The organism is Methylobacterium persicinum (genome assembly GCF_022179525.1).
GTDB classification, from domain to species: Bacteria; Pseudomonadota; Alphaproteobacteria; order Rhizobiales; family Beijerinckiaceae; genus Methylobacterium; species Methylobacterium persicinum.
In genome coordinates, this window is sequence record NZ_BPQX01000035.1 from 1 (window position 1) to 52,067 (window position 52,067).

The window sequence follows — 52,067 nt, forward strand, 5'->3', positions numbered from 1 at the left end:
AAGTTGCACGCCGAAACACAGTCAAGCTGTTCGTACTCATCCTCGGACAATCCCCCGGCTAGGAACGCCGTGTTGATCGCCACCGCCACTTCGCCAAGGCGGTCAGGCGCGGCTCGCTCAACAGCGGCCGCCATCTCCAAATAGACCATCGGTCACGCACCTTCCTGGGTGCGCGGCAGGGCTCACGCGCCTTGGCGGGCGCGCGGGCATCCAGGCAAAGCGAGACCATGGACAGAGTTGGCGCTCCATCTTGACCCCGGGGGGCCTCCGTGAGACTGTCGGGATGGAAATTTGGTCCCGCCGGTCTTTATTGGATCGGTCCACGACCCTCCTGATTGGCGTCAGGGGGGTCGTTGCTTTTTCAGGTCGCTACCGCGGTGGCTGCATCCTTATCGACTCGCGCCCAGAATCGCGGGCGAACCTCGACCGTACCATTCGATACCGGCCTCGGCCACCTGCACGTTAACCCCGATCGGCCTGACGTAAAAGCCCCTCTAAAATACCACCACGAAAATGGTGAGGCGGCGGTTCTCTGCCGCCGTGTTGCTACTGCTCCCACCCTTTCGCAGCGGGCTTGCCGATCACGTGGTCGATGCCTTCGAGGATTAACGAATGGATCGACCGGCCGCGGTCCTCGGCGATGCGAGCCAGGGCAGCGTGGCGCCGTTCATCCAAGTAGACGGTCTGTCGCGACGCAACCGGGCGGCGCCCTTTGGGGCGCCCCCTCGGCGCGCCCAGTTTGACGGCGGCGACTTGCTCGATTGTAGACTTGAACATGCTCGGCTCGAATGCGGGCACAGCAGGTTCCGGCGAGGCCTGTTCGGCAGCATCCATTTCCGCGGCCTCCTCCTCTTGGTCCTGGGCGGCAACGGCGGCGGCAGCTTTCATTGCGATGGCTTCGGCGGCGGAGGGGCGGCGGGTCATTCGGACACTCCAAGGCGGACGAGAACGGCGTCGGCGAGGGCGGAGAACTCGGCGGCGGATGGGCTATCGGGTGGCACGCCCTCGCCGCTCGCGAGGCTGTCGGCCACGGCCGCGCGGTAGCTAATCGCGGGTGCCACCGGCTCGGTCAGTGCGGCCAGGGTAGCGATGACATCGCGCCCGGCGCCGGTGCGGCGGTCGATGCGGCTCGGCACGATGAGGATGTCAGGTCGGTCGCGTTTCGCTACCTTGCGATGCCGCCGGATTGTGCCGATCGTCTCGGCGGCGCCTCTCACGTCCATCACGGTCGCGCCGCTCGGCACGAGCACGAGATCCGCGATCGCGATGGTGGCCCCAAAGGCGGCACCCATCGCGCCCGGCGCGTCGATCAACACGAAGTCTGCCTCCTGCCCCCTCACCTCGCGGACCCACCCGGCGACCAGCTTGTCGTCGTCGCTCTCGAGCAGGTGAGCAGATACGGGGAAGGCGAGGCGTCCATCTTCGGCGATCGAGGCGGCATGCGCGGCCGGATCCGCATCGAGCATGACTGCGCGCTGCCCCCGCCGCGCCAGCTCCGCGGCGAGGTTCAGGCCGATCGTCGTCTTGCCGACGCCGCCCTTGGTCTGCGCGAGCCCTATGATCTTCGCCACACGAATCATCCTCCATCGCCGTGCTAGCGTGGTGGGACAAAAACGTCACGAGGGTGTTAAGGCGGCGCCGCATTGGCTTGAAGGCATCGCCGGCCGAAATGCGATCGAAACTGTTTCGGTCGCACCGGTGCTCGGCAGCACACGAGGGTTCGAAACTGTTTCGAACCCTCGCCCGAACGCTTCGCCGCCGCGACGGCCGCGGCCTCCGGCAAGGGCGAGCGCGTCGCTTCCGTATCGCTTGATCAGGCGGGCGGGACGACGGCACCAGTATGAAATCGCCAAGGCCCCGTTTTGCAGGCACCGCCCTGACGTGCTCAAAGCACTTTCGTCGCACTACGATAACGCCACTGTCGCGTGGCCTTGGGCTTCACTTGCAGCGAACGGCCTGGGGGCTACGCTCGCCGCGCCGACCGCGCGGTGATACCCCGGGGCAGAGGGCAGCCAGAGCACCGTGGGTTGATGAGCGACGACAAGGACTGCCTCGTCCTGGCCTTGGCGGTAGAGAATGCCGAGCTACGGGCGCAGCTCGCCGAGGCGCAGGACCAATGTATAGAACTGGCGGTAGATGCCGGCGAGTTGCATGCCGAAGTCGAGGCCCTTCGAGATGAGCTAGCCCGCTTACGGACCGAACGAAGTGCTTGGCGCGTTGTAGCTCGGCGGCTTAGCGCAGGAGCGTCGGCGTGAGTGATACTGCGATAATTTCGGCTGTAGCAGCGTTCGTTGCCTTGGTCGCCGCGGGCATAGCTTACGGACAGTGGCAGACGGCGAAATGGAAACTTGCCGCCGATTTATACCCACTTCGGCATGCAGCATACCTAAAGATTATGGAAGCATTCGAATTCTGGTACAGACAAGGCCCAATGACCTCAGAGCGGGTAGAAAAGTTCGAGAATGCCTTCTTGTCGGCTCGATTTTTATTCGGGAGAGACCTCCGAAAAAAATTTGATATGATACGATCGGAGGTTGTTAGGCTTGCCAACACTGAAGCCATGATTGCTCATTGTGACGATGCTTTAGAAAAGCGTCTTGATATTGATGAGTTTACAGAAGAAAAGAACGAATTAAGGTGGAAAGAGGTTCAATTAATAACCACAAAACTATACAATTTCTATATTGATGAAGAAATATTTGTACCGTACTTAGCTCTTGAATATAAAAATCCCTCACGCCGTATCTTTGGCCTGCGGAGGCACCAGCCGAAGATTGCTAGTGAAGATCAAGAGAGGTAAGTTACACCCGATCCGAACCTCGTTGCTTCAGCCGAAGTGCTACGACGAGAGCCGCCGGCCAGAAGGCAACGCTGAGCAGGGCGATGGGTACGACGGCGCGACCCTTCCACCATGCGATCGCTGTAGGTAGGGCTAGCCCTGGGACTGCCACGGCGACGAAGGCCCAGAACACTAGGTCGGACTTGTCCATGCGATCCGTCCTAGCTCCTAAGCCCTACGCTTTCGCCGCGCGCGATGGCATAACGGGGCCACCATGCCGATCCGGCGCGAACACCGCTTCTTTTACCCCATCGACTGGCCGCAACTGTCGGCCGTGATCCGCTTTGGCCGGGCCCGGGGCCGATGCGAGGCGTGCGGGCGCCCGCATGGCCGGTTCGTCTATCACACCGGCGACGGCAGGTGGTGGGACGACGCCGCGGACGTCTGGCGCGCGCCCGACGGCACCGTCACCGTCGTCGACATCTCCGCCGGCTTCGCCCGCGTCCGGCGCACCCGCGTCGTCCTGGCGGCCGCGCACCGTAACCACGACACCGCCGACAACCGGGACGCCAACCTCGCAGCTTGGTGCCAGCGATGTCACCTCGAACACGACCGGCCGGAGCATCGTCGGCGGCGGTGGCGGACCCTGTTTCAGAGGAAGGCGGGAGGGGACCTATTCCAGGGACCCTACGCCTAAGCCTCAACTAGCGTCTGATCGGAAACAGACGAAGTTTTCTATTCGCCGAAATCTTTTCGATGTAATCGATCCTAGATTTCGCTGCATTCGCCAAATCGATCACCATATTCTTAAGTTCTTGCTTTTCTCCCGTAGTAGAGTCAACTTTAAGAACCTTGTCAGCCTTTGCTTTTATCAAATCAAGCTTTTTATGCTCGTTATCGCAAAATGCATCCTGTACACTTTTGTGATATCTTTTAAGGCCTATAAGTGATACCGACATTTCAGATCTTTTTGAGTGAACATCATTAAATATCTTGTAGAATTCGTCAGATTTCGCCCCTGTCACAGCCCAATTCATGCGCCCGAGGGTATGATAAAATGATGCAGCAGCTCCAATAGCTTTATCTGCCGCTTGATTTTTTAGGGTCTTCGACCAATTGTTAGCCACGTATATAGCGGTGCCAACGGAAATAATTGCAATAATTGCAGTAATAGATGGCTAAACCAACGGCAACCACCAAGGTAAGGCTGCTTCCACTACAGGCATCACTTGCGTGGCGGTTGATGGATCGGGCATCAAAGCTTCCATTGTTAAAGGATCGGCGCGGCTAGAAATCTACGAGTAAGCCGGCCGCTGCCGGATGGTATCGGCTCACTCCACCCAAGTCTCAGGGACTAGATACGACGCGCAGAGAGCAAATTACCCTCATTATCCTCTCGCCCGCCCTTTCGGATTTGCTGACTTCTGTCGTGTTGCCGCCGGGTCTGCCGTCTCAATGAGACTGGCAATCCGCGCCGCGATCTCATCCACCACATCAGCCTGCACCATGCCGGCACGGGTCGCGGACTTTGCCTGTAGCCGTGCCATCAGATCAAAGCTTCGGACCTGCGTGCAGATCGCTACGCCGGTCACGCCGTCTGCGACGACCCTCACCGTAACGCCCGCCTCCCTAGCACCTCCAGCGCCAGTCGAGACGACGACGCAGATAGCCATGCCCAGCCGATTCACCGCCTCGGGCGTAAGGACGATCCAGTAATGCCGATCGCGCATCTCGCGGCCGGTAACGGGATTTGTGTCGATCGAGAAAATTTCGCCGCGACGCGGCCCCTGCGGCGGTCGAGGCCCCATCAGCCGATCTCGTTCCCGATCGGCTCACCGTTGAGGGCACCCGCGACGGAGGCGTAAATCTCGGGCAGGTGCTCCGCCCCCTGTAGCAGCTCGGCCAGCGTATAGCGGCGGCGCGGGGCCGACGCGGGCTCAGGCACGACCGGCTCGGCCACGAGCTTGCCACCCTTCACATCGACCGCCAGCTCGGTTCCTTCATCGGCCCCGAGCGAGGCAAGAAGGACGGGCGGTATGGTCATCACCCGGGCACCGCCCTGGCGACGAACCTTCACCACAATGGTTTTGGTCGCCGACTTCAGAGGGCGCTTCTTCTTGAGCGCGATCCTGCCCGTCGCGGCTTCCTGAATGGCCCGGCTGGCGCCCCGGGGCTTCTCGGCCTCGGGCGGAGCGATGACAACGGGGCGGCGCTGGGACGTCCGAGCGGTCGTTGGCATGACAACCTCCTCTAGGTGCATGTGCTACCTATGTAGCACTAACCTCCGTTCTCGACGAGGGGTCCTCTCCGGGCGTCGCGCGTTCGCGCATCCAGCAATTTTCTGGACCCCGCCCCTTACTTTTTTGGTTCCATAACATCCGCAGGGCGACCGGTGTGCTAGCGCAGATGCTGCTTGGCAGCCGTCTCTCTAAATACCCACGCATCCCCAGCTTGCCGGGGCGATCTTCGGCATGCCGAACATCTTCGACCGCCGGCTCACAAGCACGCCGCATTGGCGCGCAATTAATTGCGCAATTCCGACGTGCTTGATTGAGATGCTCCATCAAACTCACGAAGCTCATTTAGCGGCAGGTCCACACCGAGAACGGGCGAGACCGAGATCAAGCCAATCATCGATATGCGAGAGAACTGGCTTTCCCGCTTCGGCGTACGCTCGGCAACTGATATCCCACCGGCTCATTGGCAGAGAGGGCAACTCTAAGATGGCCGACTGTCCGAGCAAGTTTAAAGCATCTCCGCATGCATCATATCGTTTGAACGACGCAAGCCACCGATGCCGATACGTCATCACCATCGGGTACACATCATTGATAGGCTCCCATTTGGCGATGTCACGAACCCGCTCGGCGAAGCGCAGATAAGTCAGGTCCGCTGGGCGCAGCTTTGCATAGCCCGTCCGATGGTCTCGGCGGAATTTGTATTTGAGGAAGTTGAAGCCCGCGCGGGCGTCGACGACCTCGCAGCGTTTTAAACGAAACGGTCCGGCAGGGTGATTGCCGAGACAATCAGACAGGGTCTTCGCAAGCGTTTCGGCCACCTCCTGGGTCACAGCCGGGATCGCGATATCATCCCCGTAGAGGATGACATCACGGCCCGAGGTCATAGACCGCAGCTCAGGTCCGAGAAGCTGACTGATGACGAGATTGGACGAACGTGCACCCTGTGGCAGCCCTTGCCGGACCGCTTCGCTAAACGCTGTATGGCTGGTGTAGGGGTAGAGCTCGGAGGGGGAGGGTAACAGGAGGTCCTCTCCGGGTAGTAGGCAGTGACGGACCACCGCCGGAGGAATGCCGAGACGTCCGGCGATTTCCCCTTGCTTCACGGACCTGAAGCACGCCTTGATGTCGGCCACCACAAAGTGGTTGATGCCATCATCAATGAACTGAGTAATGCGATCTGCGGCGATCTCGACGCCGCGCCCTTTCACCATAAAGTCGATCGGACAGGGACCGAATTTGGCGGACAGAACGAGACAAACGAGCGTTTGTAGCGTTTTCCGACGCGGTCCGAAGACCAGGATAGGACGCCAATCGCCCCGTACGGACTTGATCTTCAGAAAACCAAGCACCGGCTCATCCGGATCGAAAAATGGATCAAGCTCTTCGGCCATCTCATGCAGAGACAAACGGGTCACTTCACCATTGTCATTGTCTGCAGAGAGGATAACGCACGACAGCTTGAGCGAGAAAGACGCGAGCAGGATGCGTTGTGCATCCCTGATCCGTTTGCCCGAGCCGCTCTCGACTGCCCGCCGCAATTTCATGAGTTTGCCTCGAGCGTCGATGGCGACACCCCGCATCTCGTCAGCAAATGCTGCATCCACGAGATAAGCAGCTCTCTGCACCACGGCATCGATCTCGAGCATGACGGCTGCCTAATCTTCGCGCCTAAGAGGCTATTTCAAGCGTGGCTTCTGCTTGAGCAGCGAAGGGCCGTTTATCGACCCAGTCCCAAACGTCTTTGCGCAAATACCGAATGCGCTTTCCGAGTGGAATGCGACGAGGCCCCTGCCCATGCTTATGCCAACGATCCAAAGTCCTCGTCGTGGTGCGCAGCAGGTCGGCAGCTTCCTTCTTCGTCAGAAGGTCTGCAGCTTTGTGTCGGCGGGCAAAATTAAGGGGCATCAGAACCTCCACGACTGTGTCTTAGCAAGACCGTCGAGAGGCCACAGATCGCCACCCGACGGCTTATAGCCATCTTAGGGAGGACGATCCTTGTCCGAGAACGTCGTATAAAACGACGTTAATGACCATGTTCATTGGTCGGCACGTGTCTGTCAAGAGACAATCCGATTTTTTTCGATCCCCGCGTAGTACCTCCTTTGCCAGTTCTTGCGCAATTAATTGCGCGCAGCTGTGTGAGCGAATTTTTGTTGCGAAAGGCGATCGATTGACCCAAGCTACGAGTAACTTCCCGCGCAATTAATTGCGCAATGGCTTACCCCAAACAGTTCCCCGCAGCCGGTCATCGAGAGGTGAGGTTGACCGCACAGGACCACGACGAAACCATCGGCCCCCAAAATTGGGATCAGCTCAAGCCGGTCTACCACGACCCCGAGAAGATAGGTTGTCCCCGCACTACCCTAGCCGCCCTCGCCAAGCATCTACCCGTCTTCCGCAGGCCCGACTTCATCATCGGAACGGCAACGCCAGCCGAGCGGACCGCAACCGGTGTCATCCAGATCGGCTACTTCTCCCTTTTCCGGGAGGCAGAAGCGTTGATGCGAGACGCCTATGCCTACGGGTGGGTTCGCGACTTCGACTGGTTGACTTGGTCGGAAACGCCCGAGGGAGCGTACCTCCTCGAAGATCCCTGTGCCTTGATAGAGGCCGAACGGGATGATCTCGCCCGTGTCGTCACAGTCTGTATGAGATCGGCACACTGGGGATCCGAAGCTCTCGAAGGCTATCACCAGAGCGGGCTGCTCGTACGGATCCTCGAGCGGGCCGCGGTGCTACATGCCAACCGAGTAGGTCGAACGTTGTTGATCCGAGATTTCCAAGTCGGTGTCAGGTGCAGTCCACCACTGGATATGGAGCTTGTCCGGTCCCTCATATCCCCGTGGCAGGCAGCCATCGATACGATGTGTGATTCCTACCTGAAGGCAAGCGCACAGAAGGCCCTCTACGAGCGGTACGACGGCTACGAGGGTATTCTGACATCTCTTCTGGAACGGGACATCGCGCAGCAGGCAGCTTTCGACCAGCGCAACATTTGAGACTTGAGCTTACACTTAAAGGTGCTCGGCTAGATCCACTCCCGTGAAGGCCAATGTCCTCAACTTGCGGTTCTCATATGACGGATCCGAGGGTAGCTTTCTACGGTCCCGCAGCGGTCCCTGGCACGGTCTCCGAGGCGTCTACGAAGGGTCTACGACATCCACCCGGGACCCCTACCTATGCTCTGAGCCAACGGTCCCCAGGGAACGTCGTACCCCGATCCGCCCCATGAGAGCCCGTCCTCACCGGCCTTTATCATGAAAATTGGGATGTGTGCGTTCACAGCCGTTCTATAATCGATCAGAGATCGCGCAATCCGAGAGGCATTCATCGGAGCATGTAGCGTAAGTGCATCGAACGCTAGGACCCACTCACGCGCAATTAATTGCGGGAGGAGCATGTCCGCGATGGGTGGATTTCTGCCAATCCGCTGCCGGTCGAAAACCGCGGGTATCAGACATTGCCGTCGCACCCGCGCGCGTGCCCTATGCGAACCCACAGACTGGCTCCGAAGCCGTTCAAGAGACCGACAGCATGTCGGGCAAGCCGGTGAGGTCATCCAGCTTGGCGTGCGGCGGCCAGTCCGGGTTCAGCGGTTCGCCAACCCGGTCGATCCATACAGACCGAATGCCGAGTTCGTGGCAGACCTTGAGGTCGGTGAACTGCCCCATGCCGACGTGCACGGTCTCCTCCTTCGTCACTCCCAGGGTAGCGTAGGCGTGTAGGAAGAGGCGGTGGTCTGGCTTGTAGGCTTGGGCCTGCTCGGCGGTGACGACGAAGTCGATTGGCACTCCGATCGCTGCGATTGAGCCAGCAATCAGGTCGTCGTCCGTATTGCTGATGACCGCGAGCCGGTAGCGCGCGCGCAAGCGATGAAGCGCGGCGGGAACGTCAGGGTGCGGCTCGATCCGGCGAAGGGTCGATAGCAGCATCTCCTCGTCGTCGGGCTCCGCTGCATGACCGGCCTCGGCGAGGGCTACAGCGAGGGCAGACCGCAGAACGGACTTGTAGTCGCAGTAGGGCGGGCGCTGCTGCCGCTCTACGGCAGCGCTGCGCAGCCGATCAGCCAGAGCGACCGATTGCTTTTGCGCCTCAGGCTCCGTGAGGCGTCCGGCCAGGATCGCGCGGGCCGCAGACCGGACAGCGTCATGCCACCGGACCAGGGTGCCGTAGCAGTCGAAGGTGATCACCTTCGGAACAGGTTGCAGTTGCAGCATTATCGGTCCCAACGGACGGTCCACGCGAACTATCCCTGCCCACAACGTCCACTGTCCACCCCTGGGTCAAAGTTGTCGGACGGCCAATGAATGGCTGCTTATGGGAAGCGCCCATGGAGCCCCGAGCGGCCAGGTTGGGTCGGAAATTGCCGTAGATGCGACTACCCACTCGTACGGCGTACGGGGCAGCCTTCCGCAATTAATTGCGGAAGGCTCGGCTTTTGGAGCTTTCGAACTGAACCATGCTTGGCCGACGGCGCAAGTCGTAGCTCCAGCACGGGGATGTCTGACCGAAGTGGATGCCATATAGCTTCGCTTTATATGGACCACACACGTGACCAGCTATGCCGATCCGGCGCGAGCACCGCTTCTTCTACCCCATCGACTGGCCGCAACTCTCAGCGGTGATCCGCTTCCGGCGCGCCAAGGGCCGCTGCGAGGCGTGCGGACGCCCGCACGGGGAAACCGTCTGGCATCTCGGAGATGGGCGCTGGTGGGACGTGCAAGCCGGTTCCTGGCGCGATGGAGCGGGCCAGCTCGTCTGCCTCGTGGTCGGGGAGGACGACGTGCTTGGGTCCGTCCGGACAACACGGGTGGTCCTAGCTGCGGCTCACCGCAACCACGATACTTCCGACAACCGGGGCGTGAACCTCATCGCGGTCTGCCAGCGGTGCCACATGAACCACGACCGGCCGGAGCATAAGCGCCGGCGGTGGCGGACGCTGTTCCGGCGGAAGGCGGCAGGGGATTTGTTCGGCGGTCCCTACACTTAAGCCATCGTTCGTCAATTTCGATCCGCACCGGCTCCAGACGAATGATCGGGATATGTCATGCTTAAGCACGCTAACCAAAATCAAGCCATCTCAGATTTTGTCTCTGCTTGATCACAGTGTGTTACGTCAGTCTGAATATGTTATTGTAGATGAAGCCGATCAAAATGATTGGATATCGACTATGTTCGGATATCTGCGACGCTTGTTGACTGACCCTGATGCCCTTCAGCGTCAGATCAAGGGCAACTTGCAAGAGATCGAGGAACGCTTGTCACAACGCATGCTCGCGATAGAGCAACGACTGGATGAGAACGAGCAAGTGCTTCGCCGCCTTGGGCACCAAGTCGCGCGGATCGAGGGGCGCACCTCTTTTCCGAACCCTGCCGATCTCCCTCCCGGAAGCAAGGTTGGACGCCCCTGGGGAGCTGTTGGCACAGTCGAAACCGAACCAGCGCTCGGGCCGAGGTTTGAAGTGATTTCCGGTACCCCCACTCCTCTGCAGCAAACCAAACCGCTCTGATGCTGCTAATCGCAGCAATTGGCCGGGTCAGAACGGTGATTGGCATTGCCTCAAGGCGGCGAGCAAGATGGAGGTGTTGGGTCGGACCTTGCGTATGATCGACGCGTTGACAGAGATGAACGCTCAACTCTCACCCACGCTCGATCCTGCCCGTTTGGCCATCACGGAGTCGGCCCTCGCGGTAGCCGACGGCCTTTGGCGGGCTGAGATGCGCCGAAACTACGGGCCAGACGGAGTTCTAACCTATGCCTTCTCGCCAGAAGGCCAGGGCGACCTCGGAACACCGCTCCGACGGACTTATGAGGCTCGGCGTATCGCAGTCGCGCTATGGCGCCACGAGCGGCAACGGGCGCCGCTGCTGGCTTGAGCCATAGCGGAAAGTGGAAGTGCGTCCTGATCGCTCAGTGAACGTCCCTTCTCCATGATCGGCCCAAGCAATCGTCACGGTGCCATGTAGAATGCCGTCGCCGGTACAATCGACGCCGATCGGAACGGAAGAGTGCTCCTGATCGAGAGTGAAGCCGCCGCTGCAGACTGAGAGGCCCCTCGCATCCCGACTGGAGAAATCAACACGCAGGATGCGAACAGCGGCGTGTCCCGTCAGGATCGTGCCGTCGGCCCGTTGGATTTCGAACGGGAGTGTGTCGAGGCCGTAGGTGCTGCCGCCCTTGTCATCGCCAATCTGTATGCTCGGCGCGATTTCACCCCCGCAAGCGGATATCAGGGTCAGCACAGTGCCCGCGCAGACGCAGCAGGCGCGGTGTCTGATCTTTCCCCCATCCATCACGCCGTCGGCCCCTGACCCGTCAGTCGCTAGCTCAAGCAGCTCTACCTTCAGCAGGAATTCGCTAGTGTGTCTGGCGGCCAAGGTCACCCGCTGCCCCTCGGCAGCATTTCCCTTCCGAGCGTGAGGCCGGCGCGTGGCCTTCCACAGCACTGATGATCGGCGCGGAGCCGGCGCGCGACGTCGAGGCCAACCGGATCCTATTCGAGCGGACATCCGGCTATCGGAACGGGCCAGGGCAGGCTTGGGGCGTGCCGGTGTGGGAGTACGCGCGAGCCCGAGCCGTGCGGCCCTAACCGCAGCAGCCATCACCTTCACTGCAGTTAGAAAGCGGCATAGCTTATGACTGGTCCCTTGCGTGGGACCCGCCGGCCCGATCTTGGAGGCCCCTCAACCGAATGGGTCGGGTCGGCAGCTCATTTTCGCTTGGCTACGTTGTGGCGATCAGCACACGCTTACGCGCTTCCGTCGCGCGGACCTTGCCAGCGGAACAGGGCATATTTTCCAAAATCTGCTCGGCGATCTGCCGCGCGGCTGCGTCGCCTGAGTGTACATCGGCGTCGAACCATGACCCCGGCAAAATTCTCGCTAACAAGCTGTTAGAACATGAAAATACGCAATTTGGGTGGGGTCACGATCGGCGCCGATCGTGACCCCACCTATCAGCGCGTTTCAGATGATCCTGCAATGAGTTAAGTGGGCTTGTGGGAGGGGGCATCATTCGACGCCGATCGACAGCTTGACCCCGCGCAGGCCGCGGCGCGCCAGCTTGCGGAGAAAGTCCGTCCAGAACGTCTCGGCCTCGGAGGGGCCGACATCCATGCCAAGCACCTCGCGACGGCCGTCAGTGTTCACGCCCACCGCCACGATCACGGCGACCGAGACGATGCGGCCGTCCTGGCGCACCTTCACGTAAGTCGCATCAATCCAGAGGTAGGGCCACTCGCCCTCGATGGGCCGATCGAGGAATGCGCCGACCCGCTCGTCGATCTCCTGGCAGAGCCGGCTGACTTGGCTCTTCGACACGCCTGTGCCGCCCATCGCTTGGACGAGGTCATTAACCGAGCGGGTCGAGATGCCCTGGATGTAGGCCTCCTGGATCACAGCCGTGAGCGCCTTTTCAGCCATCCGGCGCGGTTCCAAGAAAGCCAGGAAGTACGAGCCCTTACGCAGCTTGGGGATGCGCAACTCCACCGTGCCAGCGCGCGTCTGCCAGTCCCGGTCACGATAGCCGTTGCGCTGGACCAGCCGCTCTGCGCTCTTCTCGCCATGGGCCGCGCCGGTCAGGCCACCGACCTCCAGCTCCATCAGGCGTTCGGCCGCAAAGCCGATCATCTCGCGCAGGAGATCTGTGTCGGCGCTCTTCTCTATCAGCCCGCGCAGGGCCATCATCTCGTCGGTCATCGGGGGTCTCTCGGTTTCGAGGTTGGTGCTCGCAACCCGACCCTACCCGGCAACCCCCGATGACCACCCCGCGAGAGATCCCGCCTGCTACAGCCCTGTGAAGGGCGCGCAGGCGGGCTCTCCCGCTACCGGCGAGCTACACCACCATCAGGGACACGACCCAGGCGTCTCCGCCTGGGAACGCCTCGCCCAACCCGGTTCGGACGAGAGGACGGCCTTGTCGCATCCCCGAGGACTCCGGTCGAAGCGACTGCCCCGGACGGCAGACCGGCGGCCCGCACGCAAGCGATGGACTATGTGGTGCTCGGATACCTAAAAACGCGACATTCCGTGCGGAGGGGTTTGCGGGGAGGTATTCCGGGACGAGATGGATTTGGGACGCACCGGAAGGAATGAAACGGCATTCGATGCCTTCGCGGCGACTGATTTGCTCCTTCGCGGCCCGTTGAATAGTCCTGGACAAACTATTCGGTTTAATTCTATTCGCAGGGCTAATCTCGCTTATCAACTCGTCTTGTTGCGGAGGGGTTTGCGGGGTAGTTTTGGGCGGCGCTGTACACTTCGCGCGGGCGCGAGTTCGATTTCTGCAGGGGCCTTGTTAGAATCTGGACTCGGAGCACCGGAACGCGATGGCGGTGGTTAGAGCGAGGGCAGAGGCGTAGTTCCGGGCGAGCTTGTCGTATCGTGTGGCGATGCGAGAAAGTCTTTGAGGCTGTAGAACATTGCCTCGATGCGCCAGCGTTCCCGATAGCTGGACCTGTCATGGGGGACCCGGCGCTTGCGACCGCTGTTGCCCGGCATGACTGGCGTGACCCCACTTTGCGAAGGTCGGTGCGCTGCCAATCGGCATCATAAACCTTGTCAGCGTTAAGCGGCTGATCCGGCTCGGCGCCTCGGCCAGCCCTGCTGGGGCATTCGGCACGTCGCTGGCGTTGCCCGGTGTCAGCAGAAGGATGCCGGGCCGGCCGAGAACATCGGTGACGGCGTGGATCTTGGTCGGTTGCCCCCGCGCGACGGACCGATGGCCTGCGCCCTCGCCCCCTTGGAGGCGAGGAGACATCACGATCCGAGTTCATCGCCAGACGGTAATAACGAGCGCGTCAATCCTGCCAATCGCCGATATCGTCCTCGTCCTCCTGGTCGAATGAACCGCGGCTGCCGAAGCCGGTCAGGCGGTCCTTCAGCAACCCCTTCTCGCGATACCGATTTCTTCGAATCCGCTCTGCGAGCCCTTCTCTATTCTCCTTACGGAGCATCGGATCGGAAGCCGCGGCTGCGTCGCGAAGTCCGTCTAGCCATTTTCCCCACTTCGCGAGCATAGCCAGCTTGCGATTCATCTCCTCGTCCCAATCGTAGGCATCCGTGGCATCGGACGGGCGACCCTCGTTGTGATCGAGGACAAGCTTAGCGTCGTCTCGCGTGAAACCGAGGTGCTTCTTGCCATAGGTCAGAAAGGCACGCCGGATCCCGTGCGGGCTGATGTCGACCTCGGGGAAGGCGAGGAGGTTGTGGTTCAGCACGCCAGGGTCGAGCGTGGGCGACTTGCGCTTCGCCGATTTGGATTTCGGGTGTCGGGCGGGGAACAGCCAATATCCATTCTCCGAATGCGGCCTACCGAGATCTTCCTCCTGCTGGATGAGATTTACGAGCTCGGCAGCCGACCCGGTCAGGGGGAGTCGATGCGAAACCGTCGCTCGCCGAGTGCGGCCGGTTTTGCGGTAGAAGGGAGGCAAGTTCCAAACGACGGTTCCAGTCGGTGTCTCTGGATCGGACCAGCTGAAATCCGTTGTGTAGGCGCCCATGATCGCCCGCCGGCGTTGCGCAGTGTAGAGGAGCAACCCGATCGCCCACGACACGTGCGGGTCGACTGCGCCGGACTCGGCGATGGCCAGAGTTCGACCGAGACTTTTTTCGGTTGGTAGCTTTGGCTTGGCGGACTTTCGTCCCGGCGATCCAGTGGCAGCCTGCGAGATTAAGCGGTCGCCTACTTCACGACGAGTCCTCTCGGGCGGTCGAAGGCGATAGAGCAGATTGGGCTCGACGAGGGAACGCTGGCGCTGGCCGTCGTCGGACAGCCACGTCCAGAAGGAACGGACGACCCGCAGAACGTGCGCTGCGTGCGACTCGACGCCTCTCTCGTGAATGATCCGGATCGCCCCGGCAATCTCTTCGCGCTTGATATCTGCGAGGCGCCTCCCGTGAAAGACATTCAATTCCTCCGTGTTTCGGAGGATGCGTCGATAGTCGGTGTGGGTGTCGGGCCGCCGTGTTCGTTGAATCTGGGCGAGAAAGGCTTCTACGCCAGCTTCCCAGTCCCAGGAGGCGGGAGGCGTCACGATCGCAGGCGCTTTAATGGTTTTTGCGGTGGGATCGATGTTCCTGCGGAGCGCCTCCCGAATGCGAGCGGCTTGATCGCGGACGTCAGCCAAGCTGTTACGTGTGGCGATCACCGGTCCGAGATCCCAGCGTTTCTCACGTCCATGGAGGCGTCCCTTGTAGGACCAACGTGCGCCTGAGCGCGGCCGGACCCGTAGAATCAGTCCGGGGCATTCGGGGTCGCGTCGCTCAACTTCCGGGCCGCCGACGTCTCGGAGGACGGTCTTAAGCATGTCTACGGTGATCTTGGCTGGCTTGCGAACCGCAACAATCTCAGTCATCGTCTGGGTCGCATCTGGGTCGCGCGCCCCAAACAGTGTCGCCCGGGGTGGCCACGAGGGGATCGGAGCAATGGACTGATAAATATACAGACTTTGTTAATGCCTCGTTCCTTCATGGATGTAAAAATTACACGGCAGAAGGAATCATAATCCTTGTGTCGGGGGTTCAAATCCCTCCCTCGCTACCATCTCCATAGCCCGCCCGGTCGATGACCCGGCGGGTTTTTCATTGCGGCCCTTGCGGGCGTTCTGTTCCGCCGTTGGGTCTTTCGGCCACGGGTGCTGCCGATCTGCCAAATTCCACGATGCTGCCAGGGGTTGTCGTGAGATGACAAGTCTTTGGGCCTTGGCGTCAAGCAGCGGCATAGGGCCTGTCTATCTTACGGATTGGTCGATCGACGACAAAATCTTTCGTCAGTCGAGACCCGTTTGGATCGTCGGACTCGATCGCTGCTAAAGACGAGGCGTAATGAAATAGGATGGATCGATTGGCCATCCATTCTTTGGCTCGTCCCGCGGTGCTGCCTTCGTGTTCGATCGTTCCAGCTGCCGGCGGAGGACATCATGCGCAAGACACTCGTTCATGCCGGGGTATTGCTCGCCCTGGCGGCTGTGCCGACATTCGCTCTCGCGGAGAATTCGCCCGACAAAGAGCGCCTGGCGACCATCATCAAGGCCGAAAGCCAGTTCTTGACGGATCAGCGCGTCGAGATCGTCAAGGCCGCTCTGCAGCTTCGCCCCGACCAGACCCAGTACTGGCCGGCCATAGAGCAGGCCATTCGTAACAGGGCCAAGGGCCGGGAGGCGAGGGTGACGGCGGCGTCCGAGCGGCTGAGCGATCTCAGCGAGAAAGGGGCCATCGAAGCTTTGCAGAATCGCGATCCGGTGGCATTCCTGCAGCGCCGGTCCGCCAACTTGGCGCAGCGGTCGACAGAACTGAAGAACCTCGCCGACGCATGGCAACCTCTCTACCAGAGCCTGTCGCAGGACCAGAAAAGGCGATTGGCGATCCTCACCATCTTCGTCGTGCACGAGATGCGGGACAGGTTCGAGCAGCGGCGCATGGAAGATGAGGAAGACAGCGAGGGATAAAGCAGTTTCGGCAATCCTTGGATCGTGTGCTTTCCGTCTTTGCGAACGGAGCAAAGCAATCCAGGGCAGCGGGACATCTTAGACCTGATCGGATCCCTGGATTGCTTCGCTCTGCTCGCAATGACCATGGTGATGACGGGATCCGGGTGTCCCGGAAAGCGCTTCAGCGCAGTAGTCTTCAGTTCACCTCACTTGCGACGCTTAGCCTTTTCTCTTCCGCTAACACCGTCATCGCGCGCAGGGAAGCAATCCTGAATTGCGCTTCGTCCCGGGGCGTCCCGCCGCCCCGACGGCGTCCGCATCCTGCGCTCGGTACGACGAAGCGGATCCGGGTCCGCGCGCAGTCCGCGGTTTCTACAATAACGCCAAGATGATTGCGCTACATCAAGGGCAGACTGGCCCGAGAGGCCGAGCCTTCAGTCCAGCCATTAAAACCAGTCCCGAGGACATGGTGGTGGCGAGGAGACCGATCATGAACAAGATACTGCTCAGTGTGGCCGTAATGGCCGGCGCTCTTGCGATTATTCCCGGGGAGGCCGATGCGCGAGCCGGATTCCACGGCGGGGGAGGGTTTCGGGGCGGTGGAGTTCGTGCGGGCGGTTTCCACGGCGGACGAGTGGCCGGCGTCAACCGGGGCAGGGTAGCCGGCATCCACGGTGGGTATAGAGGCGGGTATCGGGGTGGCTACGGCCGCTATGGCTACGGCCGCAATGGCCGCTATGCCTATGGCCGCTACGGCTACCGTCCCTATGCCGTCGGCGCCGCCGCCATCGGTGCCGGAGCGGCGGCTGCGGCCTACGGAGCCAGTCGCTATGGTGGCTGCGGTCCCTATCGCTACTACGACACCTATTACGGCGTCTGCCGTCCGAACGGCTACTAAGTCTTTCCCCGGTCTGAGTTGATCCTACCAGGAGAAATCGCCGGCCAAGGGAGAAATCGGCCCGATAACGATGGCAAAGGGCGTTTTCCGTGGTCCCTGGACAACGGAATACGTCCTTGCGGTTGTCCGAAAGCAGGGCTGGATCGGCGCATAAGCGACGAGCGGGCCGCCGGGGATGACGGTTCGCTCGTCTCGTGACCCGCTCGGGGGAAAAGCCTGCCGGACATCAGTGCGACAGAACCCGGACCACCCGGCGTGAATCCAGATCGACGATGACGGCCTTGTCATCGGGGGAGATGTAATACCCGTAATAGCTAACCGGGCTCAGGCCGGGGATCGCGACGTTCTGGAATGAACCGAGCCCCAACCATTCCGGGATCTCGCTCCCTCGTCCGACGCGCACGCCGCTCGGATCGTTGTAATGGGGGCCGGCCTCGAACAGGCTCTGTACCGTGCCGGGCTCATCTCCGAACATGACGACGCCTCGGCGTTCCAGGTTCGGGTTGACGCGCAGTACCAGCGGTTGTGCCAAAGCCAGGGAACAGACCAGCGTACCCATCGCGGCGAGGCCGAGCCGCGCGGATCGGATTGTCGATCGCGGGACAATGAACGGCATGACATCCTCCAATGATTGGCGTCTTCGTTCTGAGTAGAACGGTGCCATTCTCGCGCGACCGGGCAGGATCATCTTGACCGGCCGCCGCGATTTCTGGACTGGCCAAGACATCCGGCGGTCCATCCTCAGTCGCCGCGGGCTGAGGCCGTTCGTGCGCCGGTCTGGCGGCGGCTAATCCCGCAGCCCGGGCCATTCGGGTTCGGCAGATCCCCTGGGGCCAGGCGGTGCCGTATCGGGGGAAGGGACGTCCAACCCGCTGCGTCTCGTGTGTCCACCTCCCGCAAAAGGCCCGATGCCGCCTGCAACCGCCACGCCTTGGGCGTCGTCCCCGACCAGCGGTGGAAGGCGCGGGTGAAGGCGCTGGCCTCCGAATAGCCGAGCGCCACTGCGGCCTGGGCCAGATGGATGGATGTGTTCCGAAGGAGATGACAGGCGATCTCGTATCGGACTTCATCGACGAGACGTTGAAAGCTGAGCCCCTCGGCCTTCAGCCTCCGGCTCATGGTGCGGCTGTGCATGGCGAACAGATCCGCCGCCCTGGCGGCCGAGCATCCTTCTCCCAGCAGGAGGGGGCGCAGCGACCGGCGCACCTGTGCGGCCAGGGGCTCGTCGCTCATATCCTCCAGATCCGCGACCCGGTGCTCCAGCAACGATCGGAAGCCGAGATCTGCGCCGACGACCGGGTAATCCAGCCAACAGGCCGGGAAGACCAGGGCGCCCGCTTCCTCATGGGCTCGGACCGGGGCCTCGAAGACCCGGCGGAAGTCGGCGGCACGGCCCTCGACCCCCCGGGCGAGGAGCACCTCGCTCGGGCACCAGTCCGGGCCGCAGAGGGCTTGCATCATGCGGAATGCGGCCGCCAGAGCGCACTCCGCGGCCTCTTCCGACCCGGCCGTGTCGGCCGGGAGGATCCTGCAGCGGAGCACCGCCGCTCCGTCTGTGACCTGCAACGTCGGCACGATTTCCGGATGGTACAGGTGCCCGTGCCTCACGAGGCAATGCAGGGCATCGGCCACGCTCGGCGAGTGCTGCATCAGCAGCCCCACCATCCCGAAGGACGAGAGCCCCCCGCGGGTGCCCACCAGCAGGGCGAGGCACGGGCATCCGCAGGCCACCTTGCAGGCATCGAGGAGCCGTCCGAGCCAGGAGGCCGGCAGCAGGTTGTCGGCGTCCTTCAGCAACGCCGGATCGATACCTGCGGCGGCGATGAGCGGTGCCGGGTCGATCCCCAGCGCCAGCAGCGTCACCGGGATCTCCCGGGCCAGGCCGACCCGGCCGGCCTCAGGGGCCGAGGGGACGCGGCCGGTGGGGGATTGCGCCCTGGAAATCGGGGGTGAGACCCAGGCGCGGTGAGCCTTTGGCTTGGACACGTCTGGCCGCCTTTCCGCCTCTGGTCGGCGCGGGCCGGGCGCCCCTGCAATGGCGTGCGCCCCGGCGGCCGGGGCCATCTTCACTGACAGGCCGGCCGGCCACGGGTGTTGATCTTCCTCAAGGAAACCGTCCAGCGGGCGGGCGCGAGGACGTGTCCGGATCTGTTGGAAGTCGTGTCGGTCCGGTCAAGCGGACGGTGCCCCGACGGCCTAAGCCACATACGGAGCTTCTAGGCTCTGAAGACTGAAAGGATCCCGCCATGCCCGTGAAAACACCGAGGGAACTCTTCGTCCGCATGCTGAGCGATGCGCGATATCATGCTGAGCGTGCCACGAAGGTCTACGAGGAACTCGGAAAGTCCGTTCAGGACCCGGCGATCCAGGAGGCGCTCCAGTCCCGTGCGTTCCTGCAGGATCAGACCATCAAGTCCCTCGACCGCTGCTTCGTGCTCATCGAAGAGAAGCCCGTCACCGCCAACGGGCGGCTGCAGGAAGCCTTCCTCGAGGATTTCCGACGGGAACTGGCCGAGATCCAGGCGCCGGCCGCCAAGGCCTTGTTCGTCCTGATCCAGGCCAACCACATGATGCACCTGCGTCTGGCGGAGTACATCGCCCTGGTCGCCATGGCCGATGTCAGCGGGCATCTCGGCGTCGGCGTCCTGCTGGAAAGCTGCCTCGCGGACAAGCTCGCCTTCGTCGAACGGACCCGCCGTCTGATCCAGCGCACCATCGAGAGCCGGCACGCCGTGAAGCTCGCCGCCTGACGCACCCGACAGACGCCCCGCAGCGGCCGGATGCTGCGGGGCCAAGCGATCAGCCGCGACGCGCCCTGATCGAACCACCGCGCGCTTCCCCAAACGCCGGGCGCGGCGTCCCGGGTCGCAGGCGACGCGCCTACGCCAGCATATGCTTCGAGGATCGGCGAGCTGCGGATCCCCCTTCCGGTCGGCAGGGCCGACCGGCGGTTTCACGCTCGTTCGGCGCGGCAAACACAACCGCAAAAAGTGTGGTGGGAGGCTCCTACGGCGCGCCATACCCGGTGGAACAACATCCGTCAGTTGCTTTCCGCGCCGACAATAGGAATACCAGTGATGAGAAGCTGCAACCTTCAATTACATGGCACAAATGCGCAACAATGAGTAACAATCTACGTATTTAAATTTCAGGTTGTTTGTTGAGAGCCTGGGTGACGCTACAGATGCTCCGACGATGTTTTTGGCTACGCTTCGCTATGCGTATGGCCTACCCGGAGACCTGTAGAATGCTTGAGCAGAGCGGGATCGTGACGCATCACGCGGTGGTGCGCCGTCGGGCCGGTTGGCTTGTCGCGTTGCTCGCCTCGACCGCATTGGTCGCCGTGCCACCCGCCCTTGTGCCCTTTGGGATGGGCAGCATCGCGCAGGCTGCCGGTGCGGGTGGCAGCGCCAACGGCGGAACGGGAGGCGGGGCTGGGGGCGCCACCAACCTCACATCACAAGGCGGGGCGGGCGGAAGCGGTAAGACTGCTTACGACGGCGGCGGCGGTGGTGGTGCCGGTGCGTCGAAGTCGGGGGCGGGCGGCAGCAGCTTATCGGCCGGGGGTGGGTCGATGAGCTATAGCCCCGGAGGTAATGGCGGCGCGGGAACGAAGCCCAGTGCGGGCGGTGGCTCTGGCGGCGGAGGTGGTGTCCACGGCTACGAGGGCTCCTCCAGCCCGACGCAGGCATACACCGGTGGCAATGGCGGTGCCGGCGGTGACGCTGGCGACACGAACTCCGGCGGTGGCGGCGGTGGGGCGGGCGGCTACGGCGCCGTTCTCACCGGAGCGGGCTCATTTATCATCCAACACAATCTGACCGGAGGCGACGGCGGCCAGGGTGGGCAGGCCGATCGTTACGGTGGTGTCGGCGGCGAGGGCGGCTACGGGCTTGCCCTGAGCGATCAGAATGCAAAGGTGACCGTCGGCGATAATGTGACGATCGCAGGCGGAAAATCTGGTAAGTCTGGTGTGGGTAGTGGCTACATGGCGCCCGGCGGCGTTGGCATCAGTGGTGGCAAAGTCACAATAGTGCTTTCGTCGACCGCTACAGTCAAAGGTGGTGCTACCGGAACTCGATGGGAAAACACAGCAAACGCCATTGATCTGACCGATGGCAATAACACGGTGGAATTACAGGGAAACGGTGCTGCGACGTTTAATACATATGCGTCATTGCTAGGTAACGTAGTCGCCGCTGGCACATCGAACACGCTGAGATTGACAGGGCTTGGCGGCGTGTTCGAGGCTTCGAATCTGAATGGCGATGCCATGCCGATGACCGGGACGTTCCGCGGCTTTGGCAAAGTCGAGGTCAACTCGACCGGCACTTGGATAGTGACTGGCAGTCAGTCTGGTAGTGGCGCAATTGGCTGGAATGTTGCGGGCGGAGCCCTGCAACTCGGCAACGACAGCCACTCCGCGACAATCATCGGTGATACGACGGTCGCCGATAAGGCAACGCTTTCCACGATCTTATCCACCGGGGACACGACATTCGGTGGGACGATTACCGGCAACCTCACCGTCTCCAACGGCGGCACCCTCGCCGTCACGCAAAGCGGGAGCAGCGGAACGCCGGTTTCGGCCGTCAACCTCACCTTGGCGAGTGGCTCGACCCTCGCTGTCTCTTTGGGGCCGACGTCAAGCCGTGCCCTCATCACAGCGACGGGGACATTCAGTTACAACGGGAGCCTTACCATCACGGGTAAGGTCGGTTTCGGAGACGGAACCTACCAACTCGTCAACTACGCGACGGAACCCGCCGCCAGCGATAAATTCACCGCAATTACCGGACCGGCCGGCTATACATATACGACCGCCCTCGACAGAACGAACAAGCTTCTGACGCTGACTGTGGTATCGCCAGATCCTTACTGGAACGGTTCGACGACCACGGGCAATACTGGTCCAGTGATCGGTGGCGATGGCGCTTGGAAGAACGATAGCACATACACGAACTGGACGAACGCAGACGGTACGGCACGGGTTGGGAGCGATTCCCGGAAGAAAGCGATTTTTGCCGGGACTGCGGGCACCGTCACCGTGGAAGCCGGCATCATGCCACCATCAGCCGCCGGTCTGGTGTTTAAGGTTGACGGTTACAAACTAACAGGCAGGTCGATAGGGCTGTATCCGCTCCAAGGTATGCCGACGATTACTGTCGAAGGCTCGTCGACGACGGCGACGATTGGCTCGGTCTCCACCAGCAAGGGGGTGGAGCTTTTAGGCGGCGGCACCCTCATTTTTACTGACACCAACAGCTACACCGGCGGCACGACAATCACTTCCGGCACGCTGCAACTTGGGGATGGCAAATCTTCCGGGTCGATCTCGGGCGATGTCGTGAACAACGACAAGCTGGTCTTCAAATCCCCGAGTGATATCAGCTTTGGCGGCGTGATTTCCGGCAGCGGCTCTCTGGAGAAAAAGGGCGCCCGCACTCTCACTCTCACTGGCATGACCGCCGCCACGGGCGGCTACACCGGTACGACCACAGTCAGCGAAGGCACCCTCGCCTTCGCGGGGGCCAGCGGGAAGGACAGCATCCTCGCCGGCGGCCTATCGGTGGCGTCCGGGGGTACCCTCTCGGTGCAGCCGAGCGCCAATGCCGGCGCGTCGTCGGTCACGGTCACCGATCTGACCTTGCTGACGGGCTCGACCCTCAGGGTGTCCCTCGGCGCACCATCGACGACGGCTCCCCTCAAATCGACGGGCACGTTCAGCTACAACGGCAACCTCTCCATCAATAATCTCAACAATTTCGGTGAGGGCACCTACGCCCTCGTGAGGTACGCGACGGATCCCAACGCCACAGACAAGTTCTCCACGATCAGCGGTCCGTCAGGATACAAGTACACCACGGCGCTCGACAGGACGAACAAGCTCCTGACGCTGACCATCGTTGCCCCGCCCGTATTCTGGAATGGTCAAACGACGACAGGCAACACCGGCCCTGTCGTCGGGGGCGACGGCACTTGGAAGGCAGACCAGTCCGTCACGAACTGGACGAACGACGCTGGCACGGATCGGTCCGGATACAATGGCGCCCAGACGGCGATTTTCGCGGGAAGCGCGGGGACCGTGACGATCGATGGGGCCGGCGGGACGAGCCCGGTCTCATCCAAGGGGCTCACGTTCAGTGTCACCGGCTATACGATCACTGGCGACGCGCTGAAGCTTGCCCCCGCATCCGGTGCGGCGGCGGTCACGGTCGACGGCACGGGTATCACCGCGACGATCGCCTCGGAGCTGCAGGGCACGAACGGCGTGGAGGTGCTCGGCGGCGGCACTCTCGTCCTCACGGGGGCGAACACCTACACCGGCGGCACAACCATCACGTCCGGCACCCTTCAGATCGGCGGCGGCAAGACCACCGGCTCGATCATGGGCAACGTCGCGAACAACGGTAAGCTCGTCTTTAATCGTTCGGACGACGTCACCTTCACTGGCGTGGTCTCCGGCACGGGCTCACTCGTGAAGAGGGGAGCGGGTACGCTTTCCCTCATTGCCACCAACACGTACACGGGGCTCACGACCGTCGAGGCAGGCACGTTGCAGATTGCCGGGGCCCAGGGCAGTGGCAGTCTGGCCGGATCCGTCGAGGTGCAGAAGGACGCCGCCTTCTCCGGAGACCTGGCCACCTCGCATGAAGGGTTGATTCGCGGCAATGTGACCGTGTCGGACGGCGGCATGCTATTAGGCAACGTCGGCAATACAACGATTACTATCCGCGGCAACCTGACCCTCGCGTCGAATGCCACCACCACGATGATACTGGGTGCGCCATCCACGACGGCGGCCATCGGAGTCGGCGGAGCATTGAATCTCGGCGGCAAACTCAACCTGATAGCTTACGATGGATTCACGAGCGGGACCTATCGGGTGTTCGATTACGGCAGTTCCCTCGGAGGGTCGGGGCTGACCATCGGCGAGGCGCCGGACGACAGCCTGTTCGCCATCGACACCAAGACGGCCAAACAGGTGAACCTCATTGCATCCGCTGGGCAATATTGGAATGGAGCCCCGGTCAGCTCAGGGGGGACGTCGGCAGTCGTCGGAGGCGACGGCACCTGGGATGGCAACACGACGAATTGGACGGACGGGGACGGCAAAAACGCCGCCGCGTTCGGCCAGAACTCCCTGGCGGTGTTCGACGGAAAGGCGGGCAAGGTCACGATCAAGGATGGGACCACGCCGAATGTCACAGGATTGACGTTCCATACGGACGGCTACGAGATCACCGGTGGATCGATTGCGCTGACCGGATTCAACGGCAGCGCCAGCACCCGCATCTCCGTCAACGACGAAAAAGCGCCGACAGGCGGCACCGCCACCATCTCCTCGACCCTGACCGGCAGCCAAACGATCGACAAGGTCGGGGCGGGCACGCTGATCCTGACGGGGAACAACGATGCCTATGGCGGCGACGTGACGGTGAGTGCGGGCACTCTGGTGGCGGGCGGCGGCCACGCCATCGGCGACCAGAGTAAGGTAAACGTGGATGCTGGCGCGACCTTTAAGGTGATCGCCGACGAGACATTGGGTAAGATCTCCGGGCCGGGCACGGTCATCCTCGACAAGGCTTCGCTGACGGTCGGGGCCGACGACGGGGACTCGACCCTGGACGCCTCACTTTCGGGCGACGGCGGCCTGACTAAGACCGGCAAAGGCACGTTGTCCGTGTCGGGAACCAACACGCAGACCGGCGGCACGACCATCGCCGGCGGCGGCCTAGTGTTGAGCGGCAGCCTGACGGGCGACGTGAAAGTCCAGGACAAGGCGTGGCTCTCGGGCAAGGGCAACGTCGATGGGACGGTTCACGTCCTCGACGGCGGCACCCTCAAGGGCGGCCCGGATGCGGGGCTGAGCATGGGCGGGCTCGACGTCGCCTCCAAGGGTACTCTGTCTGTATCCCTCGCGGGCGCGAGCACCACGGGCGTGTATCAGGTCAAGGGCGACGTGACCCTGAATGGAACGGTGGCGGTGACGACGAACCCCGGCTTCGGCCTCGGCGTCTACCGGATCGCGGACTACACCGGGCATGGGAGCGGCGGCAGTTCCGGCGTCTCAGGTCTGGGTGCGAACTACGTCGGCGGGGTGCAGACGTCGATCGATCACCAGATCAACCTGATCGTCGAGGATTCCGGCTCGCCGGCCATCGCGTTCTGGAACGGCGCGAACCTGTCACCGACCCAGACCGTGAAGGGCGGGTCGGGCACGTGGTCGTCGGACGCGAACCATACCAATTGGGTCAACGACAGCGGCACGATCTCACGCCCCGCGCCCGGGGGCTTCTCGGTTTTCCAGGGCGAGGCAGGGACGATCACGGTGGATGCGTCGGCGGGTGCGGTCGGCGCCACGGGGCTGCAATTCGCCACGAACGGCTATGTCGTGCAGGGCGATGCGATCACCCTGCCCGGCAGCGGCTCGATGCCCGTGCGCGTCGGCGACGGAAGTCCGGCCGGGGCGGCGATGACGGCGACGATCGCCGCAGACCTCACCGGACGAACCGGCCTGGAAAAGACCGACCTCGGGACGCTGATCCTGACGGGGGCCAAGAGCTATACGGGCGTGACGACGGTGACCGCCGGCACGCTCCAGCTCGGCGACGGGGTGACGGCGGGGTCGGTCTCGGGCGACATCGTCAACAATGCCGCCCTAGTCTTCGCGCCGGGCGGGAGCCAGACCTATGCGGGGGCGATCTCGGGCACGGGCAGTCTGCTGAAGCAGGGGCCGGGAACGCTGAGCCTGTCGGGATCCCATAGCTACACGGGAGCGACGACGGTGGCCGGGGGCCGCCTCGACGTGAACGGGTCGCTGGCCGCGTCGAGCGGAGTGACGGTGCATTCGGGGGCTACCCTGGGTGGCGCGGGGACGGTGGGGGCCGTGCTGGTCGAGACCGGTGGCACCGTTGCGGGAATCCAGGGGCAGACTCTGACCACGGGCAACCTCACCCTGTCGCCAGGTACTCACGTCTCGGCCCGCTTGGGTGAGAGCGCGACCGGCTCAGCTCTGTTCTCGGTGAAGGGCGACCTGACCTTGAACGGGATTCTCGACGTGAGCAGCGAGACCGGCAGATTCGGGGCGGGCCTGTATCGGATCATGAGCTACACGGGCACGCTGTCGGGAAGTGGCCTGAGCGTGGGCATGCTGGATCGCAACGTGAACGTACCCGATCTCTCGGTGGAGACGGATGCGACGGCGAAGACGGTGAGCCTGCTCACCCGGCCGGGGGTGGCTTCGTTCTGGAACGGCGGGAAGCCCGGGGCGGGATTGGTCGAAGGTGGTGACGGCACCTGGACCGCCAACACGATTTGGACGAACGCCAGGGCTACGACGTCCACGAACATCCTTGAAGGTGCCACCGCGATCTTCACGGGCGCACCGGGGAAAGTCCGCGTCGACGCGAGCGCGGGACCCGTCTCAGTTGCCGGGATGCAATTCGTCACGAGCGGCTATGCAGTGCAGGGCGACCCGATCACGGTGCGGGAGAACGGGCTGACCGTGAGGGTGGGCGACGGAACGAAGGAGGGAGCGGCGGTGACGGCCACCATCGCCACGCCCCTCGCCGGCACCGGTGCGCTGCACAAGACGGATTACGGCACGCTCATTCTGAGCGGCACGAACACCTATTCGGGGGGAACATCCGTCGAGGCGGGCACCCTGAAGCTGGCCTCGTCCGGCGCGGTGGGAAGCAACGCGGTCAGCTTGAACGAGGGGACGGTGCTTTCCTTCGCCGGGGATCTGGCGCTGTCGAACGCGCTCGTCTTCCCGCAGGTCGGCGACCCGGTCATCGACACGGAAGATCACACGGTCACGCTGAACGGGGGCATCTCCGGTGTCGGTGACCTGTCGAAGATTGGGTCGGGCACCCTCATCCTCTCGGGAACGAACACCTACACAGGGGCGACAGACGTCGTGGCCGGCACGCTCGTGGTGGACGGATCGATCGCGGCCTCTTCGGGGGTCAAGGTCGAAACGGGCGCGACGTTGGGTGGGTCCGGCACCGTGGCGGCCCTGACTGTCCTGTCGGGCGGCACGGTGGCGCCCGGGGTGACGGGGCCGTTCAGCACACTGAACGTGGCGGGTCCAGTCACCTTCGGAGCGGGTTCGACCTACCGGGTTCAGATCGATGCGTCGGGCCGGACGGATTCGATCGTGGCGACCGGAGCGGCGACGCTGTCGGGCGGCACGGTGGACGTGCGGGCGGGAACCGGAACCTTTACGGCGGGCCAGAGCTACCGGATCCTGAGCGCGGCCGGGGGGCGGACCGGCCAGTTCGAGACGCTTCGTACGACGACGAACCTCGCCTTCCTTCAGCCGTCGCTAGGCTATGACTCCACGGGCGTGAACCTGAGTCTTGCCCGGGCTACCAGCGGTGATGGCGGTGGCACGGGTGGCTCGACGGGTGGCACAGGCGATACCGGCGGTTCGACGGGCGGCACCGGCGGCGCTGGTGGTACGCCCAATTCCGGCGGGAATGCCGGCGGGGGCAATGTGGTGCGGTTCGCTTCGGTGGCGGCCACGGGCAACCAGCGCAATGCGGCAGCGGCGATCGAGGCGCTCGGAAGCGGGCGGCTGTACAACGCGGTGCTGTCGCAATCCGCGGCGGGCGCGCGACAGGCCTTCGATGCGACGTCGGGAGAGGTTCACGCCAGCGCGGTAAGCGCGGGCATCGAGGACAGCCGTGTGGTGCGCGACGCCATCCTGGATCGCCTGCAGGAGATCAGCAGGGTAGCGTCCCCCTCGGACTCCGCAGCCGGCTCCGGGGTGTGGGGGACCGGCTTCGGCACGTTCGGTCGCACGGGGAGCGACGGCAACGCGGCGCAGTTGAAGCGCTCGCTGAGTGGCTTCGTCCTCGGTGCGGACGGGCGTCTCGACGTACCGGAACTCGGCGCGTGGCGGGTCGGTGTGGCGGGTGGCTACACGGACGACGTGCTGTCGGTGAACGCGCGCTCGTCGCGGGGTGATCTGAAGATGGTGTTCGGCGGGGCCTATGCCGGAGCCTTGTATGGCGCCCTTGACATCAAATTGGGTGTTCTGGGCGGTGGGACACAGGTGACGACCCAGCGCACAATCCTGTTCCCCGGCTTCATGGACACGGCCCATGGCCGGCGGGACGGGACGATCGTTCAGGGCTTCGGGGAGGTCGGCTACCGAATCGGGGTTCCTGGCGGTTACGTCGAACCCGTCATTCAGGGTGCGGTGATCCGCTTCGATCAGGATGGACTGCGCGAAGGCGGCGGTCCTACGGCTCTGCGCGTGCTGAGCCGGACGAACGAGGTCGGAACCACGACGGCCGGACTTCGGAGCGAGGTGTCGCTCTCGTCTGAATGGCCGCTGGTGGCGCGGGGCTTGGTAGGTTGGCGCCATGCTTATGGGGATGTGTCGCCGAAGGCCCTTGTGGCCTTCGGCGGAACGGGCAGTCCGTTCGCGGTGTCAGGGGCTCCGATCGATCAGGACGCGGTGGTGGGCGAGGTGGGCTTGGCCTACCGGGCAAGCGACCTCGTGAGCCTGAGTCTTGGCTACACGGCACAGGCCGGACGTCACGCCGCCGATCAGAGCGTCAAGGGGCAGTTCGAGCTGCGGTTCTAGGGCCGATCCTCCACGTCATGAACGTTGTGGCCCCCGTGCGGTGCATTCCACACGGGGGCCACGATTTTGGTACGGCGGATGAACGCGAAGGTTGTGTCGTACACTTGATCAAAAGATGCACAAATTTTTATTGCCATTACGGGTTGTAATATTGACGTCAATACATCGGCATACTTGCGTATTGATATTGTAGTGGTTTAAATGCCATACCTATGTTGACTGACCCGGGACGGATCTTGATTCGGTCCGGGGTGTCAGATCGGCCAATCTTCTCGAGAACATCTATGTCGTATCTGAGATCTGCCATTGTTGGTGTCATCGTGTTCGGCAGCGTCGGATCGGCCGCCGCAACGGAGGCACTCGTCAAGAGCCCCACACCCGCGGTCGCTGCGCCGGCCTCCGCTCCCTCCGTCGGCGCCGATCCGGCCGCAACGACCGCGGCCTATGGGGATTGGATCCTCCGGTGTGAGAAGACGGGCGAGAAATCGCGCCTCTGCGAGGTGGCTCAGACGATCCAGGTCAAGGATCAGGACAAGACGCTTCCCGTCGCCCAGATCGCCTTTGGTCGGCTCAAGCCCGGCGAGCCCCTGCGGGTGACCGTGGCCCTGCCGAGCAACATCAGCCTCCCGAGCAGTGCCGCCCTTGCCCTGAACGACAAGGATCCCCGGCCGATCGACCTACCGTGGCGGCGTTGCCTGCCGGGCAACTGCATCGCCGATGCCCAGCCCGCGCCGGACGCCCTCAGGCTGTACCTGACCGCAAGCGAACCGGCGCGCCTCTCTTTCATCGATGCGGCCGGGCGGGTCATCGGCCTCCCCCTGTCGGTGCGCGGCCTGCAACAGGCCCTCGACGCACTGAACAAGAGCTGACGAACCCGCCGCCTCGCGGCTGCAAACTTTCCCATCGAGGACATCACACGTGACGACCCAGCCCCCGGCGCCTCCGTCGCTCCCGCTGTTCTATGCCGGCCCGACGGTCCTGCGCTTCCCTGACCATCGCAGCCTCGGCCTGCGGCGGACGGGCGATTATTCCTTCGCCGCCGATGTGGTGGCTGTCCCGCTGACGCTGGCGGAATTCGCCACGGCCGGGCGCAGCATGCCCATCGTGTTTGCCCAAGACGAACTGGCGATGCCGCTGGGCGTTTGCGGCCTCGAGGCCGGGCGCAACCTGCTGGTGACGAAGTCCGGCGGGTGGCATCCGAACCGTTATGTGCCGGCCTATATCCGGCGTTTCCCGTTCATTGCGATGGAGATTGAGGAGGGCGGACCCCGATTGCTTGGCATCGAGGCGACGAGTTCCCTCGTCGTCACGGATGCCGGAGCGGATGGCGGCGTCCGTCTGTTTGACGAGGCCGGCGTTCCTACCGATCGGGCGCGGGAGGCGATGGCCCTGTGTGAGGCCTACGCGGTTGATCACGATGCGACCGCGGCTTTCGCGGCCGCGCTGGTTGAGCACAAGCTTCTGGTGCCACGTCAGGCGGAAATGCGCCTTCTGCGCGCCGATGGCGCCTCGGCAGAAGCGGACAAATCTGAAGGCGCGCCCGATACGGAAGCGAACGCGGTGCGTGCGACGCTGGCGGGGTTCCAGGTGATCGATCCCGCCGCGTTCCAGGCCCTGTCCGGCGAGGTTGTGGCGGAGTTCCACACCCGCGGGTGGCTGGCGCCGATTGTGCTGCACATTGCTTCACAGCAGAGCTGGCAGCTTCTGTTAGAAGCTGCCGACCAGGTCGCGAACGAGCCCGCGGCGAAAGCTGCCTGACACGAAGGCCCGCGCCAGTCGCGAATGGGTTGCCCCGGAATGGCGCGGATGGGGCCACACGGACGAGGATAAGGCGAGCTCGATCTGGGGGGCTCGCCAGCACTGGGTCAGGCGCGGCGGTCAGCAAGGCTTAGGATCGCGGTGACGCCAGTATAGGAACCAAGCACCGCGGCTTTCTCCGCGCGGGTCAGGGACGCCCAGGCCCGATCCAAATCGTCGGCATCGGCGACTTTGGCCTGTCCGACGACCAGGGCGGGATCGATGGATCCTTCCCCGCGTCGCCGGGGCGGGGGAAGGGCGTCGAGGTGGTGCCGGCGGAGGACGGGGTCACGCAGGAGACGCCGCAAGGCATCCTCGTCCGGTTCTTGGACGAACTGCCGATACAGGGTAGTGGCCCGCTGCAGGGTCTGCGGCGGCGCGGCTTCCTCCGGCGTCCGTAACAGACCGACCCGTCGCAGGGCCCGGCCGGCGCTCCGGCTCGATGTGAGCAGAACCAGGGGCACCGCCAGACCCAGCCCGGCCAGGACCGGGGTCATCCAGAGGAACAGGGGGGTCGAGACCGCGTAGGCGGCTCCGGCCAGGACGAGGCCGAAGACGGTGTATTGCCAGTAGCCGGCGATCACCGCGCGGGTGGACACAGCCCCGTCATCCCGGCGCTGGGCGTTCCAGCCGGAATCCCGACCGAGGAGGATGCCGACGACGGCGGAGGACTGGATCAGCATCGCGATGGGCGCGATCAGGCCACCGAGCAGCGTCTCGATCAGCACGCCACAAAGCGCACGAACCCCACCGCCACAGGCCCGGCGCATCGGCGGGTCGAACAGCAGCACGATGTAGGCCATCAGCTTCGGTGCCAGGAGGACGGCCATGGTCGCGCCGAAGAGTTGCTGCGCGAGCACCGGATCGACCTTCGGCCAGTTCGGGAACAGCAGGCGTTCGTCGCCGAAATATTCGGGCCTGACGAATCGGGCTTGCAAGGAGATGAGCACTCCGAAAAGCAGAAAGATCAACCACAGGGGAGAGGTGATGTAGCTGCCGATCCCCATGAGGAGATGGAGACGGCTCACCCAATGAAGGCCGCGGGTCGGCAGGACGGCTGCGTGCTGGAGGTTGCCCTGACACCATCGGCGGTCGCGGACCGCGACTTCCGTGATGGAGGGTGGCCCTTCCTCGAAGCTGCCTGGCAGCTCCGGCACCATGCGGATGGCCCAGCCGCCCCTCCGGATCAGGGCGGCCTCCACGAAATCATGGCTGAGGATATGGCCGCCGAACGGGGTCGGACCCGCCAGCACCGGCAGTCCCGCCTGCGTGGCGAAGGCCCGCGTGCGGATGATGGCGTTATGCCCCCAGTAATTGCCCTCCGTCCCGTGCCAGGAAGCAATGCCGTGGGCGATGAGGGGGCCGTAGATGCGCCCTGCGAACTGTTGAAGCCTCGCGAAGAGTGTCGTGGCGTTCACGATGACCGGCAACGTCTGGATCAGCCCGGTCCCCGGCTCCTGCTCCATCATCGCTGCGAGGCGCACGATGGTCGCGCCTTCCATCACGCTGTCGGCGTCGAGGATCAGCATCAGCGGATAGGCCGCGCCGAACCGTGTGACCCAATCGGCGATGTTGCCGGCCTTGCGCTCGATGTTCTTGGGGCGGCGCCGGTAGAAGATCCGGGCCTCGCCCCCCGTCCGTTCCCGCAGGGCCAGAAAGGACGCCTCCTCGGCGATCCAGATGTCGGGGTCGGTCGTGTCGCTGAGGATGAAGAAGTCGAACCGGTCGAGCCGGCCGGTTGCCGCCAGGGATTCGTAGGTCGCCTGGAGGCCGGCGGCGATCCGCGCCGGATGTTCGTTGTAGCAGGGCATGAGCAAAGCCGTGCGGGCTTGCAAGGCGGGAAGGCCGTCGGCCGCGACGGCATTGCGGCGCCCTAGGATCATGTCTGCAAGCCCGGCCAGGGCGCTGGTAAAGGCGAGAGAGATCCAGGCGAACAGCACCACGAAGAGGATGAGAACTGCCCAACCGAGAACGCTCTGCCCGGCCCCATTGAGCACGAGGTACATCTGGCGGCCGCCGAAGGCCGTCATGAGGATGGCGCCCGCGATGACGAGGACACGGCGGATCGCCACCCCGCGGCTCGCGGGAACAGGGCCGGCCTCGTGCGGAGGCGGCGCCCGCAGCGACTGGACCGGCATCTCCATCGGTGCGGGCGGCGGTAGGCTGGGGCTGCCCTTCGCAACCTCGATAACCTCGGGAGCCTGCATCAGGCGGTCCAGCGGTAGAGCCAGGTCTCGGAGACGGGCCCGGACTCGCCGAGCAGGACGCAGCGCAACTCGGCGAGTTTCGCGCCCCCTGTCTGCAGGTGAAAGCTGATGCGCCACCCCCCCGTCTCGGGGTTGGGGATCGAGAATACGTCGGTGATCTTGCCGGCGCTGGTCCCGATTTCCGGGCGAAGGGGAGCATCGGCCGGCTTTCCCCGGACGGCGTCGCCCACCACGTCGATGACGAAGATCCGGCTTCCTTCCTCCTGACCTGCCCCGATCAGGGTGGTGGTCACCCGGGCGAGCTGCGTTGGCCAGGGCATGTCCCAGCCCCAGTGCATCCGGTAGGTGAAGGTGTACTCGCCCTTGGCCGAGAGTTTGTCCTTCGGGCGCCAGAAGGCGACGATGTTGTCGTTGGTCTCGTTGGGGGTGGGGATCTCCACGAGATCGATGGCCCCCTGGCCCCAATCGCCGATGGGCTCAATCCACAGGCTCGGACGCTTGTCGTAACGGGCCTCCAGATCCTGATAGTCGGAGAAGGCCCGGGCCCGCTGCATCAGGCCGAACCCCCGGGGGTTGGCCTGCCCGAACACGCTGAATTGCAGGTCCACCGGATTGCTGAGCGGACGCCAGATCTGCTCGCCCTGGCCGGTCCACATCAGCAGCGCCTCGGAATCGCGCACGGCGGGGCGCCATTCGTCGAAGCGCCGGGAATCCTTGGGGCCGAGCTGGTACATGCTGGTGAGCGTGGCGATGCCCGGCTCAGTGATGTCCACCCGCGGGTAGAGAACGCTTTCCACGTCGAACACCGTCGCCGTCCCCGGGCGGATGGTGAAGCGATAGGCGCCGGTGACGCTCTCGCTGTCGAGGAGGGCGTGTATGACGAGGGCCGGCGCGTCGGCCTTGGGCCTTTCCAGCCAGAATGCGCGGAAGCGGGCGAATTCTTCGCCCTTGGGGTTGCCCGTGCCGATGGCCAGCCCCCGGGCCGACAGGCCGTAATGCTGGCCCTTGGTGATCGCGCGGAAGTAGCTCGCCCCGAGGAACGAGCAGAGTTCGTCGCTGTCGTCGCTGGACGCAGCGGGTGTGTGAATGCGGAAGCCAGCGAAGCCGAGGTCGCCAGGCACGCGCAGGGCGGGCTCTTCATAATTGAACAGGTCGACGCTGTAGGGCACCGCCGTGGCCTTCCCGTCCGCGACTTCGAAGATGTCGACCGCAGGGCGGAAGAGGAAACCCCGTGGGAAGAACTCCACCTCGAACGGCAACTTGCGGTCGCGCCAGAGGGAGCGTTCCTTGCGGAATTGGATGGTGCGGTACTGGTCGTAGCTCAGGGAATTGATCGGGCCGGGCAGGTCTGTCGGCGGAGCCTTGTAGCGCTGCTGGGCCAGTGCCCGGGCGAGGCGTCGGACGGTGGAGCCTTCGAAGGGGCCCGGCCCGGGGATGGTATCCGTGGCGCTCTGTTCCGCCAGCGCGGCGTTCGGTCGAAGAAGGGTATCCAGCAGACCGACGATGGTCGCACCGGAGCCGCCGAGAAGAACGTTTCGTCGGTGCACGGTTTCGGGTCTCGCAGCCAAGACATAAAGTAACAGATATGGCCAAGGTCGCCGATTGGTTCCGTGGTGGGGCCGGCCCTGTCTGCGCTGATGCCCGTCCGCCGCAGGTTTCTCAGCAGCCGATGCAGATGTCGCGGACGACGTGCTCGTGATGATGCCCCGTCCGCTGATTGGGCAACCGGCCGTCCGCGCCCGCCGCCACGCCGCCGAAGGCTCTGGGACGCCGGGGTGGTGAGACCTCCAAGACCGGCGAATGCTCGGGGGTGGCCACCCGCGGGGCTTCCGGCGAAGGCGGGGCCGTGCCGCCCTCCGCCATGCCGGGATCCGGTGGGGTCACCGCCATGCCAAGGGCCGGGGAAGCGACGGCCATGCCTTCCGCGGCAAGGGCCGTCGAGGCCAAGCTCGCAAAAATGGCGGCGAGGACCGATGGCCCGATGAGGCGACCGGCGCGGGATGGAGGAGCGTCTCGCATGCGCGCCAGCTTCGTTCGACTGTTTTGCGGGAGGATGTCCGGCATGACCGAACCGTCCGCAGACCTATGAGAAACGCCTCCGGGAGGGGAAGGACCCATGCCGCCGAGGGAGAGTGTGCCCTTGGGCATCTCTCACAACGACGGCGCGTTTGGACGATTCGCTCGCCCGCATTTCAGGCCGTGCGCTGCCGCTGCGTGACCACCAGTGCCCAGATCGTCGCCGGGATCCAGCCGATGATCGTCAGGTGCAAGATGATGCACAGGATCCCCTGGAATATCTTCCCGCGCAGGAACATGGCGAGCCAGGGCGCCAGGAAGCAGATGATGATCATGACCATTGAAACAGAGCTCCTCGCGCCAGCGATATAAAAATGCGCAAGCTTGACCGGGTGAACCGTTCAGTGAAGCAACATCAGGCCGCCTACCAGCACGGCACAGATGGCCGCCACAACGCCGGCGTAAAGCGGCAGGGTCCAGGGCCGTTTTCCGTGGGGGTCAGACGCCTTCCGTACCCGCTCGGACGCGGCTTCGTTCTTGCGCGCCAGCTTGACCTCCTGCGGCGTCGGCGGAGCGCCCCCGGCCTCTTCGCAGGTGCCGAGCATCGCGGCCCCGACATCGGTGTGGGCGATCTTGTCTCCGGTGCGGCCGCTGTCGATGTCGCCTTTCAGCTGAGCGGCGTTCGGCCGATCGGAGTCGGGCGGCTCCCGTGGCTCAAGGTTGCCCGGGGGCGGCGGCGTTTCAGAGCGGAGCATGATCGGCATCCCTTGGGGTGTGCGGTGGCAACGCGACACTTTGCCAAGTGTGCCTGCGGCGCGTCGCCACCATCCCGCGGCGGGACTGCTAACCCTCCGACCGTGACGCCTGTTCCCGCCGGAACGCGCCGAGGAAGCGTGTCAGGCCGGTGACCTTGCGGCTCCCATCGGCTTCGGGCTCCGGTTCGGCCCCAGCCGCCGCGTGTCCGGTCGAACCTTCGGCCCGGCTTTCCGCCAAATCGTCCGCCACCTGCTGGAGCACCTCGCCGACGATCTGCGGCCAAGGTTCACCTCGCTCCTGCAGCAGGCGTGCCGCCGAGACGAGGGCGGTGATCTGCTCCGGGGGCAGGGGACGCGCCACGATCTGCGCGTAGCGCATGCGTGCGGCGAGTTCGGTGGCGAGACGCTGGACGTGCGCCAAGCCGCCGGAGGGATCGTCGTGCGCGGTGGGGCGCGGCTCGGTCTGCAGCATCGGCTTTGGGGTGATGGGGAACGGATCGCCGATCCTAGCCGATCCTGCGCCGGTTGCAGCGAGGGTCCAGGGCGACATCCACCGGGGAGACCCAGCGGAAGCACTCCGCCGCCTCAGTTCTGGACTGGCTTGGCGCCGATCTGCAGCCGGTAGACCGTCGTGGGAAACTTTACGGCCGAGGCTTCGCCGCCGTTCATCGCCGGGGTGCGATTCATCTGTGCGGCGGGGATCCATAGGCCCCCGTCATCGTCGATCCACATGGCATCGACCCAGATCAGGCGCGGATCCTGCACGAGCGTGCGTGTGCTGCCGTCCGGGGCGATCTTCAGGATCCGCAGGGCGTCGGTATCGCTCGCGTAGATGTTGCCGTCGGCATCGATGGCCGTCCCGCCCGTGGCCACGGTGGGCGCGAATAGCGTGACGTGCTTGGCGCGTTCCGCGTCGTCCATCGTTTCGTCATCGAGCCACCGGGTCTCAATGCTGTAGAGCGGTCCGGTGCAGGCTTGGTAATAGAAGGTCTTGCCGTCGGGCGAGACTTCGAGCTGGTCGGCGTGGATCGCGAGCAGCTTGCCCTTGTCGTCCCGCAGGACACGGCCCTGGCCCGTCAGGGGTCGCTGGGCGATCGTCGACCAATGATTGTCGAGCACCCGGCGCAGCTTGCCGGTGTCGAGGTCGAGAACGACGATCCCGGGCTGTCCGGCATCCGTGAGGTAGACCTTGCGGCCGTTGAACCGAAAGTCGTCGATGAAGCTCTTATCGGTCGTGGCGGCCTGGAGGGGATAGACCCGGCGAACCGTGTTGCTGGCGATATCGATCTGAACGAGCTTCGGGCCGCCGGGGAGCGGGGCCTCCCCCATACCCGGCGCCCCCTTGTCCACGACCCAGAGGTCGCCGTCCGGCCCGATCCGGATGGCGTTGACCGCGACGAAGGCCTTGGCCGGATCGTCTCCCTGCTTCCAGCCGTTCCAGGCATCGTCGGGATAGGCAACGGCTTTGCCGTCCCGCCATTCCCCCAGTTCGATGCCCTTGTCCTTGGTCTGACGCTGGAACGGCAGGAAGACCCGTCCGTCCTGCGAGCGGGTGACGCCGTTGAAAACGAGGCTGTCGCTCTGCACCATCGGCGTGAGGGCGCCGGCATCGCCCTGCGGAGTTTCCGCTGCGACACCCGCCCGGGGGAGGCCGACGGACAGGAGGAGGGCGGCGAGCAGAGCGGTGCGGGTCATGCGTCATCCCTGGGCAAGGTCGGGGTGTCCCGGCGCAAATCCTCCGGCGGCGGCCCGTGTTCCAGCCATCGGCGTGACGGCAGCGGTGAACCATCTTCCGTACGGCCCGTTGGCGGCGGGACTTCCCACCAGCGGACAACACCATGCGCCTCACGATTCTCGCCCTCACCCTCGCCCTGGCGACGCCCGCCGCGGCACAGGTCGTCACGGGGGGCGCCGGCAACACCGGGGTCACGCCGCCCGGGAGCGTCGGCGGGGTCGCCCGTGGGGAGCGCGATCTTGGGCCAAGCCCGATCACCCGGGGGAACGAGGCCAATCCCAGCAACTCACCGGTCGTCGGCACGACCCCCGGCGTCAACATCGGCGGCACGACCACCGGTGGCCCGCCCGGGACAGGCGGCACGTCGGGCGGCCCGTCCCTCGGCCGGTAGGACGATGACCACAACAGGCAGGCCTCATTCAACCGTCGACAATCATACCGTTGAATGAAACGTGTCGCGATGAACGGCGGTTAGCCGGTAGCATTCGGGCCACGTCCCGAATGGATCGGGGCCAGGGATGCAGAATTCTTCATCGCCACATCGCGACGGAAACGGCTCCGGCCCATCCGTCATCTGGATGGTCGGCCTCGCCACTGCCCTCGTCGGGCTCGTCGCCCTGCCCCGACGGGCCGGGCCCCCAGCCCCAACCCCAGCCCCAGCCCCAGCCCCTGAAAGCGGTAGTGCCGGTCGGGACGACGCGAGGCGTCCGCCACCCTCCCACGGGGGCCGCGACGCCGAGGCGGTGGCGCACCGGGAAGCGGACCGCGGACGCCGCGCCTCGACGCCCACGGAGATCCCCGCGTCGGGCTGGAAGGACATCCTCCTGCGCACCTACCGGGACGTGGGCGAGAACCGCATCATGCTGGTTTCCGCGGGCGTGACCTTCTTCAGCCTGCTGGCGATCTTCCCGGCGGTGGCGGCCCTCGTGTCCGTCTACGGGCTGGTGGCCGATCCTTCGACCATTTCGGATCAGCTCGGCAGCCTGCAGGGCATCGTGCCCCAGGGCGCCCTCGAGATCGTCGGCGAGCAGGTCACCCGCCTGAACGAGAAGGGCAGTACGACCCTCGGGGTGAGCCTGTTCATCGGCCTCGCCCTCTCGGTCTGGAGCGCAAACGGCGGCATGAAGCACGTCTTCGATGCCTTGAACCTCGTCTACAATGAGCGCGAGAAGCGCTCCTTCATCCGCCTTAACCTCATCTCCCTCGCCTTCACCGCGGGGGCGCTGTTCTTCCTGGTCTTGGCCTTGGCGAGCGTGGTGCTGGTGCCGATCGTCCTGAAGGTCGTCGGGCTCGGCGAGAATGCGTGGTGGCTCGCGCTGCTGCGCTGGCCGGTTCTCGTGGTCGCGGTGCTCCTGGGTCTCGCGGTCCTCTACCGTTACGGCCCGAGCCGTGACGCCCCACGCTGGCGCTGGGCGACGCCGGGCTCGGCCCTGGCGGCAATCCTCTGGCTCGGCGGATCGCTTCTCTTCTCGTGGTACGTGGCCAACTTCGGCAAATACAACCAAACCTATGGGTCCTTGGGCGCGGCCATCGGCTTCATGACGTGGATCTGGCTGTCCACCACCATCGTACTCCTCGGCGCGCAGGTGAACGCCGAGATGGAGCACCAGACCGCCGAGGATACAACCGTCGGTGAACCGCAGCCACTCGGCACGCGCCGCGCGCGCATGGCCGACACGGTGGGGAAGGCCGCGGGTTGAACCAAGGCCTACTGAATCGACCCTGCGGCTGTGATGATAATGCCACGGGTCTTGGGGGAAGGACTTATTCGCCCCTTATCTGGCCAAGCTTGGGATATCTAGCGGTTGTCTTGGCGATGCCCGTTTTTCGTGTAGAGATTACAGAAATAGAACTAAAAGTTTCATTCCCGAATTCGCGATATATTTGGTACTGAAAAATTTTCGTAATTCATATCGCGTAAGCATTTAACATTTTTCAAAACTTGCCGTATTGTAGATAAAGTTCAATCACAATCATCAAGTGTGCCCTGAACTGTCTGATAATAAAGATAATATCATCATAATTATTCGCATAATGCTGTCGCTGCGGGAATTGACTCGCCTCGGTGATAGGAAAAAGCGGTAATATAATTTTTGATCTTAAATCTCGCATATTTTTAAAGCTGATCGGAGTGTGTTTATTCGTATCGTTAACATGCCTATAAATCTTAATTTAAAGCAAAATGGCCGCAGATGTACGCGGGCAGTATACTCACAACAAGAACAGAATCGGATCTGCGAATTATATTAGATTGCGCCGCACTTAAATTAGTGCGCACCATCAAAATATTATAATCAACACTAAAAGTCTAGCATAGATCTGGTGTATTAGCAAAAAGTCGATTTGGATTTAATAAATATTAGAAGCTATCGATTTGACATCGCTAAAAACATGCTATCTCAAGTTGTAATGGTGTAATTACCTTGACCGCCTGCTGTGTTGACAACGGAAGATTCGTCGGGAATCGAGAATGCCAAGAATTATCTTCTAGCACAAAGCCGTCAGTTGCGTTTCTTTCCAAGGAAACTCCTCGGTTGTGTCTTCGTGCGACGGAATTAAGGATGGAGTGTTGCGGATGAACGCGGAAGATCTGCTTCGCTCTTCGGTGCGCTTTGCACGTGAAAGAGGTTCGGCTGCGAATTCCAAGGAAGGCGACGTCAGGAAGCGCCAATGGGGCCAGGGCGAGACGAATGAGCATGATGCATGCGTCGTCGCCCATGAGGGGGGTGATCCCGGAGTGACGCTCGCCGTGATGGGCGCGGCTTCAGTCTCGGGCTTCGTCATGGGGCTTTTCGTGCGAGGCGAAGGGCTGATCGGCCTGGCCGTCACGGTTTTCGCTTCGGCTCTTGTCTGGTCAGGCTGGTGGCTGCGTGGCGTTGCTCATTCGGCAAATGCTCCCGAGAAGAACGGGTAAATTTGGGCATCGTCTTAAGTTCTAGATCCAATCTATTTTATGCATCTAAATAGGTGCCAATAGAAAAGATCCGGAACTGAAATCAAGAAGTATTGAGATAATCATCAGGCGATTGCTACTATACGCCCGACGACCGGAATGAGCAATAGTTACGCTGTGAAAATGGCGCAGGGACAGGGAAACGGCTTGATGAACACGCAGCGCAAGGATCGGGGCGCCGGCCGGAGAAACGGCTTGGTCGCGCATGTCGGCTTTGCGGTCGGCATTCGCGGCGCGCTCACCGATGGAATGCGCAGGCGCATTATGGCGGCCCTGCGTTTGTCTTCGCTGTACGTTGTGTTTGGAAGGCAGTCGAGGCTCGGGGCGCTCGGTGCCCGTGCGGTCGCAGTCATGTCTATGTCGGCTGGCATCGGCGTGGTGACAATCGCCGGACTTTCGTCCGCTCAAGCAGGGGCGACTGTCGATGGAGGTACGTACTCGAGCGCAACCGGAATAGGAGCATGGCTCGTTGGAGATTACTCCAATGCAACCGGTGCAAACGCTGTAGCGATTGGCGAACGTGTAAATGCTTTGGCGAATGAGACTATCGCCATTGGCGATACATCGAATGCGAACGGCTACGCCTCTGTCGCGATTGGTTACAAATCTTTTGCGCAGTTCGACAACAGTATTGCGTTAGGAGATAATGCTCGGTCTCTGTCGACAAATGCGATTGCAATCGGGAACAGCTCAAATGCGTTCGGCTCGGGCAGTCTGGCGTTAGGCGCTCTGGCGCGTGCCAATGGGCAAGAATCGGTGGCTCTGGGAGAGAACGCCTCGACTACTCAATATGGTACCGCAGTTGGTTATTCAGCGAACGCCAGCGGAAATTTTGCTGTCGCGATTGGAAATATGGCTGCGGGAAAGGGCGACTTCTCCGTCGCAATCGGCGGTAACGCAACTGCGGAAACCAAGGGCGACGTGGCTATCGGTTACGCATCCAGAGCAACCGGTGTCGTTCCTTCGAACCTCACCCAACAGGGTGGAGCGGTTGCGATTGGTTATATTGATGCCGCGCTTCAACTTGGTGCGGTAGCGCTTGGCTATAGCGCTAAGGCGTACGGCTCCGGCGCGATCGCATTGGGCTTTCAAAGCTATGCGACTTCGGACGGTACTTCCAGTGGCCAGTCGGCGATAAGTGCAATTGCTCTGGGATATCAAGCAAAGTCTGCTGGCAAGAGTGCAATTTCTATAGGTTATCAAAGCAACGCGAATGTTTCAGGTGCTATTGCGGTTGGTGACTCTGCAAAAGTTGATGGCAAATCTGGCGCAGCGATCGCAATTGGGTCGGGTGCGCTTGCTACTGTGCCTGGCCAACCCGCGTCCGGTTCTGAAGAGCCGGTCGCGATCGGTCCAAACGCGGCCGCTAGCGATTCTGGTGCGGTAGCCTTTGGTCGTGCGAGTAGTGCGGTTTACCAGGGTACGGCTTTAGGGACGAACGCGAATGCTGGAAACCAGCAGGCAACTGCAGTTGGCTATGGTGCAAACGCTGCCGGTATGGGCGCAGCTAGCTTTGGCTATAGCGCATCAGCTGGTGGAGATGGCAGTGTTTCTGTCGGTCAGCAGTCAAACTCGATCGGCTTATATTCTACGGCTATAGGTTATAATGCCAAGGCGTCGAACGCTTCAAACATTGCTATCGGCGCTTTTTCCCAGACAAGCGGCGATCAGGCGACAGCTATTGGAGGTAGTGCCTTCGCTTCAGGCGCAACTGAATTGGGCGTTGGAGGTATAGCTAACTTCGAAACTTCGATTGCAATTGGCTTTGGCGCAATGGGCGCTGCCACGTCGGCGATCGCGCTCGGGGCATCAGCGAACGCGTCTGTGTCGCACAGCGTGGCGCTAGGTGACAACGCGACGACCGCCAATGCGGTGGGTGTGTCATCTGTCACGATAGGCAGCACGACCTTCGGCAACTTCACGGGCACCAATGCAGTGGGCGTGGTGTCGGTTGGGTCGGCAGGATCACTGCGGCAGATCCAGAACGTAGCCGCGGGTCAGGTGACGGCGACGTCGACGGATGCGGTGAACGGAAGTCAGTTGTACTCCGTTGCGTCAACGGTGGCTGATCTCTCGTCGCGTGGTGGATCGGGAAGCAGCTGGACGAATGGTCCGTCAGTGATCCTTGGCCAGGGTGCCACAGGTGCTCCATCGGGAGCGGTCTCGATCGGGCTGAACACGCAGGCTATGTTCACTAATGCCACCGCCGTGGGGGCGCGGGCCGCAGCTTCCAACGCAAATGCGACGGCAATGGGCGCAGCTGCGACAGCTTCAGGCCTGAATAGTGTGGCTCTTGGATACCAAGCGAACGCCCTCGATGAAACTGCGATTTCCATCGGTGCCTTTTCAACTGCACTCGCAACTGGAGGAATAGCAATTGGCGGAACCGCTGCTGCTCAAAATGGCATAGCAATTGGAAACACTGCGCTCGCTCACTATCAGGGCGACATCGCTATCGGTGCGTCCGTTTCGGCAGAAGGCAACGGCGGTACGCCAGCTCTTGCCGTAGGTAGTACTAGCGCAAAAGGCCGCGGTGCGGCATCGTTGGGATATAGCGCTGTAGCAGATGGAGATGGCACACTAGCGTTAGGTTATGGTGCCAATGCAACAAATGCCGGCAGTATGGCGTTAGGCTACCAATCTACCGCGAGTAGAGGACAAGCAATTGCTATCGGACAGGCGGCAAATTCCGCGAGTATATATACTATAGCGATCGGAACCAACTCAGTCGCCAGCAGACCCAATGGTATCGCGTTGGGGATGGCGAGTAAATCGACTGGTAATGAAGGCATTGCGATTGGTCAGGCCGCTCGCGCTGGAGATGGTAACGATGCCATTGCCATTGGTTATGGTGCTAGAGCAACTAGCTCCAACGCTGTTGCTTTAGGTAGAAATGCGAATGCCTCTCTGGGGTCCAGTATGGCGCTGGGTGACAACGCGACGACCGCCAGTGCGGTCAGTGTGTCGTCTGTCACTATCGGGAGCATGACCTTCAATAACTTCATGGGCACCAACGCGGTGGGCGTGGTGTCCGTGGGTACGCCGGGAGCAGAGCGTCAGATACAGAACGTTGCCGCAGGCCAGGTTACGGCGACGTCGACGGATGCGGTGAATGGAAGCCAGCTGTATTCCGTAGCCTCGACGGTGGCGGGGCTTTCGTCAGCCGGAGGCAGTTCGAGCAATGGACCCTCTGTTGTTCTGGGTCAGGGGGCGACCGGGGCGCCGTCGGGAGCGGTCTCGATCGGGCTGAACGCGACGGCGATGTCCGCCAATGCGACCGGGGTCGGCGCAACTGCAAATGCGTCCGCCGACGGGGCAACTGCGTTAGGCGCAAGCGCGATGGCGCAAGCCGTCAACAGCGTGGCCATCGGGAAGTATAGCCAGGTTCAAAATACAGCGTCTATTGCTATTGGCAATAATGCGCGTGCTCTGGATGTTTCAGGCGATGGTTTTGGGGATAATGAAGTTGTCATCGGAAATAACGCGACCGGCAGGCTGAGGGGCTCTGTCACGATCGGCGCGTCTGCTAATACGGGTGAAACCGACGACGTTGCGATCGGAGAAAATGCTAATGCGCAGCATGGCTATGGTGTTGCAATTGGCGGGGGAGCAAATGCATTTGCAAATGCCTCTGTCGCAATTGGAGGGAACTCCGGTGCTTTCCAGAATTTTGCAGTATCCGTGGGCACTAACGCCAACGCAAATGCGTTTTCCGCGATAGCGGTGGGTCCGTTCGCACAAGCAAATGCAAGGTACGCCGTGGCGCTTGGTTACCAAGCGCAAGCTACAGTGGAGAATAGTCTTGCATTAGGCGCTAATGCGACGACGTCTGCGGCGGTGAGCGTGCCGTCTGTGACGATCGGCGGGACGACGTACGGTCCGTTCGCGGGCTCGACGGCGGTGGGCGTGGTGTCGGTGGGTTCGCCGGGGGCGGAGCGCCAGATCCAGAACGTGGCGGCGGGCCGGGTGACGTCGGACTCGACGGACGCGGTGAACGGGAGCCAGCTTTACGCGGTGGCGTCGACGACGGTGAGCACGACGGCGTCGCTGTCGACGGGCCTGAGCGGGACGTCGAGCGCGGTGGCGCGGCTGTCGACGGGCCTGAGCGGGACGTCGAGCACGGTGGCGGGCCTGAAGCAGGACGCGCTGCAGTGGAACGCGAGCCTGGGGTCGTACGACGCGAGCCACGGGACGGCGTCGGCGAAGAAGATCACGAACGTGGCGGCGGGGACGATCAGCGCGACCTCGACGGACGCGGTGAACGGGGGCCAGCTGTACAGCGTGACGAGCACGGTGGATGCTTTGGTCCTAGCTTCCGGAGCAAATGGGGTCGCTGTCCATACGGTCGCATTTGGCGAAGGATCTAATGCGGCCACGACGACCAGCGTCGCTATCGGTCTGCATGCCAAGGCGCTGACCGGTTATACGACTGCTGTCGGTGCGGGCGCTTTGGCCCAAAGTCATGGTGCGACAGCAATCGGCGGAAATGAAACGGAGCTTGCCCAGGCCATAGGCGTCAATAGCGTTGCAATCGGTGGCCAGACGGAGGCTAGCAGCACTAATGACATCGCCATCGGCTATGGGGCATCAGCAAACGGCGGTAACAGCGGGTCAGCGGTGTCCATCGGTTCCGGCAATCGAGCGATAGGCGCGGGAGCTGTAGCAATAGGCGATCCAGTAACAGCGATTGGGCAAGGAGCTATCGCACAGGGGTACAATAGTTCGGCGACCGGTGATGGTGCTGTTGCACTTGGTAATCGCGTGATCGCCAACGGAACTGGGAGCATTTCGCTCGGCAACCTGAGTAACGCATTGGCAACTGGCGCCGTAGCGCTCGGCGATGGTTCGAATGTGCAAGCTTTGGCGGAACGAAGCGTCGCGATAGGTGCAGGTTCAAACGCATCGGTGGCCCGTAGCGTTGCTTTGGGAGACGGTGCACTGACAACCGCTCCTGCCAGCGTCGCTTCGACGTCAATTGGCTCGATGACGATCAGTGGTTTTGCAGGAACTAATCCTGTCGGCGTCGTTTCGGTTGGTTCGCCAGGCAACGAACGCCAGATTCAGAATGTCGCGGCCGGTCGTCTAAACTCGACGTCGACAGATGCCATAAATGGAAGCCAGCTCTATGCGGTCGCGTCCAGCCTCGCAGGCGCTACGGCCTCCCTATCGACAAGTTTGAGTGGTACTTCCAGCGCGGTAGCACTGCTCTCAACTAGCGTCGCGCAACTTTCGACTGGAGCGTCAAGCTCGAAGAGTTCTGGATCTACAACGCCGGGTGGAGCCAACAGCAATACTAGTTCGGTCGCTTCCCTCTCTACCGGCTTAAGTTCAACTTCTAGCGCAGTCGCACAACTATCTACTGCAATAACATCCGGCTCAAGTTCAGTAGCGTCTCTTTCGACAGGCCTTAGCAATACCGCCAGCACTGTGAGTCTGCTATCGACAGGGGTATCGTCCCTCTCTACAGGCCTCGCGAGTGCCAACAGTACAGTCATTGCGATCTCAACAAGCGTCGCAAATGGCGAAGTCAGCGGATTACGGCGTGGTACAACGACGGGCGACACAAATGGCGCGTTGTCGACCTCGAACGACTTGTATTTACAGCCTGGCTCAGGAGCGGGCCCTGTCGTCCTGCACAACGTCGCAGCGGGCAAGATTGGCGCTACATCCAGCGATGCGATCAATGGCGGTCAAATATACGCACTCGGAAACAGTATAGCTGAAGCACTTGGCGGCGGCGCGAAAATGGATCCGATCTCCGGATCGATCACTCCGCCAAGTTATCAAGTTCGCGGAGCAAATTACTCAAGTGTTGGCGGCGCAATCACCGCGCTCGACAACGGTTTGGCGAACCTGGAAAACAATATGCATGCTGTAGCATCGTCGTTGCAGCTGCAGATAACCAAGAACCGACGTATCGCAGCGGGTGGTGTCGCTTCTGCGTTCGCCATGAGCCAAATGAGATTCAGCGATCACCCGGGATCCCAGAGTATCGGAATTGGCGGTGGCTATTATGACAATCAGGGAGCGCTCGCAGTCGGTTATGGGTTCACGTCTGAGGATGGCTCTTTGAGAGGAACAGCGTCAGTTTCTTATACCCCCACCATCAACAAGCTCGGGGTTGGCGCTGGACTGAGCTATAGCTGGTAATCGACTGAGGGCCGGACGCTCGCGCGTCCGGCCCAAAATTCGAAACATCTGGTCCTTTGGAATGCCCGCAAAAGTAGCAAGAGTAATATGAATAAGCTATAGGTTGAAGTATTTTTTTGTATTATCTAGGGCCGACACCTATCTTTCGTATCTGCTCCATGTTAAATGGCGGCATGCGCTCGACACTCTATCCCGCAACACTCATTTCAGCGCTGTCGCTGTCTGTCAGTTTGACTTCATACGGGCAAGATTTGTTAGCAACGCCGGCGATTGACTCTACGATATTCAGGGAAGGTGCCATTATATCTCGTGAGTTCCGGTTCGGCAGCTGGCGAGCAAACTGCCAAGAAATTATCAAGATCAAACGGCGTGTTTGTAATATGCTGTCGGATATTATCGATGAATCCAATCAAAGCTCAGGTTCCGCACTCATTGCTACTACCGATACAGGGGTTCCGGCAATCGTATTTGCTCTCCCGAGTTTAATCACCGGGGGCAAGGATATTGCGGTTGAGGCAAATCAGCTGACTAAGATCGACGGAAAAGTCGTGAAGGTCCAGTACTTTAGTATTGTAAAAGCAACATTATACGACAATGGATGTAAATACATGTTTCCGCTTGATGCTAGGTTTACCTTCATACTTAACTCGGGTGAACAAATCAAAATAAGCATTTCAAATAATGCACATGTTTCGAAAACAGAAAAGAACAAAGGAGATATACTTGTAGCCAAGTACTTTGTTAAAGGGGATGGATTTTCTGAGGTTTTGCGAGGGACGACCGCGCCGTGGTAATTAAGTCATAATATTCGTTGAAGAAATCAATGAGAGATGCGCCAAAAGTCTCAAATCAATGAATGACCTGGTTAGGAGCGGGTTGTCGGACCTTTAAAAACGAGGAGCTACAAATGTTTGGTAACTTGAAGCAAAATATACTTCTGCTAATATTTGTGGCGCTTACTGTCAATTTATTGGCTCTCAGTGGAGCTATTATGTTGTGGTTATTTCCGAAACAACAGGCGCAGTCTGTGTACAACATAATTGATTGTGGTGACAATTCCGGAAAGATACATAAATGTATCCGTATTGATGCCAAAGCCGGTGAAATAAATGATGCTGTGCGTGGAGCATCATACCGCGTTATTTATGGGCAATAGATCAGCGAAAAAGCAATCGAAGCTTTTTTGAAAAATGTCGGAGAATATCATGAATATCAAGGGCTGTAACGTGCGCTATACCATAGCGGGTATATGCCTAACCCTATTTGGGGGTATTAATTTGTTGTATGCACAAGACGGTGATAATGGAATCGTGCAGCCAAATGCGATTAGACGAAGCGCTGCGCCAAGCCGTTCGAGCCAAAGTGTAGAAAAAAGCAGGGTGAAGGTTTTAGAGCGGCCGGCGCCGATAGCTGCGCCTCAGGTCCAAACAGCAGGTACAAATACCCCAAATGGTGCTGGTGGTAACGAGGTGACAAAGTTTCAGGGGTGGGTCGTTACATGCTTTCCGCCATCGGCGACTGGTGGAAATCGGAGCTGTATCGGCAAAATGAACATACTTAAAATTAATGAAGACCGTCGACCGATAATATTTTTGAGTGTAATCAAAAGTAGTAATTCAATCAGTTTGGCTATACAGACTCCGACAAGCGTTGAGCTTAAAAGTGGCGTAAACCTGCAGTTTGGCCAAGCAAATACGAGACGTATTGATTATTCTAGTTGTGAAGCCGCGCTGTGCACTGCAATGGTGCAGATGGATGATACTCTTGCAAATGAATTTGCAAGTTTTCCCACTGCATCAGCAGCTTGGACGGGATTGGGCATTGGAGAAGTGCGTGTCGAGTTTGCACTTCAGGAAGCCCGTAATATGATGGCATTTTTAGCTACGCGCTAATTAAATCGAGAAATATCGGAAACTGTAAAGACGTCGCGTACATATAAGGGCGCGACGTCATGTCTTTTTACCAGTGTTAATGGGAGATATTTTGTTTGATATAAGACTGCGGGATTGTTTTCAGGATGCCGTAATTCCTTACTTGAGCAGGAAATCCGATGCGTATTGGCATCACGATTATGACGGGCGAAAGGCAGAACGTCTGGAATAATGGCCTTGTTCAGAACATCTTCCATTTCGCAGGTTTGATGGCGGCTATACCGTTCGTGGAGGCAGTGTATCTCATCGACTGCGGTGATACGGCGAGCCATCCTGAAGGAGCCGATGCTGACGCTCTCAAAATTCCTCTCATCAGTGTAGCAGAGGCATATGACGCCGTAGACGTCGCAATCGAGATGGGTGGTGCCATCGATACGGAATGGATCAGCCGCTTTCGGTTTCGTGGCGGCAAGTTCATCCTTCATCTTTGTGGACAGCCTTACGTATCGCTGATTGAGCCGACTGTTTTCGGGCGAGACGGTTTTTTTATAGATCCTGAAAGATTCGAAGAAATTTGGTTGTTAGCAAAAGATATGGTCTTCGCGCCAATGCTTCGGTCAATTCATCAATGCCCTGTGTATAAAGTTCCGTATCTATGGGCGCCTCGATTTCTCGTGCAAACCATGTTGAGGGAACAAGATGGGGCGCTGCAATTTGGTTACAGACCAGGATCGCTCGAACATGGGAATGTCCGGCCAGCAATATTTGAGCCGAATATATCTCCGATCAAGATGGGATTAATTCCTTATCTTATCTGTGATCTTGTAGAGCGGAGTTGTCCAGCGATCATCGACAAAGTCAGTCATTTGAATGGCGATGTATTGGAAGATCACTCAGCTTACATTCATTTCATCAGCAACTCGTCGCTCTACAAAGCACAAAAGACCATCATTATGGGGCGCGACTACTTTGCGCATGTCATGGGAAGGGGAGCTAATATGGTGGTGAGCCACCAGATACGGTGCGAGCAGAATTATCTCTACCTCGATGCATTGTATGGATCTTATCCGCTTATTCATAACTCTAAAGTATTCCGCGACGTTGGTTATTATTGCGATGATTCTGATGTACAAGCGGGCGCAAAGCAATTCCTTGATGCTGTAATGTGTCACGATCGAAATCTGGCAAATTATCAGAACCGGGCTCGCTCCGTTATTGCGTCCCTTGCACCCACTGCCCGGACGAACGTAGACCATTATGCGCGCCGACTTGTTAATTTAACAAATCAAAAGGCGAAGCAGAAGTGGGGGTGATGAACGCAAAAGTGCTCCGTGCGCAAAGTCGTCGAGGACGTTCGGATCGCCTCCGTGTCGGCGTCACATTGTTTGTTCGCGACGAAAATCAGACGTTATGGGAAAATGGTATCTTCCAAAATTGCTTTTTCCTGATCGAGATGTTGAAGGCATCGCCACAAGTGGAGTGGTGTTGTATCGTCGTCGATGGGCCGGGCGCTGGCGGGCATAGATCGCAGTTCTCCCGGGAGTTCGGTGCCGATGTGATTGGCGTTGCCGAGGCGCTAGATAGTTTGGATGTCATCGTTGAGTTGAGCGCGCAGCTTGATGTGGAGTGGGGAAAGACCTTCGTTGACCGTGGTGGCCGGATCGCGGCCATGCGTGTTGCAAACGACTTCATCATCGACGCGGAGCGCATGGCGTTCAAGCTGGCGCCCGGTTTGTTGATGTCAGGCATGCCATACCAGGAAGTCTGGACCCTTCCTGCGTTTGAGCGGACATGCGCCCGATATTATGAGGCCGGGTTGCGCGCGCCGGTTCGTATCATGCAGCATCTCTGGTCGCCTCAATTAGTTGACCGTGAGGTGGCATCTTGCGGACGGCATACCGAATTCCGCTACGTGCCCGGTCGTTCGCGGTGGCGGGCCGCGATCCTCGAACCAAATATATGTTCCGTGAAGACGGCTCATATACCTCTGCTCGCATGCGAGAATGCGTATCGGAGAAATCCTGCGTTTTTGGATGTGTTGCGAGTATTTAATACAGCGGAGCTTCGAAACAATCAGATATTCATTCGATTTGCGCGCTCGCTTACGCTCATCAAGAATGGCATGGCGAGTTTTGAAGATCGTTTTCCCATCTTCGACATCATGGGTTCTCAAGCTGACGTGATCGTTTCGCATCAATGGGAAAATGCGCAAAACTATCTGTACTATGAGGCCTTGTATGGCGGTTTTCCCCTCATCCACAACTCGACGCTGATCGAGGGATGCGGTTATCGCTACGAGGATTTCGATCCGGAGGATGGGGGCGCGGCCCTCCTGCAGGCCTTTGTCCAGCACGACCTGGATCTCGAAACCTACATCGCCAACGGACGCAGGTTAATCGCGAAGCTCGATCCGACATCGGACGCGAATGTGCGCGCCTACAGCGAGGCGATCGCCGGATTGTTCGATGACAGGCGCGGGGCGGGAGCGGGCGTTTTGAGTCATCAGTTAGCGCCAGCCCTCTGAAGGTTGCGGGGTGGTGGAGAGGCGTTCGCTCACCGTCGGCATCACCATTGGCCTGCGGGATGCGGGCGAAAGTCTGTGGCTCAACGGCATCAAACAGAATGCCCTGTATCTCGCCAAGCTGATCCGGCGTTCCCGACACCGCCACCGGGTCTGCTTGCTCAACACCACCCCGGTTCCGATCACCGCCGAGCTGGCGTGGAATCGGGCGGAGTATCCCACCATGCCCTTCGAGGACGGGTGGGCTGGGCTTGATGTGCTGATCGAGCTCGGTGGACAGATCGACTGGGAACAGACGGCGCGTCTCAAGCATCAGGGAACCAGGATCGTCAGCTATTGCTGCGGTCCCGAATACATCCAAAATATCGAGGCGATAGTCTTTCAGCGACCGTTGTATGACTCGATCTACGTGAACCGGGGATACGATGTCGTCTGGGCAATCCCGCAGGTCTTCGATCTCAACCGCGGCTTCTTTCAGACGCTCCGCCGATGTCCCGTGCGGGAGATTCCCTTCGTGTGGGATCCCATGGCGATCGAGGCTGCCACCCGGCCATTACCGCATGGCGGGCAGTACCGCCCTGGGAACGGCGGAAAGCGAATTGCGGTCCTTGAGCCGAATATTGATGTCTTGAAATTCTGCCTTTATCCGATTTTCATCGTGGAGCAGGCCTTCCGACGGGTGCCGGACCTTGTCCAATTTCTCCATGTGGCGAATGCGGATCGGTTCGTGCACGACGGCCGTGAGTTCGTGAGCCTGATGCAGTATCTCGATATCATCCATGCGGGGAAAGCGAGCTTCATCGGGCGGGTCGTCACGCCCTACTTCCTGGCGGACCATACCGACGTCGTCGTCTCTCATCAGTGGGGGTTGCCGCTCAACTACCACTATTTGGAATGCTGTTGGCAGGGATATCCGTTCGTCCACAATGCCGAGCTGATTCGAGATCTGGGGTATTACTATCCTGGTCATGACGTCGAGAAGGGCGCCGAGAGGCTGACGCAGGCCTTACAGTTCCACGATGTGAGGTGGGAGGATTACACGGCCCTTCAGCGCCAGCGCATCGCACGGTTTACGGCCGATGATCCCCATCTGATCGTACTCATCCGGCGTGGACCG

At 61.4% G+C, this 52,067-nt stretch carries 40 protein-coding genes and 2 pseudogenes; 21 read left to right on the forward strand and 21 right to left on the reverse strand.

Going from position 1 to position 52,067, the window contains the following annotated elements; all coding sequences use genetic code 11:
* Positions 1-546: 546 nt before the first annotated feature.
* Together MFF22_RS15615 and MFF22_RS15620 are read right to left on the reverse strand one after the other, a co-directional pair.
* Positions 547-924, reverse strand: a complete 378-nt coding sequence (locus tag MFF22_RS15615; protein ID WP_238249904.1) for a hypothetical protein — start codon at positions 922-924, stop codon at positions 547-549.
* The gene (locus MFF22_RS15620) at positions 921-1,571 is read right to left on the reverse strand and encodes an AAA family ATPase (RefSeq protein ID WP_238249905.1); all 651 of its coding nucleotides are present in this window, start codon (positions 1,569-1,571) and stop codon (positions 921-923) included. The genes MFF22_RS15615 and MFF22_RS15620 overlap by 4 nt, the downstream gene beginning before the upstream one ends.
* Before the next feature lie 680 nt (positions 1,572-2,251).
* Here MFF22_RS15620 and MFF22_RS15630 point away from each other — a divergent pair.
* Together MFF22_RS15630 and MFF22_RS15635 are read left to right on the forward strand one after the other, a co-directional pair.
* Positions 2,252-2,800 carry a hypothetical protein gene (locus MFF22_RS15630; protein ID WP_238249907.1) on the forward strand — a complete coding sequence of 183 codons (549 nt, stop codon included), beginning with the start codon at positions 2,252-2,254 and terminating at the stop codon, positions 2,798-2,800.
* 253 nt (positions 2,801-3,053) lie between these two features.
* Positions 3,054-3,476, forward strand: a complete 423-nt coding sequence (locus tag MFF22_RS15635) for a hypothetical protein (protein WP_238249908.1) — start codon at positions 3,054-3,056, stop codon at positions 3,474-3,476.
* Positions 3,477-3,483: 7 nt separating this feature from the next.
* Here MFF22_RS15635 and MFF22_RS15640 read toward each other — a convergent pair whose 3' ends face one another.
* The 5 genes from MFF22_RS15640 to MFF22_RS24850 form a co-directional block, all read right to left on the reverse strand.
* Entirely contained in the window at positions 3,484-3,906 is a 423-nt protein-coding gene (locus MFF22_RS15640; RefSeq protein WP_238249909.1) for a hypothetical protein, read from the reverse strand.
* 261 nt (positions 3,907-4,167) lie between these two features.
* Positions 4,168-4,587 (reverse strand): type II toxin-antitoxin system PemK/MazF family toxin, encoded by a 420-nt coding sequence (locus MFF22_RS15645; RefSeq protein WP_238249910.1) that lies wholly within the window; start codon positions 4,585-4,587, stop codon positions 4,168-4,170.
* Positions 4,587-5,018 carry an AbrB/MazE/SpoVT family DNA-binding domain-containing protein gene (locus MFF22_RS15650; RefSeq protein WP_238249911.1) on the reverse strand — a complete coding sequence of 144 codons (432 nt, stop codon included), beginning with the start codon at positions 5,016-5,018 and terminating at the stop codon, positions 4,587-4,589. Before MFF22_RS15650 ends, MFF22_RS15645 begins: the two co-directional genes overlap by 1 nt.
* 339 nt (positions 5,019-5,357) lie before the next feature.
* Positions 5,358-6,665: a reverse transcriptase domain-containing protein gene (locus MFF22_RS15655; RefSeq protein ID WP_238249912.1), complete on the reverse strand. Its 1,308-nt coding sequence runs from the start codon at positions 6,663-6,665 to the stop codon at positions 5,358-5,360.
* Between the two features lie 22 nt (positions 6,666-6,687).
* Positions 6,688-6,924 (reverse strand): helix-turn-helix transcriptional regulator, encoded by a 237-nt coding sequence (locus MFF22_RS24850; protein ID WP_370877624.1) that lies wholly within the window; start codon positions 6,922-6,924, stop codon positions 6,688-6,690.
* A gap of 356 nt (positions 6,925-7,280) precedes the next feature.
* Between MFF22_RS24850 and MFF22_RS15660 the strand changes: the two genes are divergently transcribed.
* Positions 7,281-8,018 carry a DUF6508 domain-containing protein gene (locus MFF22_RS15660; protein WP_238249913.1) on the forward strand — a complete coding sequence of 246 codons (738 nt, stop codon included), beginning with the start codon at positions 7,281-7,283 and terminating at the stop codon, positions 8,016-8,018.
* A gap of 519 nt (positions 8,019-8,537) precedes the next feature.
* Here the strand turns inward: MFF22_RS15660 and MFF22_RS15665 are convergent.
* Positions 8,538-9,236 carry a haloacid dehalogenase type II gene (locus MFF22_RS15665; protein ID WP_238249914.1) on the reverse strand — a complete coding sequence of 233 codons (699 nt, stop codon included), beginning with the start codon at positions 9,234-9,236 and terminating at the stop codon, positions 8,538-8,540.
* Positions 9,237-9,580: 344 nt separating this feature from the next.
* Between MFF22_RS15665 and MFF22_RS15670 the strand changes: the two genes are divergently transcribed.
* Positions 9,581-10,009 carry a hypothetical protein gene (locus tag MFF22_RS15670; RefSeq protein ID WP_238249915.1) on the forward strand — a complete coding sequence of 143 codons (429 nt, stop codon included), beginning with the start codon at positions 9,581-9,583 and terminating at the stop codon, positions 10,007-10,009.
* A gap of 118 nt (positions 10,010-10,127) precedes the next feature.
* Entirely contained in the window at positions 10,128-10,529 is a 402-nt protein-coding gene (locus MFF22_RS15675) for a hypothetical protein (RefSeq protein WP_238249916.1), read from the forward strand.
* A 325-nt stretch (positions 10,530-10,854) separates the two neighbouring features.
* Here MFF22_RS15675 and MFF22_RS15680 read toward each other — a convergent pair whose 3' ends face one another.
* The 4 genes and pseudogenes from MFF22_RS15680 to MFF22_RS15695 all read right to left on the reverse strand — a co-directional run bounded on the left by MFF22_RS15680 (position 10,855) and on the right by MFF22_RS15695 (position 15,374).
* Positions 10,855-11,403 carry a hypothetical protein gene (locus MFF22_RS15680; RefSeq protein ID WP_238249917.1) on the reverse strand — a complete coding sequence of 183 codons (549 nt, stop codon included), beginning with the start codon at positions 11,401-11,403 and terminating at the stop codon, positions 10,855-10,857.
* 639 nt (positions 11,404-12,042) lie between these two features.
* Positions 12,043-12,717 (reverse strand): annotated as a pseudogene (locus MFF22_RS15685) (IS256 family transposase); the annotation flags it as partial.
* Between the two features lie 598 nt (positions 12,718-13,315).
* Positions 13,316-13,758 (reverse strand): annotated as a pseudogene (locus MFF22_RS15690) (IS5 family transposase); the annotation flags it as partial.
* Positions 13,759-13,817: 59 nt separating this feature from the next.
* The gene (locus tag MFF22_RS15695; protein ID WP_306424681.1) at positions 13,818-15,374 is read right to left on the reverse strand and encodes a tyrosine-type recombinase/integrase; all 1,557 of its coding nucleotides are present in this window, start codon (positions 15,372-15,374) and stop codon (positions 13,818-13,820) included.
* Positions 15,375-15,938: 564 nt separating this feature from the next.
* Here MFF22_RS15695 and MFF22_RS15700 point away from each other — a divergent pair.
* Complete coding sequence (locus MFF22_RS15700) at positions 15,939-16,466, forward strand: Spy/CpxP family protein refolding chaperone (protein ID WP_238249918.1); 528 nt, start codon at positions 15,939-15,941, stop codon at positions 16,464-16,466.
* Positions 16,467-16,938: 472 nt separating this feature from the next.
* A complete protein-coding gene (locus tag MFF22_RS15705) occupies positions 16,939-17,346 on the forward strand; it encodes a hypothetical protein (RefSeq protein WP_238249919.1) in 408 nt (135 codons plus the stop codon).
* Positions 17,347-17,572: 226 nt separating this feature from the next.
* Here MFF22_RS15705 and MFF22_RS15710 read toward each other — a convergent pair whose 3' ends face one another.
* Both MFF22_RS15710 and MFF22_RS15715 read right to left on the reverse strand, forming a co-directional pair.
* A complete protein-coding gene (locus tag MFF22_RS15710; RefSeq protein ID WP_238249920.1) occupies positions 17,573-18,010 on the reverse strand; it encodes a hypothetical protein in 438 nt (145 codons plus the stop codon).
* A gap of 77 nt (positions 18,011-18,087) precedes the next feature.
* Entirely contained in the window at positions 18,088-19,332 is a 1,245-nt protein-coding gene (locus MFF22_RS15715; protein WP_238249921.1) for an AraC family transcriptional regulator, read from the reverse strand.
* 260 nt (positions 19,333-19,592) lie between these two features.
* On the opposite strand from MFF22_RS15715, the gene MFF22_RS15720 reads away from it, so the two are divergent.
* The 4 genes from MFF22_RS15720 (at position 19,593) to MFF22_RS15735 (ending at position 30,703) form a co-directional block, all read left to right on the forward strand.
* On the forward strand, positions 19,593-20,096 hold the full coding sequence (locus tag MFF22_RS15720) for a DUF892 family protein (protein WP_238249922.1): 504 nt from the start codon (positions 19,593-19,595) through the stop codon (positions 20,094-20,096).
* A 422-nt stretch (positions 20,097-20,518) separates the two neighbouring features.
* Positions 20,519-28,945, forward strand: a complete 8,427-nt coding sequence (locus MFF22_RS15725; protein WP_238249923.1) for an autotransporter-associated beta strand repeat-containing protein — start codon at positions 20,519-20,521, stop codon at positions 28,943-28,945.
* Between the two features lie 284 nt (positions 28,946-29,229).
* Entirely contained in the window at positions 29,230-29,814 is a 585-nt protein-coding gene (locus MFF22_RS15730; protein ID WP_238249924.1) for an invasion associated locus B family protein, read from the forward strand.
* A 49-nt stretch (positions 29,815-29,863) separates the two neighbouring features.
* Complete coding sequence (locus tag MFF22_RS15735; RefSeq protein WP_238249925.1) at positions 29,864-30,703, forward strand: SapC family protein; 840 nt, start codon at positions 29,864-29,866, stop codon at positions 30,701-30,703.
* A 107-nt stretch (positions 30,704-30,810) separates the two neighbouring features.
* Here the strand turns inward: MFF22_RS15735 and mdoH are convergent, their stop codons facing one another.
* From mdoH to MFF22_RS15770, 7 genes are all read right to left on the reverse strand, one after another.
* Positions 30,811-32,949 carry a glucans biosynthesis glucosyltransferase MdoH gene (gene mdoH / locus MFF22_RS15740; protein WP_238249926.1) on the reverse strand — a complete coding sequence of 713 codons (2,139 nt, stop codon included), beginning with the start codon at positions 32,947-32,949 and terminating at the stop codon, positions 30,811-30,813.
* Positions 32,949-34,496, reverse strand: coding sequence for an OpgD/OpgG family glucan biosynthesis protein (locus MFF22_RS15745; RefSeq protein WP_238249927.1), 1,548 nt, complete (start codon positions 34,494-34,496; stop codon positions 32,949-32,951). The genes mdoH and MFF22_RS15745 overlap by 1 nt, the downstream gene beginning before the upstream one ends.
* 112 nt (positions 34,497-34,608) lie before the next feature.
* Positions 34,609-34,866 (reverse strand): hypothetical protein, encoded by a 258-nt coding sequence (locus MFF22_RS15750; protein ID WP_238249928.1) that lies wholly within the window; start codon positions 34,864-34,866, stop codon positions 34,609-34,611.
* A gap of 275 nt (positions 34,867-35,141) precedes the next feature.
* The gene (locus MFF22_RS15755) at positions 35,142-35,306 is read right to left on the reverse strand and encodes a YqaE/Pmp3 family membrane protein (protein ID WP_238249929.1); all 165 of its coding nucleotides are present in this window, start codon (positions 35,304-35,306) and stop codon (positions 35,142-35,144) included.
* Between the two features lie 60 nt (positions 35,307-35,366).
* Positions 35,367-35,720: a hypothetical protein gene (locus tag MFF22_RS15760; protein WP_238249930.1), complete on the reverse strand. Its 354-nt coding sequence runs from the start codon at positions 35,718-35,720 to the stop codon at positions 35,367-35,369.
* 88 nt (positions 35,721-35,808) lie between these two features.
* The gene (locus tag MFF22_RS15765; RefSeq protein WP_238249931.1) at positions 35,809-36,270 is read right to left on the reverse strand and encodes a hypothetical protein; all 462 of its coding nucleotides are present in this window, start codon (positions 36,268-36,270) and stop codon (positions 35,809-35,811) included.
* A gap of 35 nt (positions 36,271-36,305) precedes the next feature.
* Positions 36,306-37,415, reverse strand: a complete 1,110-nt coding sequence (locus tag MFF22_RS15770) for an SMP-30/gluconolactonase/LRE family protein (protein WP_238249932.1) — start codon at positions 37,413-37,415, stop codon at positions 36,306-36,308.
* Positions 37,416-37,558: 143 nt separating this feature from the next.
* On the opposite strand from MFF22_RS15770, the gene MFF22_RS15775 reads away from it, so the two are divergent.
* The 10 genes from MFF22_RS15775 to MFF22_RS15820 all read left to right on the forward strand — a co-directional run.
* Positions 37,559-37,846, forward strand: coding sequence for a hypothetical protein (locus MFF22_RS15775; RefSeq protein WP_238249933.1), 288 nt, complete (start codon positions 37,559-37,561; stop codon positions 37,844-37,846).
* Positions 37,847-37,973: 127 nt separating this feature from the next.
* A complete protein-coding gene (locus tag MFF22_RS15780; protein WP_238249934.1) occupies positions 37,974-39,155 on the forward strand; it encodes a YihY/virulence factor BrkB family protein in 1,182 nt (393 codons plus the stop codon).
* Between the two features lie 875 nt (positions 39,156-40,030).
* Positions 40,031-40,369 (forward strand): hypothetical protein, encoded by a 339-nt coding sequence (locus MFF22_RS15785; RefSeq protein WP_238249935.1) that lies wholly within the window; start codon positions 40,031-40,033, stop codon positions 40,367-40,369.
* Positions 40,370-40,507: 138 nt separating this feature from the next.
* Positions 40,508-46,558 carry a YadA-like family protein gene (locus MFF22_RS15790; protein ID WP_238249936.1) on the forward strand — a complete coding sequence of 2,017 codons (6,051 nt, stop codon included), beginning with the start codon at positions 40,508-40,510 and terminating at the stop codon, positions 46,556-46,558.
* A gap of 173 nt (positions 46,559-46,731) precedes the next feature.
* Entirely contained in the window at positions 46,732-47,352 is a 621-nt protein-coding gene (locus MFF22_RS15795) for an invasion associated locus B family protein (RefSeq protein WP_238249937.1), read from the forward strand.
* Positions 47,353-47,465: 113 nt separating this feature from the next.
* The gene (locus MFF22_RS15800) at positions 47,466-47,714 is read left to right on the forward strand and encodes a hypothetical protein (RefSeq protein WP_238249938.1); all 249 of its coding nucleotides are present in this window, start codon (positions 47,466-47,468) and stop codon (positions 47,712-47,714) included.
* A gap of 49 nt (positions 47,715-47,763) precedes the next feature.
* On the forward strand, positions 47,764-48,450 hold the full coding sequence (locus MFF22_RS15805; RefSeq protein WP_238249939.1) for an invasion associated locus B family protein: 687 nt from the start codon (positions 47,764-47,766) through the stop codon (positions 48,448-48,450).
* Positions 48,451-48,608: 158 nt separating this feature from the next.
* Positions 48,609-49,742, forward strand: a complete 1,134-nt coding sequence (locus MFF22_RS15810; RefSeq protein WP_238249940.1) for a DUF2827 family protein — start codon at positions 48,609-48,611, stop codon at positions 49,740-49,742.
* Entirely contained in the window at positions 49,742-50,953 is a 1,212-nt protein-coding gene (locus tag MFF22_RS15815) for a DUF2827 domain-containing protein (RefSeq protein ID WP_238249941.1), read from the forward strand. The genes MFF22_RS15810 and MFF22_RS15815 overlap by 1 nt, the downstream gene beginning before the upstream one ends.
* Positions 50,954-50,963: 10 nt before the next feature.
* A partial coding sequence (locus MFF22_RS15820) for a DUF2827 family protein (RefSeq protein WP_238249942.1) occupies positions 50,964-52,067 on the forward strand: 1,104 nt, incomplete at its 3' end.

Coding starts and splice junctions, on each gene's coding strand:
- MFF22_RS15615 (WP_238249904.1), bottom strand. CDS start 924: ATGACCCGCCGCCCCTCCGCCGCCGAAGCCATCGCAATGAAAGCTGCC.
- MFF22_RS15635 (WP_238249908.1), top strand. CDS start 3,054: ATGCCGATCCGGCGCGAACACCGCTTCTTTTACCCCATCGACTGGCCG.
- MFF22_RS15645 (WP_238249910.1), bottom strand. CDS start 4,587: ATGGGGCCTCGACCGCCGCAGGGGCCGCGTCGCGGCGAAATTTTCTCG.
- MFF22_RS15650 (WP_238249911.1), bottom strand. CDS start 5,018: ATGCCAACGACCGCTCGGACGTCCCAGCGCCGCCCCGTTGTCATCGCT.
- MFF22_RS15655 (WP_238249912.1), bottom strand. CDS start 6,665: ATGCTCGAGATCGATGCCGTGGTGCAGAGAGCTGCTTATCTCGTGGAT.
- MFF22_RS24850 (WP_370877624.1), bottom strand. CDS start 6,924: ATGCCCCTTAATTTTGCCCGCCGACACAAAGCTGCAGACCTTCTGACG.
- MFF22_RS15665 (WP_238249914.1), bottom strand. CDS start 9,236: ATGCTGCAACTGCAACCTGTTCCGAAGGTGATCACCTTCGACTGCTAC.
- MFF22_RS15670 (WP_238249915.1), top strand. CDS start 9,581: ATGCCGATCCGGCGCGAGCACCGCTTCTTCTACCCCATCGACTGGCCG.
- MFF22_RS15695 (WP_306424681.1), bottom strand. CDS start 15,374: ATGACTGAGATTGTTGCGGTTCGCAAGCCAGCCAAGATCACCGTAGAC.
- MFF22_RS15700 (WP_238249918.1), top strand. CDS start 15,939: ATGCGCAAGACACTCGTTCATGCCGGGGTATTGCTCGCCCTGGCGGCT.
- MFF22_RS15705 (WP_238249919.1), top strand. CDS start 16,939: ATGAACAAGATACTGCTCAGTGTGGCCGTAATGGCCGGCGCTCTTGCG.
- MFF22_RS15710 (WP_238249920.1), bottom strand. CDS start 18,010: ATGGCACCGTTCTACTCAGAACGAAGACGCCAATCATTGGAGGATGTC.
- MFF22_RS15720 (WP_238249922.1), top strand. CDS start 19,593: ATGCCCGTGAAAACACCGAGGGAACTCTTCGTCCGCATGCTGAGCGAT.
- MFF22_RS15730 (WP_238249924.1), top strand. CDS start 29,230: ATGTCGTATCTGAGATCTGCCATTGTTGGTGTCATCGTGTTCGGCAGC.
- mdoH (WP_238249926.1), bottom strand. CDS start 32,949: ATGCAGGCTCCCGAGGTTATCGAGGTTGCGAAGGGCAGCCCCAGCCTA.
- MFF22_RS15750 (WP_238249928.1), bottom strand. CDS start 34,866: ATGGCCGTCGCTTCCCCGGCCCTTGGCATGGCGGTGACCCCACCGGAT.
- MFF22_RS15755 (WP_238249929.1), bottom strand. CDS start 35,306: ATGGTCATGATCATCATCTGCTTCCTGGCGCCCTGGCTCGCCATGTTC.
- MFF22_RS15760 (WP_238249930.1), bottom strand. CDS start 35,720: ATGCTCCGCTCTGAAACGCCGCCGCCCCCGGGCAACCTTGAGCCACGG.
- MFF22_RS15765 (WP_238249931.1), bottom strand. CDS start 36,270: ATGTCGCCCTGGACCCTCGCTGCAACCGGCGCAGGATCGGCTAGGATC.
- MFF22_RS15770 (WP_238249932.1), bottom strand. CDS start 37,415: ATGACCCGCACCGCTCTGCTCGCCGCCCTCCTCCTGTCCGTCGGCCTC.
- MFF22_RS15775 (WP_238249933.1), top strand. CDS start 37,559: ATGCGCCTCACGATTCTCGCCCTCACCCTCGCCCTGGCGACGCCCGCC.
- MFF22_RS15780 (WP_238249934.1), top strand. CDS start 37,974: ATGCAGAATTCTTCATCGCCACATCGCGACGGAAACGGCTCCGGCCCA.
- MFF22_RS15785 (WP_238249935.1), top strand. CDS start 40,031: ATGAACGCGGAAGATCTGCTTCGCTCTTCGGTGCGCTTTGCACGTGAA.
- MFF22_RS15790 (WP_238249936.1), top strand. CDS start 40,508: ATGAGCAATAGTTACGCTGTGAAAATGGCGCAGGGACAGGGAAACGGC.
- MFF22_RS15795 (WP_238249937.1), top strand. CDS start 46,732: ATGCGCTCGACACTCTATCCCGCAACACTCATTTCAGCGCTGTCGCTG.
- MFF22_RS15800 (WP_238249938.1), top strand. CDS start 47,466: ATGTTTGGTAACTTGAAGCAAAATATACTTCTGCTAATATTTGTGGCG.
- MFF22_RS15805 (WP_238249939.1), top strand. CDS start 47,764: ATGAATATCAAGGGCTGTAACGTGCGCTATACCATAGCGGGTATATGC.
- MFF22_RS15810 (WP_238249940.1), top strand. CDS start 48,609: ATGCGTATTGGCATCACGATTATGACGGGCGAAAGGCAGAACGTCTGG.
- MFF22_RS15815 (WP_238249941.1), top strand. CDS start 49,742: ATGAACGCAAAAGTGCTCCGTGCGCAAAGTCGTCGAGGACGTTCGGAT.